Origin of the sequence: Streptomyces sp. NPDC050164, assembly GCF_044459945.1 — a bacterium.
Classification (GTDB): Bacteria; Actinomycetota; Actinomycetes; order Streptomycetales; family Streptomycetaceae; genus Streptomyces; species Streptomyces coeruleorubidus_A.
This window is the reverse complement of the sequence record NZ_JBITJK010000053.1, coordinates 1-55,938: the sequence shown is the minus strand read 5'-3', so window position 1 is coordinate 55,938 and position 55,938 is coordinate 1. Positions and strand designations below refer to the sequence as shown.

The 55,938-nt window shown below is 72.6% G+C and carries 50 protein-coding genes and 2 pseudogenes; 16 read left to right on the top strand and 36 right to left on the bottom strand.

Annotated features, from left to right (window positions below; all coding sequences use genetic code 11):
* Positions 1-18: 18 nt before the first annotated feature.
* Positions 19-1,050 carry a hypothetical protein gene (locus tag ACIBNA_RS40860; RefSeq protein WP_399170382.1) on the bottom strand — a complete coding sequence of 344 codons (1,032 nt, stop codon included), beginning with the start codon at positions 1,048-1,050 and terminating at the stop codon, positions 19-21.
* A 128-nt stretch (positions 1,051-1,178) separates the two neighbouring features.
* Here ACIBNA_RS40860 and ACIBNA_RS40855 point away from each other — a divergent pair, with 128 nt between their 5' ends.
* Positions 1,179-1,871 (top strand): hypothetical protein, encoded by a 693-nt coding sequence (locus tag ACIBNA_RS40855; RefSeq protein WP_399170381.1) that lies wholly within the window; start codon positions 1,179-1,181, stop codon positions 1,869-1,871.
* Here the strand turns inward: ACIBNA_RS40855 and ACIBNA_RS40850 are convergent.
* Entirely contained in the window at positions 1,768-2,739 is a 972-nt protein-coding gene (locus tag ACIBNA_RS40850; RefSeq protein ID WP_399170380.1) for an LLM class F420-dependent oxidoreductase, read from the bottom strand. The genes ACIBNA_RS40855 and ACIBNA_RS40850 overlap by 104 nt on opposite strands.
* Positions 2,740-2,812: 73 nt before the next feature.
* Here ACIBNA_RS40850 and ACIBNA_RS40845 point away from each other — a divergent pair, with 73 nt between their 5' ends.
* Positions 2,813-4,246: a serine hydrolase domain-containing protein gene (locus ACIBNA_RS40845; protein ID WP_399170379.1), complete on the top strand. Its 1,434-nt coding sequence runs from the start codon at positions 2,813-2,815 to the stop codon at positions 4,244-4,246.
* On the opposite strand, the gene ACIBNA_RS40840 is transcribed toward ACIBNA_RS40845, so the two are convergent.
* The 5 genes from ACIBNA_RS40840 to ACIBNA_RS40820 form a co-directional block, all read right to left on the bottom strand.
* Complete coding sequence (locus ACIBNA_RS40840; protein WP_399170378.1) at positions 4,238-5,905, bottom strand: serine/threonine protein kinase; 1,668 nt, start codon at positions 5,903-5,905, stop codon at positions 4,238-4,240. The two genes, ACIBNA_RS40845 and ACIBNA_RS40840, sit on opposite strands and share 9 nt — an antisense overlap.
* A gap of 364 nt (positions 5,906-6,269) precedes the next feature.
* Entirely contained in the window at positions 6,270-7,559 is a 1,290-nt protein-coding gene (locus ACIBNA_RS40835) for a polyprenyl synthetase family protein (RefSeq protein ID WP_399170377.1), read from the bottom strand.
* Positions 7,556-8,623 (bottom strand): tetratricopeptide repeat protein, encoded by a 1,068-nt coding sequence (locus ACIBNA_RS40830; RefSeq protein ID WP_399170375.1) that lies wholly within the window; start codon positions 8,621-8,623, stop codon positions 7,556-7,558. The genes ACIBNA_RS40835 and ACIBNA_RS40830 overlap by 4 nt, the downstream gene beginning before the upstream one ends.
* A gap of 175 nt (positions 8,624-8,798) precedes the next feature.
* Positions 8,799-9,476 carry an AIM24 family protein gene (locus ACIBNA_RS40825; RefSeq protein ID WP_274813745.1) on the bottom strand — a complete coding sequence of 226 codons (678 nt, stop codon included), beginning with the start codon at positions 9,474-9,476 and terminating at the stop codon, positions 8,799-8,801.
* A 78-nt stretch (positions 9,477-9,554) separates the two neighbouring features.
* Entirely contained in the window at positions 9,555-10,997 is a 1,443-nt protein-coding gene (locus ACIBNA_RS40820) for a CAP domain-containing protein (protein ID WP_399170374.1), read from the bottom strand.
* Between the two features lie 296 nt (positions 10,998-11,293).
* Between ACIBNA_RS40820 and ACIBNA_RS40815 the strand changes: the two genes are divergently transcribed.
* Positions 11,294-12,538: an SGNH/GDSL hydrolase family protein gene (locus tag ACIBNA_RS40815; protein WP_399170373.1), complete on the top strand. Its 1,245-nt coding sequence runs from the start codon at positions 11,294-11,296 to the stop codon at positions 12,536-12,538.
* A 53-nt stretch (positions 12,539-12,591) separates the two neighbouring features.
* On the opposite strand, the gene ACIBNA_RS40810 is transcribed toward ACIBNA_RS40815, so the two are convergent.
* From ACIBNA_RS40810 to ACIBNA_RS40790, 5 genes are all read right to left on the bottom strand, one after another.
* Positions 12,592-15,528, bottom strand: coding sequence for an AAA family ATPase (locus tag ACIBNA_RS40810; RefSeq protein WP_399170372.1), 2,937 nt, complete (start codon positions 15,526-15,528; stop codon positions 12,592-12,594).
* Between the two features lie 66 nt (positions 15,529-15,594).
* Positions 15,595-15,924 (bottom strand): UBP-type zinc finger domain-containing protein, encoded by a 330-nt coding sequence (locus tag ACIBNA_RS40805; RefSeq protein WP_399170371.1) that lies wholly within the window; start codon positions 15,922-15,924, stop codon positions 15,595-15,597.
* A complete protein-coding gene (locus ACIBNA_RS40800; RefSeq protein ID WP_399170384.1) occupies positions 15,921-17,351 on the bottom strand; it encodes an ATP-binding protein in 1,431 nt (476 codons plus the stop codon). The genes ACIBNA_RS40805 and ACIBNA_RS40800 overlap by 4 nt, the downstream gene beginning before the upstream one ends.
* Before the next feature lie 11 nt (positions 17,352-17,362).
* Positions 17,363-19,039: an FAD-dependent oxidoreductase gene (locus ACIBNA_RS40795; protein ID WP_399170370.1), complete on the bottom strand. Its 1,677-nt coding sequence runs from the start codon at positions 19,037-19,039 to the stop codon at positions 17,363-17,365.
* A gap of 106 nt (positions 19,040-19,145) precedes the next feature.
* Positions 19,146-19,499: a VOC family protein gene (locus tag ACIBNA_RS40790; RefSeq protein ID WP_399170369.1), complete on the bottom strand. Its 354-nt coding sequence runs from the start codon at positions 19,497-19,499 to the stop codon at positions 19,146-19,148.
* A gap of 60 nt (positions 19,500-19,559) precedes the next feature.
* Here ACIBNA_RS40790 and ACIBNA_RS40785 point away from each other — a divergent pair, with 60 nt between their 5' ends.
* Positions 19,560-20,441 carry a universal stress protein gene (locus ACIBNA_RS40785; RefSeq protein WP_399170368.1) on the top strand — a complete coding sequence of 294 codons (882 nt, stop codon included), beginning with the start codon at positions 19,560-19,562 and terminating at the stop codon, positions 20,439-20,441.
* 13 nt (positions 20,442-20,454) lie between these two features.
* On the opposite strand, the gene ACIBNA_RS40780 is transcribed toward ACIBNA_RS40785, so the two are convergent.
* From ACIBNA_RS40780 to ACIBNA_RS40770, 3 genes and pseudogenes are all read right to left on the bottom strand, one after another.
* The gene (locus tag ACIBNA_RS40780) at positions 20,455-21,687 is read right to left on the bottom strand and encodes a DUF4032 domain-containing protein (protein ID WP_399170367.1); all 1,233 of its coding nucleotides are present in this window, start codon (positions 21,685-21,687) and stop codon (positions 20,455-20,457) included.
* A 41-nt stretch (positions 21,688-21,728) separates the two neighbouring features.
* Positions 21,729-22,396 (bottom strand): annotated as a pseudogene (locus tag ACIBNA_RS40775) (MBL fold metallo-hydrolase).
* A 112-nt stretch (positions 22,397-22,508) separates the two neighbouring features.
* Positions 22,509-23,132, bottom strand: a complete 624-nt coding sequence (locus tag ACIBNA_RS40770) for an alpha-ketoglutarate-dependent dioxygenase AlkB family protein (RefSeq protein WP_399170366.1) — start codon at positions 23,130-23,132, stop codon at positions 22,509-22,511.
* A 109-nt stretch (positions 23,133-23,241) separates the two neighbouring features.
* On the opposite strand from ACIBNA_RS40770, the gene ACIBNA_RS40765 reads away from it, so the two are divergent.
* Positions 23,242-23,880 carry a TetR/AcrR family transcriptional regulator gene (locus tag ACIBNA_RS40765; RefSeq protein WP_399170365.1) on the top strand — a complete coding sequence of 213 codons (639 nt, stop codon included), beginning with the start codon at positions 23,242-23,244 and terminating at the stop codon, positions 23,878-23,880.
* A 16-nt stretch (positions 23,881-23,896) separates the two neighbouring features.
* A complete protein-coding gene (locus ACIBNA_RS40760) occupies positions 23,897-25,570 on the top strand; it encodes an FAD-binding dehydrogenase (RefSeq protein WP_399170362.1) in 1,674 nt (557 codons plus the stop codon).
* 55 nt (positions 25,571-25,625) lie between these two features.
* Here the strand turns inward: ACIBNA_RS40760 and ACIBNA_RS40755 are convergent, their stop codons facing one another.
* Positions 25,626-25,976, bottom strand: coding sequence for a DUF488 domain-containing protein (locus tag ACIBNA_RS40755; protein WP_399170361.1), 351 nt, complete (start codon positions 25,974-25,976; stop codon positions 25,626-25,628).
* A 144-nt stretch (positions 25,977-26,120) separates the two neighbouring features.
* Between ACIBNA_RS40755 and ACIBNA_RS40750 the strand changes: the two genes are divergently transcribed.
* Positions 26,121-26,564 (top strand): DUF6098 family protein, encoded by a 444-nt coding sequence (locus ACIBNA_RS40750; RefSeq protein WP_399170359.1) that lies wholly within the window; start codon positions 26,121-26,123, stop codon positions 26,562-26,564.
* Positions 26,565-26,596: 32 nt separating this feature from the next.
* Here ACIBNA_RS40750 and ACIBNA_RS40745 read toward each other — a convergent pair whose 3' ends face one another.
* Together ACIBNA_RS40745 and ACIBNA_RS40740 are read right to left on the bottom strand one after the other, a co-directional pair.
* Positions 26,597-26,848: a WhiB family transcriptional regulator gene (locus ACIBNA_RS40745; protein WP_010033226.1), complete on the bottom strand. Its 252-nt coding sequence runs from the start codon at positions 26,846-26,848 to the stop codon at positions 26,597-26,599.
* Positions 26,849-27,083: 235 nt separating this feature from the next.
* Positions 27,084-27,983 (bottom strand): LysR family transcriptional regulator ArgP, encoded by a 900-nt coding sequence (locus ACIBNA_RS40740; protein ID WP_399170357.1) that lies wholly within the window; start codon positions 27,981-27,983, stop codon positions 27,084-27,086.
* Between the two features lie 76 nt (positions 27,984-28,059).
* Here ACIBNA_RS40740 and ACIBNA_RS40735 point away from each other — a divergent pair, with 76 nt between their 5' ends.
* Both ACIBNA_RS40735 and ACIBNA_RS40730 read left to right on the top strand, forming a co-directional pair.
* Positions 28,060-28,677 carry a LysE/ArgO family amino acid transporter gene (locus tag ACIBNA_RS40735; RefSeq protein WP_399170356.1) on the top strand — a complete coding sequence of 206 codons (618 nt, stop codon included), beginning with the start codon at positions 28,060-28,062 and terminating at the stop codon, positions 28,675-28,677.
* 83 nt (positions 28,678-28,760) lie between these two features.
* Positions 28,761-30,053, top strand: a complete 1,293-nt coding sequence (locus ACIBNA_RS40730) for an MFS transporter (RefSeq protein ID WP_399170355.1) — start codon at positions 28,761-28,763, stop codon at positions 30,051-30,053.
* A 4-nt stretch (positions 30,054-30,057) separates the two neighbouring features.
* Here the strand turns inward: ACIBNA_RS40730 and ACIBNA_RS40725 are convergent, their stop codons facing one another.
* From ACIBNA_RS40725 to ACIBNA_RS40715, 3 genes and pseudogenes are all read right to left on the bottom strand, one after another.
* The gene (locus ACIBNA_RS40725; protein ID WP_399170354.1) at positions 30,058-30,513 is read right to left on the bottom strand and encodes a cyclic nucleotide-binding domain-containing protein; all 456 of its coding nucleotides are present in this window, start codon (positions 30,511-30,513) and stop codon (positions 30,058-30,060) included.
* A gap of 263 nt (positions 30,514-30,776) precedes the next feature.
* Positions 30,777-31,701: pseudogene (locus ACIBNA_RS40720) on the bottom strand (hypothetical protein).
* Between the two features lie 69 nt (positions 31,702-31,770).
* Positions 31,771-31,992 (bottom strand): hypothetical protein, encoded by a 222-nt coding sequence (locus ACIBNA_RS40715; RefSeq protein ID WP_399170353.1) that lies wholly within the window; start codon positions 31,990-31,992, stop codon positions 31,771-31,773.
* A 288-nt stretch (positions 31,993-32,280) separates the two neighbouring features.
* Here ACIBNA_RS40715 and ACIBNA_RS40710 point away from each other — a divergent pair, with 288 nt between their 5' ends.
* From ACIBNA_RS40710 to ACIBNA_RS40690, 5 genes are all read left to right on the top strand, one after another.
* Complete coding sequence (locus ACIBNA_RS40710; protein ID WP_399170352.1) at positions 32,281-32,715, top strand: ATP-binding protein; 435 nt, start codon at positions 32,281-32,283, stop codon at positions 32,713-32,715.
* 208 nt (positions 32,716-32,923) lie between these two features.
* Positions 32,924-33,787, top strand: coding sequence for an RNA polymerase sigma factor SigF (locus tag ACIBNA_RS40705; protein ID WP_399170350.1), 864 nt, complete (start codon positions 32,924-32,926; stop codon positions 33,785-33,787).
* 28 nt (positions 33,788-33,815) lie between these two features.
* The gene (locus ACIBNA_RS40700) at positions 33,816-34,082 is read left to right on the top strand and encodes a DUF5133 domain-containing protein (RefSeq protein ID WP_399170349.1); all 267 of its coding nucleotides are present in this window, start codon (positions 33,816-33,818) and stop codon (positions 34,080-34,082) included.
* A gap of 436 nt (positions 34,083-34,518) precedes the next feature.
* Entirely contained in the window at positions 34,519-35,358 is an 840-nt protein-coding gene (locus ACIBNA_RS40695; RefSeq protein WP_399170348.1) for a DUF1206 domain-containing protein, read from the top strand.
* A 28-nt stretch (positions 35,359-35,386) separates the two neighbouring features.
* Positions 35,387-35,821 carry a hypothetical protein gene (locus ACIBNA_RS40690; RefSeq protein WP_399170347.1) on the top strand — a complete coding sequence of 145 codons (435 nt, stop codon included), beginning with the start codon at positions 35,387-35,389 and terminating at the stop codon, positions 35,819-35,821.
* A 13-nt stretch (positions 35,822-35,834) separates the two neighbouring features.
* Here the strand turns inward: ACIBNA_RS40690 and ACIBNA_RS40685 are convergent, their stop codons facing one another.
* The 8 genes from ACIBNA_RS40685 to ACIBNA_RS40650 all read right to left on the bottom strand — a co-directional run bounded on the left by ACIBNA_RS40685 (position 35,835) and on the right by ACIBNA_RS40650 (position 45,286).
* Positions 35,835-38,063 carry an FUSC family protein gene (locus ACIBNA_RS40685; protein WP_399170346.1) on the bottom strand — a complete coding sequence of 743 codons (2,229 nt, stop codon included), beginning with the start codon at positions 38,061-38,063 and terminating at the stop codon, positions 35,835-35,837.
* Positions 38,064-38,147: 84 nt separating this feature from the next.
* The gene (locus ACIBNA_RS40680) at positions 38,148-39,518 is read right to left on the bottom strand and encodes an NAD(P)/FAD-dependent oxidoreductase (RefSeq protein ID WP_399170345.1); all 1,371 of its coding nucleotides are present in this window, start codon (positions 39,516-39,518) and stop codon (positions 38,148-38,150) included.
* 221 nt (positions 39,519-39,739) lie between these two features.
* On the bottom strand, positions 39,740-41,470 hold the full coding sequence (locus ACIBNA_RS40675) for a PP2C family protein-serine/threonine phosphatase (RefSeq protein ID WP_399170344.1): 1,731 nt from the start codon (positions 41,468-41,470) through the stop codon (positions 39,740-39,742).
* Complete coding sequence (locus ACIBNA_RS40670) at positions 41,467-42,876, bottom strand: SpoIIE family protein phosphatase (RefSeq protein ID WP_399170343.1); 1,410 nt, start codon at positions 42,874-42,876, stop codon at positions 41,467-41,469. The genes ACIBNA_RS40675 and ACIBNA_RS40670 overlap by 4 nt, the downstream gene beginning before the upstream one ends.
* Complete coding sequence (locus ACIBNA_RS40665; RefSeq protein ID WP_274813713.1) at positions 42,876-43,316, bottom strand: anti-sigma regulatory factor; 441 nt, start codon at positions 43,314-43,316, stop codon at positions 42,876-42,878. Before ACIBNA_RS40665 ends, ACIBNA_RS40670 begins: the two co-directional genes overlap by 1 nt.
* Entirely contained in the window at positions 43,316-43,735 is a 420-nt protein-coding gene (locus tag ACIBNA_RS40660; protein WP_399170342.1) for an STAS domain-containing protein, read from the bottom strand. The genes ACIBNA_RS40665 and ACIBNA_RS40660 overlap by 1 nt, the downstream gene beginning before the upstream one ends.
* Positions 43,732-44,619, bottom strand: coding sequence for an STAS domain-containing protein (locus ACIBNA_RS40655; RefSeq protein WP_184992607.1), 888 nt, complete (start codon positions 44,617-44,619; stop codon positions 43,732-43,734). Before ACIBNA_RS40655 ends, ACIBNA_RS40660 begins: the two co-directional genes overlap by 4 nt.
* A 265-nt stretch (positions 44,620-44,884) precedes the next feature.
* Entirely contained in the window at positions 44,885-45,286 is a 402-nt protein-coding gene (locus tag ACIBNA_RS40650; protein ID WP_399170340.1) for an STAS domain-containing protein, read from the bottom strand.
* Positions 45,287-45,625: 339 nt separating this feature from the next.
* On the opposite strand from ACIBNA_RS40650, the gene ACIBNA_RS40645 reads away from it, so the two are divergent.
* Entirely contained in the window at positions 45,626-45,997 is a 372-nt protein-coding gene (locus ACIBNA_RS40645; protein ID WP_399170339.1) for a PRC-barrel domain containing protein, read from the top strand.
* A 42-nt stretch (positions 45,998-46,039) separates the two neighbouring features.
* Here the strand turns inward: ACIBNA_RS40645 and ACIBNA_RS40640 are convergent, their stop codons facing one another.
* Together ACIBNA_RS40640 and ACIBNA_RS40635 are read right to left on the bottom strand one after the other, a co-directional pair.
* Positions 46,040-46,474, bottom strand: coding sequence for an ATP-binding protein (locus ACIBNA_RS40640; RefSeq protein ID WP_399170338.1), 435 nt, complete (start codon positions 46,472-46,474; stop codon positions 46,040-46,042).
* Between the two features lie 115 nt (positions 46,475-46,589).
* Complete coding sequence (locus tag ACIBNA_RS40635) at positions 46,590-48,488, bottom strand: AMP-dependent synthetase/ligase (protein ID WP_399170337.1); 1,899 nt, start codon at positions 48,486-48,488, stop codon at positions 46,590-46,592.
* 151 nt (positions 48,489-48,639) lie between these two features.
* Here ACIBNA_RS40635 and ACIBNA_RS40630 point away from each other — a divergent pair, with 151 nt between their 5' ends.
* On the top strand, positions 48,640-48,873 hold the full coding sequence (locus ACIBNA_RS40630) for a DUF6480 family protein (protein ID WP_399170335.1): 234 nt from the start codon (positions 48,640-48,642) through the stop codon (positions 48,871-48,873).
* A 58-nt stretch (positions 48,874-48,931) separates the two neighbouring features.
* Here the strand turns inward: ACIBNA_RS40630 and ACIBNA_RS40625 are convergent, their stop codons facing one another.
* The 5 genes from ACIBNA_RS40625 to ACIBNA_RS40605 all read right to left on the bottom strand — a co-directional run.
* Positions 48,932-50,020, bottom strand: coding sequence for a glutamate--cysteine ligase (locus tag ACIBNA_RS40625; RefSeq protein ID WP_399170334.1), 1,089 nt, complete (start codon positions 50,018-50,020; stop codon positions 48,932-48,934).
* 112 nt (positions 50,021-50,132) lie between these two features.
* Positions 50,133-52,340, bottom strand: coding sequence for a 1,4-alpha-glucan branching protein GlgB (glgB, locus tag ACIBNA_RS40620; protein ID WP_399170332.1), 2,208 nt, complete (start codon positions 52,338-52,340; stop codon positions 50,133-50,135).
* 3 nt (positions 52,341-52,343) lie between these two features.
* Entirely contained in the window at positions 52,344-53,714 is a 1,371-nt protein-coding gene (locus tag ACIBNA_RS40615) for a maltokinase (RefSeq protein ID WP_399170331.1), read from the bottom strand.
* Positions 53,715-53,742: 28 nt separating this feature from the next.
* Positions 53,743-55,461, bottom strand: coding sequence for a maltose alpha-D-glucosyltransferase (gene treS / locus ACIBNA_RS40610; RefSeq protein WP_399170330.1), 1,719 nt, complete (start codon positions 55,459-55,461; stop codon positions 53,743-53,745).
* Positions 55,458-55,938: DUF3459 domain-containing protein (locus ACIBNA_RS40605; protein ID WP_399170329.1), on the bottom strand; the 481-nt coding region annotated here is incomplete at its 5' end. The genes ACIBNA_RS40605 and treS, both read right to left, overlap by 4 nt.

The following is a 55,938-nucleotide window of genomic DNA, read 5'->3' as shown; positions in this document are numbered from 1 at the left end:
CCTACACGCACAAGATGCTCAGCCCTCCGGGTGATTCCCGCGGGCACCGCGCAGGGACTCGATGCACACGGCCACGGCCCGCTGGAGTTCCTCCAGACGCTGGACCATGTCGTCCTCGTAGAAATCCCCGGCGTCGTCGAAGGTCAGTTCCTCGAACACCTTGGTCGCCTTCTGGAGGCCGCTGTAGAACTTCGTGCGCCGCTCCTGCACCCGCAGCCCCGGGTCGGTCTCGACGGTCTCGACGACGAGGGACTTCATCGTCTCGTACGCCTCGGCGGCCCACTCGCCGGCGTCCTCGCCCTCGTCCAGCTCGTCGATGAGCGACAGGTGCCGCTCGGCCTCCTGCCGGAGGTCGGCCGGCGCGTCCACGGTCTGCCCGGCGGGCGTCTTGATCTGCCCGGACTCGGCGATCTGGCGCACGTATCCGATCCGGTCGGCCGCCCTGCTCTCGCCGGCGACGGCCTTCTTCAGTTCGTCGGTGCGCACGACGTCACGGGCCAGCTCGGACTGGAGCTCGGGATCCTCCCGGACCCGGTCCAGCAGGGCCTGGCGGGCCGCGCGGGCCGTGGCGGGGTCGGCGAGGATCGCGGCGCGCAGAGCGGTGGGGTTCTCCGCGACCTCCAGCGCCTTCGTGGGCCGGATGCCCTCCGCCTCGGCGGCCTCGGCGATGGCGGTGCCGCGCTCGGACGTGGCACCGGAGCGGGAGACGTAGTAGCTCAGCCACACGTCGGCGTCCGGCAGTTCCACCTCCTGACCCGGCGTCAGGGCCTCGAAGTGCGGGACCAGCCCGTCGTCGGCCGCCCGGTCCCACGCCTTGTAGTAGCGCATGACGCGCTCGGGGGAGCACCCGGCGAGCTCCGCGAACTCCTTCGCCGACACCTTCGGCGTCTCGTCCGAGGACTGCCCGCCGGGCCGCACACTGCGCGCCACCTTCAACCCGAAGGCCCACCCTCCGGTCCGGGCGTACGCCCCGAACTCCCGCGCGTCCCGCGCGATCGGCTCGGTGACGGGCGCCGGGGAGGTTTCGGGCGGGGTGATCGCCAGGGTCACGGACGACTCTCCTGAATGGGGTTGGCCAATTGAGTACGTGCAGGTCGGCAGCCTATACGAGCGCATGGCCCGGGCCGGCCGACGCAAATCGTTTCTCCTCGCTCCGCCCGGCGCGGGAGACTCGGGCCATGGTGAGACCTGAAGTCGGTGCGGCGTTGCGCCACTGCGCGCAATGCGGTGGATACGAGTACGGCGGCGCCCCCGCCTGTGCCGTCTGCCGTGAACTGGTGGACGGCATCGTCGAGGAGGAGTGGGCGGCCTTCCTGCGGCACTGGGACGCCGCCGACGGCGAGCAGGACAGGGCGCTGGCCGAGATGGTCGCGGCCGAACCCGACCGGCACGACTGGCGGGTGGTGGACGCCGCCCTCGACCGGCTGGTGTGCCCCGACTGCGGCGACCGGCTCGCACGCGGCCCGGCCGGCTGCCCGGCCTGCGACCGGGCGCATGGCTTCCGCTACGCCGCGATCGAAACCGACCGGCCCGGTGTCCCGCCGGGCAACGAACACGCGATCCGGGTCAATGTCTCGGTGGTGCGCAGGCCGCAGGTCTCCTCCGGGAGCGAGGTCCTCGTCCGCCGCATGCTGCTGCCGCTCCTCCTGGTCGGGTTCGTGCCGACGACCGAGCAGGCCCAGCGGGTGAGCGCGCTGGTCAAGAGGAGCCCCCCGGGGCGGAGGGCTCAACTGGTCGAGGAGAGCGTCGAGGCGCTGGCGGCAGACCTCAGCCGAACGCGTCGCGCAGGGCCGGCAGCAGGGTCTTCTCCGACCAGGCCAGATACGCCGGCTGCGAGTCGCCACCGATCTGGACCAGGGCGATCTCGGTGAAACCGGCCTCGGCGTACGGACGGACGGCCTCGACGAACGCGTCCGGGTCGTCACCGCACGGGATCGCGTCGGCGACGTCGTCGGTCGTGACGAACTGGGTCGCCGCCTCGAAGGAATCCGGGTGCGGCAGCTCCGAGTTGACCTTCCAGCCGCTGCCGAACCAGCGGAACTGGGAGTGGGCCCGCTTGACGGCCGTGTCCCGGTCGGGGTCGTAGCAGACCGGCAGCTGGCCCACGCGGGGCTTGCCCTCGCCGCCGTGCCGGTCGAACGCCTCCAGCAGCCCCGCCTTGGGCTCCGTGGCGATCACCAGATCGCCCAGCCGGCCGGCGAGCTCGCACGACCGCTCCCCGGAGACGGCGACTCCGATGGGCGGCGCCTGGTCCGGCAGGTCCCACAGCCGGGCCGACTCCACGTCGAAGTGCGTGCCGCGATGGTTGACGTGGCCGCCCTTGAAGAGAGCCCGGATGATCTCCACGGCCTCCTCGAACATCTCGTGCCGCACGTCGACGGACGGCCAACCGCCGCCCACCACGTGCTCGTTGAGGTTCTCGCCGGAGCCGAGCCCCAGCCTGAAGCGGCCCTCGGACAGCAACTGGACCGTCGCCGCCTTCTGCGCCACCACCGCCGGGTGGTAGCGGAACGTCGGGCACGTCACGTATGTCATCAGCGGGATACGTGACGTGGCCTGGGCGGCCGCACCGAGCACCGCCCACGCGTAGGGCGAATGCCCCTGCGAGCGCAGCCACGGGAAGTAGTGGTCGGAGGTCACCGAGAAGTCGAAGCCCGCCTCCTCGGCCCGCACCACATGGTCGACGAGCTCTCGGGGGCCGGCCTGCTCGGTCATCATCGTGTATCCGATTTGCACCATAACCGGCGGGTCCCCTGACGACGGGCGTGAAAACTGCTCGATCAAGGCCCCCGGACGAGGGCAGGATGCCCCCATGAGTGCCTCCGCTCTGCCCACCAGCAGCCCCGCCGCCCAGGGCGTCGACGCGTCCGGCGTCCACGCCTTCCTCGACGCCCTCGAAGCGGCCCCCGAGATCGAGCCGCACAGCTTGATGATCATGCGGCACGGCCGGCTGGTCGCCTCCGGCTGGTGGGCGCCGTACACCCCCGACCGCCTCCACCTGCTGTACTCGCTCAGCAAGAGCTTCACCGGGACAGCCGCCGCCCTGGCCGAGGCCGAGGGGCTGCTCGACTTCGACGCGCCGGTGATCTCGTACTTTCCGGAGTTGGAGGCCGAGATCACCGACCCGCGCAGCCGGGCCATGCTCGTGAAGCACGTGGCGTCCATGTCGAGCGGCCACGAACGGGAGACCATCGATGAGGTCTACGGGCTGGACAAGCAGGAGCCCGTGCGCGGGTTCCTGCTGCTGCCACCGGACCGCGACCCCGGCACCGTCTTCGCCTACAACCAGCCCACCACCTACACCCTCGCCGCGATCGTCCAGCGGGTGACCGGGCAGCCGCTCACCACCTACCTGCGACCGCGGCTGCTGGATCCGCTGGGCATCGGCGAGGTGTTCTGGCAGCGGGACCGCGCCGGTCGCGAGATCGGCTACAGCGGTCTGCACGCCACCACCGACGCCGTCGCCCGGCTCGGCGAGCTCTATCTGCGCGACGGGGTCTGGGAGGGCGAGCGGCTGCTGCCCGAAGGGTGGGTGGCCCGGGCCACGGGCCCGCGCATACCGACCGCCGGAGCCATGGGAGACCTGGACCGGCAGGACTGGGACCGGGGCTACGGCTACCAGTTCTGGACCTCCCGGCACGGCTACCGGGGCGACGGCGCGTACGGCCAGTTCTGCCTGGTGCTGCCCGAGCACGACGCGGTGATCGCCGCGACCACGGCGACCGAACGGATGCAGGACTACCTGCACCTCGTCTGGCAGCACCTGCTGCCCGCCTTCGGCCCCGAGGCGCTGCCCGGCCGGGACGCCGCCGACGAGGCCCTGCGGGAGCGCCTCGCCCAGCTCGCGCTGCCGCCCGCCCCGGGCAGGCCGGCACCGCCGGAACGGGCGCAGGAATGGGCAGTCGCCGAGTTCGTGTCCTCCAAGAGGGACGGTCCCGCTCTGTCGGCCGGGCTCGCACCGGACGCGGACGGCTGGACGCTCCGGCTCACCGAGGGGGAGAACCGGCTGGACCTGCGGATCGGAGCGGAGGGCTGGACTGTGGCGGAGAAGCCGCTCCCGACCGCGGTGAGCGGCGGCTGGACGGACTCCGGCACGCTGGCCGTGGAGGTGGTGTTCCTGGAGACACCGCACCGCCTGGCGCTGACGTGCTCCCTCGCGGACCGTACGCTCACCGCGAGCTGGCGCACGCAGCCCTTCAACCCCAGCCCGCTCACCTCCCTGCGCGCCCCGCGCGGCTCAGTCTGAGCCCGGCCGGAACGTCTTCAGGAAGGTCCGCAGCGTCTCCTGGTTCGCCTTCTCCTCCCAGTCGTCGTCCGGGGTCGTCCAGCGCAGCGAGAAGCTCCGGCCCTCGCCCAGCAGGAAACCCCGGCCGAAGGTGTGCACCCGGGTGCCGTCGACGTCCGCCGTCCACTCCATGTCGGCGGCCTCGCGTCCTTGGTACGTCGTCGCGCGGATCTCGCCGATCCGCCGGTAGTCGCCCGACCGCTCCAGGTGGGGTTCGACGTCGTCCCGCCACACGGCCACGGGGTCCGGGCCCACGCGTTCGCTGTAGGTGACGGCCAGCGTGCGGTCGTCACCGTCGGCGCCGAAGACCACGCGGTACCGCAGATCGCCCTGGCGATCGGTGTCCAGCCGCTCCCAGCCCTCGGGGAGCGCGACGGAGAAGCCCTCCGGCGCGCGATACGTGTGGAAGCCGGGCGGCAGGGCCGTGGCCGGGGCGGACGGCGTGCGCGTAGGCGTAGGGGTCGGAGTGGGCGTGGGGTCGGGGGACGACGGAGAGGGCGTGGGGGAGGGGGAGCCGGTCCGGCCGGGTGGCTCGGACGGCTCGGGACTGCCGCCGCCGGTGCCCTCGCCCGGCGGGGCGACGGAGGCCGGTGGCCGGGCCGGGGAGTCCGCCGCGTCGCTGCCCGCGTCGCTGCCGGGCAGCCCCTGGGTCGCGGCGAGCACGGCGACCGCGACGGTGACCACGGCCAGGGTGGTCCCGGCGACCATGGTCCGTCTGCTCCATGCCGGACCCCCCGGCCGCATCGCGGCGTACGCGCCGCGCAGCCGCGGCACGGGCGCCGACCCCATGGCCGCTTCCGGGTCCTCGCTGAGCGCGCGGATCAGCGCCTCCCGGACCACCGGGCGGGTCAGCCGTTCCCGTGCGTCCTTGCGGAGCAGTCCCTGCACGACCTGGGTGAGCGGTCCGGCGCGCACCGGTGTGCGCAGCGGCAGCCGGTCCACGCCCTTGAGGGTGTTCTCCGGCCGGCCCCGGTCCCGGAAGGGCGGACGGCCCTCGACCATCGTGTAGAGGATCGCGCCGAGCGCCCACAGATCGGCCGCCGGCCCGATGCGCTCGTCGCGCGCCTGTTCCGGGGAGGCGAACGCGGGTGCCGTGAGCCGGGGCGCGAGGGTCGCGCCGACCAGGCCGTAGCCGGTGACGACGACCGAATGGTCCTCGCGTACGAACACCTGGCCGGGGCTGAGCTCGCCGTGCGTGATGCCCTCGGCGTGCGCGGCGTCCAGCACGTCGAGCATCTCCAGGCCGATGCGGGCGGCCCGCACGTAGTTGAACGTGCCTTGTTCCGAGAGGAGTTCGCCGAGCGGGGTGCCGTCGATCCACTCGTTGACGGTCCACAGGGTGCCGGCCTCCTCGACGGCGTCGACGACCGTGGCGGTCCGGCCGGGGCACAGCAACGCCATGCGTTCGGACGTGCGCAGCAGGCGGCCGGCGGCCCGGCGCTCGGTCTCGTACGCGTCGTCCGGGAGCCCGATCTGCGTGACGAGACACGGGCGGGAGACCTCGCCGGCACCGATGTCCTCGGCGTACCAGCAGATGCGGTTGGTCTCGCGCTGGATGATCTCGAGCAGCCGGTACCGGCCGACGACCAACTGGTGTGTGGAGACGTGCGCCCTGCCCATGGCCATCCCTCGCTGGAAACCTGGCTCTCACCTTTTCCAGAAGTACGAGGGGCGAGCCGTGCTGCGTTCAACGGGATCGCAACTCCGCGTTCAATCTTGTCTTTTATTCAAGAGGGGGGATCAAGTGTGCGAGAGGAAAACGTCTTTCGCGGGCTCAGGGGCGGCTCACCTCGGCCGCCCCGGGATCGGGGCGGGGCCGCCGCGGGTGTCTCCGTGGGTGCGGAGAATTCGTCCCCGCGGCCCGCGGATTCCCGAATCCCCGGCTGGCCTGCTGGTAACCGACGGTAAATGCGATGGTGTCCAACGGTTGAACTCGACACCCCTCGCGATGAATTCGGCGACGGATTCTCCGAGGGCGGTCGGCTCAGACCTCCCGCCGCACCAGGAAGCCGAGCAGTGACCGCAGTTCACCGAGGGCCCTCGCCTCCAGCGGCACCCCGGCGAGCGCCGTCTCGACGGCGGCGAGGTGGCGCCGGGCCTGAGCCATGGCCGCCGAACGGCCGCCCGCCCGCTCGATCAGCTGCGCCGCCGCACCGGGATCGTCGCCCGTCTCCAGGAGTGCGGCGATCCGGTCGCCACTCGGGGAGCCGAGCGCGACCAGTACCGGCAGCGTCTTCTTCCGCTCCCGCAAATCGCCGTGGACCGGCTTGCCGGTGACCCGGGGATCGCCCCAGATGCCCAGCACGTCGTCGACGATCTGGAACGCGATCCCGAGGTGCCGGCCCATGCGGTCGAGCGCGGCGGCCGTTACGGGGTCGGCACCGCCGAGCACGGCACCCAGCGCGGCCGCGCAGCCCAGCAGCGAGCCCGTCTTGTGCTCCGCCATCGCCCGGTACTCGTCCGGCCGGACCCGCTCCGGTCCCGTCCAGGGGCGGTCGGCGAACAGCAGGTCGTCCGCCTGCCCGCGCACCAGGTCGCCCAGCGCGACGGACAGCGTCCGCACGGCCGCGACTCCGCCCGGCTGCGCGGCGAGCGTCTCGACGGCCAGCGCGAACAGGGCATCGCCCGTGAGGACCGCGGGTCCCGTGCCGTAGGCCTTCCACACGGCCGGGCGACGGCGCCGGTCCGCGTCGCCGTCCATGATGTCGTCGTGCAGCAGGGAGAAGGTGTGCACCAGCTCCACCGCGACGGCCGCGGCCACCCCGTCCCGCCCGGACGCACCGGCCGCCTCGGCACCGAGCACCGCGAGCGCCTGTCGCACACCCTTGCCGCCCGAGGTGACGGCCGGTGCACCGCCCACCTCACACCAGCCGAAGGAGTACGCGGCCATCTCACCGACCCAGGGGTGCAGTTGGCTGACGGCTTCGGAGAAGGCGGGGCGCACGAGGGTGCGGCAGCGGTGGAGGATCTGGTGGGGGTCGGGCGCGGCTGAGTGGTCGAGGCCGCCGGAGTGGCTGGGGCCCCGCGCGTGTTCGGGCTCGGCCGCGTGTACGAGGCCACTCGCGTGGCCGGAGCTGACCGCGTGGTCGGGGGTCAGCCCGTGGTCGGGGGCGCCCGAGTGGCTCAAGCCGCTCGCGTGGCCGGAGCCGCCCGTCTGGGCGAGGTCACCCGCGTGGCCGAGCCCGCCCGAAAGGCCGTCCGCCTGCTCCTGCCCCTCGTCATGCGCGACCCCGTCCCCCCGCGCCGCCCCTACCGCCATGGAGGACACCGTCACCGTGCCACCTCCGCCACCCTCGCTTCGGCGAGCCCGGCATCCGATATGCCGAGTTCGTCGTACGCGCGAGCCACCATCTTGCGGGCGTGCTGGAGACCGATCCGCTCCAGTGTGCCGGCGAGCTCGGACAGTTCGGCCGCCGTCTCGGCGCGGTCGCGGCCCAGCCGGGCCAGGGACTTGGCGAGGCCCAGCCGCGACAGCGCCTCCCCGCGGGGCTCGCTCATCTCGCGGAACTCCGCGAGGGCCTGCTCGTACAGGGCGCGCGCCTCGGCGTAACGCCCGGCCCGGTACAGGACGTTGCCGCGCATCTTGTGGTTGTAGGCCAGCGCGCTGGACAGCCGCATCGCGCGGCACGTCGCCTCCGCCTCGCTCAGCAGCTCCAGCGCCCGCTCGGTGTCACCGTCGCGCACCGACACGACGTCGGCCAGGCCACGCAACGCCCAGGCGTGACCGCGCCGGTCGTCGGCGCGCGCGGCGATCTCGGCGGACTCCTCGAACAGGGCGTACGCGGTGTCGTAGTCCCCGGTGTTGCGGTGGATCTGCGCGATGCCCTCCAGCGCCCACACCGTGTGCCGCGCCTCCCCGCGCCGCCGGGCCTCGGCGAGCAACTGCTCGTGCAGTCGGCCGACGGCCTCGTAGTCGCCCTGGATGCGGCCGGTCTCGGCCAGGCCCGCCAGCGAGTAGCCGCGTACGACCATGTCCCCGCCCTTTTCGCCCAGGTCCGCCGCGAGCTGTAACAGCCGGCGGGCCAGCCGGAACGCCCCGCGCTGCCGGGCCAGCGTGCCGCCGCTCCACAGCGCCCAGGCCATCGCAGCGACATCCTCGGCCCGGCGGGCGGCCCGGTAACTCGCCTTCCACGCCCGGTCCGCGTCCTCGACCCGGCCCAGCCGGCGGTGCGCCTCGGCCACCGCGAGTCCGGAACGCGCCGCCTCCCCGGGCTTCCCCGCGCGCTCGGCCGCCCTCAACTGCTCGGTGCCGGCGGCCAGCACGTCGGTCAGTGAGGAGTTGACGGACAGGGTGGTGAGCGCGCCCTGATACTCCGGGGCGAATGCCTTGCCGTACATCGATGCCTTCCGTCCGTATGCTCGCTATGTATACACAGGGCGTATACATGGCGTGTATAGAAAGGTGGAAACCTGCCCTGGCCACAAGGGCCAGGGCATCACCTGTTGTCGATCAAGACGTCGACCGTACGGACGGGGTTGCCTGTGAGGCGCAGATCACCGTGGGGAGGGGCCTTTAGTGCTGACCGGCCTTCTGCGGTGTCGCCTCGCTCGGCCGCACGACGACGTATCCCTCGCCCTGGAGCGCCAGTTGCACGGCCTCGCCGGAGCCGCCGCGCAGCATCGAGCCGATGGACTGGGAGCGGTGCAGCGAGGTCTGCAGGCCCGCCGTCCAGCCGACGATCGCGTCGGTGTCGACGTACACCGGGTACTGCGGGGAGACCGGGATGACGAGCGGAGTGCCCTCGCACACCAGGCCCAGCTTGCCGTGCCCGGTGAAGACGCTGTTGAACAGGCCGCCGCCGGTGATGCCGGCGCCCTTCACGGTCGCGATGCGGTAGGACAACGTGGCGTCGAAGCACAGGACGTTACGGCCGTTGACCGTGAACTCGTCGCCGGGTTCGACGTCGACGACGAAGCAGTTCTGCGCTTCGTGGGCGAACCAGGCCTCGCCCTGCCCGCGCACCGCCATCAGCGGAAGTCCCTCCCCGGTGACCGCGCGCTTGAGCATGCCGCCCACGCCCTGGCCCTTGCGCTCGAACTGGAGGTTGCCGCGGTAGGCGATCATCGCGCCCTGTCGGGCGAGCATCTCGCCGTTCACCGTATAGCGGAGGCACTTGGCGTTCTCGACCGTCATACCCGGTGCGACGGCCGGCTGTGCCATGTGCTGGCTGGAAAAGAGGTCACCCTTCATAGGCGCATCCTCACCCGGAGCGTCCCCCTCCGCCAAGATCGGGGGCGTATGACGGGCAGGGCGCGCGGTGGCGCGGTGTCAGCCGCCGAAGAGCTGCGTCCAGTACGTACCCGCCCGGCCGCCGCCCGCGAAGCCGACCCCGAGGTGCGTGAAGCCGGGCTTGAGGATGTTGGCCCGGTGGCCGGGGCTGTTCATCCAGCCCTCCACCACTTCGGCGGGGGAGCGCTGGCCGCAGGCTATGTTCTCGCCGATGGAACGCCGGGTGGAGCCCGCGGCGGCGGCTCTGTCCCAGGGGCGGCTGCCGTCGGGCGCGGTGTGCGAGTAGAAGCCGCGGGCCACCATGTCCGCGCTGTGCGCCTGGGCGGCGGCGGTGAGCAGGGGATCGGCGGCCAGGGGCGTGAGTCCGGCCCGGGCGCGCTCCCGGTTGGTGAGGTCGGTGACGGCCGCCGCGGCGCCCGCCAGCCCGTCCGGTGTGAGGGGCATGGCCCAGAGCGCGGTCCAATAGGTGTCGGCGGTGCGACCGTCGTGGACGTGGGCCACTCCGGCGTGGGTGAACGCCGGGTCGTGCAGGGTGCGGCGGGCCCCGTCCGTGCGCAGACAGTACGCGACGAACTCGGCGGTGGTACGCGGGCCGGACACCAGGTGCTCGCCGACGGTGAGGTACGCGTACCCGGCGCCGAGGACCCGCTGGTAGACGGAGGCGCCGTCCCGGCTCTCGACACCGAGGCGTCCGGACGCGGCCATGGCGGCGGCGTGGGCCCGCGCCGCGGACACCAGCCGCGGGTCGAGCGAGACCGGTGGTGAACCGGCGGCGGTACGAGCGGAGTTGACCAGGGCGGCGAAGCCGTCCGGGTCGGGGGCGGACGGTACGGAGGCGGAGGGCCCGGGGGAGTGGCCGACGCCGGCCGCGCTCCCGGTCAGGCGCCGCTCGGCCGGGACCGGCCTCGGCGCATGGGCCGCTCGCTGCGCGCCGCCGGCGAGGGATCCCGGCCGCGCGCCCGGCGCACTGGCCGCCGCCGAGTCCGGCCCGGACACGGGCGGGTCGTCCACGACGTCGACGCCGAAGTCCCTGGCGAGTCCCGCCAGTCCGTCGGCGTACCCCTGGCCCAGGGCGCGCAGCTTCCAGCGGTCGCCGCGCCGGTAGAGCTCCGCGAGCAGCAGGACCGTCTCCTGGCGGGGGTGCGGCGGGGTGAACCGGGCGAGCGGGCGGCCTCCCGCGTCGGTGACGTGCAGCGTGGGGGAGGGCAGACGGCCGAGGGCGGTTCCGGGCTCGGCAGGGCTGACGGCGACGGTGACCCGGGTGGCACCGGTACGCAGCCTCGCCGGGTCCACGGTGAGCGCGTCGCCCCGCAGCGTCGCTCCCGGTGCGGCCGGCTGGTTGTAGAAGACGAAGTCGCCGTCGTCCCGCACCTTTCCGCCGTCGTCCGTGACGAGCGCGGACACGTCGAACGGGCCGGGCACCCGGACGGTCACCGCCCCGCCCGGAAGCGGCAGATTGCCACCGGGGACCAACTCGCTCATCACGCCCCACTGCTGTCGTCGTACCGGCCTCCCCGTGGGGACGCGGATGCCCGGACAACGGCCGTGGCCGCGCGAGGGTTCCCACGTCAGTCCGGGCCAACGACCGCCTTCAACCTCTTCGACATCTACAGACCGACCGAGGCCACCCTGCACAGCGTCGGAGGCCGCACCACTACCGTGTCGTACGCCGGGACGGCACGGAGCATCCGACTCGCTCCCGGTGGCTCCGCGACGCTGCGGGATCTCGCCCCCTGACACCGCCCGCCCCTGCACACCGGCCGAAAGGAGCGCCCACGATGCCACGCACCGCACGCCCCCGCGGTCGCACCGCCCTGGTCACCCTCTCCTGCTGCCTCGCGCTGGGCTGCGCGTCCGGCGGGACACCCCAGGGGGAGAAGCCGGCCCCGCCGACCAGCGCCCCGACCGGGCCCGGCTACGGCGTGGTCACCTGGGCCTCCTCCGCCGACCGCATCGGCGCGGCGGTCGACGGCCGCGGCTACCGGCTGGTCGTGCGCACCAGCGTCGGCGGCACCGGCCTCAGGGTGCGGCTGTCCAACGCCTTCGGGGACCAGCCGGTGACGTTCGACAACGTCCACGCGGGTCTCCAGCGCGACGGAGCCGCACTCGTCCCCGGCAGCAACCGGCGCCTGACCTTCGGCGGCGCCCGCTCCGTCACGGTCCCAGCCGGCGGCATCGTCTACAGCGACCCGCTGCCCGGCCACGTCCCCGCCGCGAGCGCGCTCGCCGTCAGCCTCCACGTCCCCCGGGCGGGCGGAGTGCTCACCGGGCACTGGATGGCGATGCAGACGTCGTACACCACCGACGGCGACCACACCGCGGAGGAGAGCGGCGCCAACTGGGCGCAGCGGACAGGGTCCTGGTTCTACCTCGACGCCGTCACCGTGCGGCCCCGGCCCGCGGCGGGCGCCGTGGCCGCCCTCGGCGACTCGATCACCGACGGCTGGCAGTCCACGACCGACCTCGACCGCCGCTGGCCCGACTACCTCGCCCGCCGGCTGCGCACGTCCCCCGAGACCACCGTCAGGGGAGTGGCCAACGCGGGCATCGCGGGCAACAAGGTCCTCACCGACGGCCCCGGACAGAGCGCCCTGAACCGACTGTCGCGGGACGTGCTCTCACTGCCGGGCCTGCGCACGGTGTTCCTCTTCCAGGGCGTCAACGACATCAAGGCCGAGCCCGGCGCCACGGCCGACGAGCTCATCGCCGGATACCGCACGCTGGCCGACCGGGTGCACGCGGCCGGGAAGTGCGTCGTCGCCGGGACGATCGCCCCCTACAAGGGCTGGCAGGAGTGGGACCCTGCCGGGGAAGCCGTGCGCCAGGAGGTCAACACCTTCATCCGCACCAGCGGCCAGTTCGACGCGGTCACCGACTTCGACCGCATCCTGCGCAGCCCCTACGACCCCGAGCGGATCCTCCCCGCCTTCGACGGCGGCGACCACCTGCACCCCAACGACAAGGGGATGCAGGCGATGGCCGACGCCGTCGATCCGGAGAGCCTCGACTGCGGGAGCCGCTAGCCCGGATCAGGGACAGGCGGCAGGTTCGCCCGGCCCGCCCTGCAGCCGGCCGGTCAGCCGGACGCCGACGGCTCCGGGGTGATCAGACCCTCCCGGTAGGCGATCGCCACCGCCTCACCACGGCTCGACGCGCCCAGCTTGGCGAGGATGTTGGAGACGTGGACGCTCGCCGTCTTGCCGGTGATGAACAGCTCCTCGCCGATCTGCCGGTTGCTGCGGCCGAGCGCGAGCAGCCGCAGCACCTCCTGCTCGCGTGCGGTGAGCACACCGGCGCGCTCGTCGGTCTCCGGCGTGTCCGCCAGGCGTCCGCGCCGGACCAGGGCGTCCACCTGGTCCCGCAGCGGCGTGGCGCCGAGACGGTCGGCGGTCTCCCGGACCTCGCGCGCCTCGGCCGCCGCCTCCTCACGACGCCCGGCCGCCACCAGGGCCTCGGCGTACCGCAGGCGGCAGCGCGCCCGCTCGTAGACGTCGCCGTAGCCGAACGCCGTCACCGCCTCCGACCAGGCCTCGGCGTCCGGCCCCGAGACGGCCCGGATCCACTCCGCCTCGGCACGGGCCAGCCACGCCTGTCCTTCGGGGCCCTGGGGAGCGCCGTCCTCGCTGTGGGTGGCGGTGGCCCGCGCCAGCTCCACCAGTTCGGCCGCGATGTCCGTCCATCGGCGGGCCCCGGCCCCGTCGCCGGCCGGCCGCAGCTCGGCGGCGGCGTCGGCCACCGCGGACAACGCCAGGGCGGCGAGCCGGACCGTGACGTCCGGGCGGGTGCCCACCTCGTCGGTGAGGGCCGCGACCGTGGACCGCGTCCACCGCACCGCGTCCTCGGGATCACGGCGCAGCGCCGCGGCGTCGGTGAGCACGATGCCCGCGACCAGGGTGGCCATCCAGTCGAAGGGTCCCTCCAGCAGGGCACGCGCCCGGTCGGCGGCCGCCATGTCGCCCCGTGCCAGGGCGACATACAGCGCGGGACCGACCGTGTACCCGCCGGCGGCCGGCAGTACCTCGGCATCGGCCGGCGCCGCCCGCACACACTCGTCCCAACGGCCCAGCACGTGCAGCACCTGCAACCGCAGGTACCGCATCTCCAGCGGATACGGGGACGACAGCAGCCCGGCGCGCCGGGCCCGGTCCAGGCCCTCCGTCAGCCAGGGCACGCACTCCGCCAGCGCACCGGACTCGTAGGAGCCCATGGCCAGGTTGAACAGGGCACGCAGCTCCACGGCCGCGTTGCCCGAACTCCGCGCCAGCTCCCGGGCCCGCAGCAGCCGCTCACGGCCCTCGGGACCGCGCCGTCCAGCTCCGTCGAAGACGGCCAGGGAGATCAGCAAGTCCGCCTGGGCGTCGGTAGCTCCCAGTTCCTCGGCCACGCCCAGGGCCCGCCGGACGACCCGCAGCGCGGTCTCGTTCTCCCCGACGTGGCGTGCGGCCATGGCATGCGTGGCCGCCGCCCACAGCCACGTACGCGACGGAGGGTCCTCGGGGATCATCGCCAGGGCCTCGCTGCTGTAGGCGAACGCCGACGTCAGGCTGTCCACGCTCAGCAGGTTCCCGGCGAGGGTGTAGCGGACCCGGGCGGCGAGTTCGGAGTCGGCGTCCTGGCCGAGCTCCGCCAACGCGGACCGCGTGAGGGAGACCGCCCGGTGCAGCTCCCCGGCGTGCACGGCCGCCGCCGAGGCCCGCAACGTCAGGGTCACACGGTCGACCCCGACGCCGCAGGGCCGCGCCTGGGCACCCACCGCCGGCCACAGGTCGAGAGCCGCTTCCAGATGCCGCTGCTCCTCGGCCGGCGCACCCACCCGCTGGGCGTGGTCGGCGGCCTCCAGGGAGGCGGCCAGCGCCTCGGCGAGGTCGTGGCTCTCCCGGTAGTGGTGGGCACGCTCGGCAGCGCTCTTTGCGGCCCGGCCCCGCCCGGCGAGCAGCCGGGCGAACGCGCCGTGCAGCCTCGCCCGCTCCCCGGGGAGCAGATCGGCGTAGACGGCCTCCCGGGCGAGGGCGTGCCGGAAGGAGTACGTGTCGTCGTCCCCGGCGACGAGCAACTGCCGCCCCACCGCCTCCCGCAGCGCCGACTCCAGCTCCTCCTCGGGAAGCCCGACCGCCTCCCGCAGCAGCTCGTGCTCCACCCGGCGCCCGGCTACGGCGGCGGTCCGCAGCACCTGCTGCGCGGTGTCGGACAACTGCTCGAAGCGGATCAGCAGCACATCGGCGAGTCCGCTGGGCACTCCACCGGACTCCGTGTCCGTCGCCGCGAGCAACTCCTCCGCGTAGAAGGCGTTCCCCTCGGCCCGCTCCACGATCCGCCGTACCGTGGCCTCCGCCAGCGGACGCCGTTCGAGCTGCCGCACCAGCCGGGCCACATCGGAATCGCCCAGCGGCCGCAGCTCCAGCCGCTCCACGGCGGGCAGCCGTATCAGCTCCGCCAGCAGCGGCCGCAGCGGGTGGCGACGGTGCAGGTCGTCCGCCCGGTACGAGGCGAACACCGCGAGCCGGCGCCGCAGAACACCCCGGCCGAGCAGAAACCGCAGCAGATCCCGCGACGACTGGTCCGCCCAGTGCAGATCCTCCAGCACGAGCAGCAGCGGCGCGACATCCGCCACCTCGGCCAGCAGCCCCGCCATCCCCTCGAACAGCCGCAACCGTCCGTCGACGTCCCGCGCGGAATCGGTCCCGGCCCCCAGCAGCCGCTCGACCACGGGATGGGCGGCCAGAGCGGAAGCGAACCGCTCGTCGGCGGCGAGCACGCCCAGGATCTCGGTGAAGGGCAGATAGGGCAGACCGACGTCACCGAGATCCACGCAGTGCCCGGTGACCACGGCCATTTTGGCGTCAGCGGCCAGCCCGCCGGCCTCGTCCAGCAGCCGGGTCTTGCCCACCCCGGCGTCCCCGGCGACGAGCACGGCCCGGGCCTCTCCGCCGCGCGCACGCTCCAGCACCCCGGACAGCCGCGTGAGTTCGGCATCCCTCCCGACAACCGGCGTGACAGATGAAGCCTGCGGCACAGGACCAACCTTCTTTTTCAGGGGCGCGGGGCTGTGACTTTATGCGGCTCCGCCGCGTGGGCGCGATCAACCACAAGCAACCCGCAGCCGCCACGAAACGACGAGATCCGCAGGATGACTCACCGGCGGCGCCAACTCGGGCCCCGACTCGTACAACTCGTTCGTCGAGTAGTCCCAGTACCACCCCTCACCCGGCTCGAAGCTCTGCGCCAAGGGATGCCCACTGGCCCGGAAATGCCCCGTCGCATGCTTCGCCGGCGAACTGTCACAACACCCCACGTGCCCGCACTGCGCGCACCGCCGAAGGTGGAACCACCACCCCCCGGCCGCCTCGCACTCCGCACACCCGCTCCCACTCGGCGGCACACTCGGGTCGATCCCGTTCCCACCACTCATGCCGACTCCTCCTCGACCGCTGTCAGCGGAAGCAGCACCTGGAACCGTGTGTCCCCCGGCTCCGACTCCACCTGAATGCTCCCGTGATGCTTGTTGACCACGATCCGCCAGGAGATGTCGAGCCCGAGCCCGGTCCCCTCACCCACCGGCTTCGTCGTGAAGAACGGATCGAAGATCCGCCCCCGGTCCTGCGCCGGGATACCGACGCCCGTGTCCCGGAACTCCACCAGCAGCCGGTCGTGGTCCCGGGCCGTCCGTACGGTCAGCGTCCCTTCCCCGCCCGCGCTGTGCATCGCCGAGACCGCGTTGTCGATCAGGTTCGTCCACACCTGGTTGAGCTCCGCCGGGTACGCCGGGATCCTCGGCAGCGTCCGGTCGTAGTCCTTGACGACCTTGATCTGCCGGCCGATCTTGCCCGACAGCATCAGCAGGGTGCTGTCGAGGAGTTCGTGCACATCGGCGTGTCGGAAGGGTGCCCGGTCGAGCTGGGAGTACTGCTTGGCCGCGTCGACGAGATGCGAGATGCGCGTGGTCGAGTCGTTGATCTCGTCCATCAACAGCTCGGTCTCGACGGTGTAGTTGAGCCACCCGATCGCGCTTTGCAGGAGCTCCTCGTCCACCGCCGCCGCCACCTGGTCCAGCCAGTCCTCGTCGAGACCGGCCTGGACGAAGGCGGGCGCGATCCGCCAGCCGTCCGCGATGCCGTGGTCGTCGAGCCAGTCGGTGAGCGCGTCCTCCCGGTCGGAGGCCTCCAGCGGACTCAGCGTGGGGGCCTTGGCGACGCGCTCCGCGGTGCGTTCCTGGAGGCCGATGAGGTTCGCCATGACCTCGGGGGAGTACGAACCCTGCGCGATGACCGCCAGCTTGTGCCGCATCTTGCCCACCCGCTCCCGCAGCGTCGCGGTCGCCCGTACGGCCGCCGCCGCGGGGTTGTTGAGCTCGTGGGTGAGACCGGCGGACAACGAGCCGAGCGCCAGCAGCCGTTCGCGCTGCCCGATGGCCCGCTGGGTGTTCTTCGAACCGAAGAAGAGCCCCTCCAGCAGATGCACCGCCATCGGGAACCACTCCTGCATGATGCCCGCGAACGTGTCGGCGGGCAGCACGAAGAACCGCGTCGGCTCGGTGACGCGCATGGAGTTGTTGTAGACCTGCCGCACCCGGTCGCCCAGATAGGCCTGCATGGACCCCGCGTACACCCCGCGCTGGGAGGTCCGGGTCACCTCCACGTCGTCGCCGCCGACCCGGCGGTACAGCACGACCGTGCCCTCGAGCATCACGTAGAAGCAGGTGGCGGGTTCGCCCTCGGTGTACACGGGGCCGGGCTCGAACTGCTCCACGCGCCCCTCGGCGCACAGCCGTCCCAGCTGTTCGGGGGTCAGCTTCTCGAACAGGAACAGGGAGCCGATCTCCTGCGGGGCGCACGGCATGGGCTGCCCGCTCACGACTGCTCCAGATACCGGTGGACGAGCATCACGGCCATGGCTCCCTCTCCGACGGCGGACGCGACCCGCTTGGCGGACTCGGAGCGGGCGTCGCCCGCCACGAACACGCCCGGCACATTCGTCTCCAGGTGGTACGGCGGCCGGTCCAGCTCCCAGCCCTCCGGCGGGCGGCCGTCGGGCGTCAGGTCGGGCCCGGTGAGGATGAACCCGCGCTCGTCCCGCAGCACCGTGCCGTCGAGCCAGTCGGTCCGCGGGGCCGCGCCGATGAACACGAACACCCACTGCGCGTCGACCTGCTCGGTCTCGCCGGTGCCCACGTCCCGCAGCGTCAGCCGCTCCAGGCGACCGTCGCCGTGCGCTTCCTCGACGACCGTGCGGGCGCGCACCTGGATGTTCGGGGACTCCTCGATCTGCTGGATGAGGTAGTGCGACATCGACGCCGCCAGCGACTCGCCGCGCACCAGCAGCGTCACCGACTTGGCGCCCCGCGACAGGTACATCGCCGCCTGCCCGGCGGAGTTGGCGCCGCCGACGATGTACACGTCCTGGCCCTGGCAGGAGGGGGCCTCCGTCAGGGCCGACCCGTAGAACACCCCGCACCCGGTCAGGTCCTCGCAGCCGGGCGCCGCCAACTGCCGGTAGGACACGCCGGTCGCCAGGATCACGCTGTGCGCGGCGACCGCCGAGCCGTCCGAGAACCGTACGATCCGGGCGGCGCCGTTGACCTCCAGCGCCGTCACCTCGCGCGCGGTGAGGATCTCGGCGCCGAACTTCGCCGCCTGCCGCCGCGCCCGGTCGGTGAGCTGGGCTCCCGACACGCCGTCGGGGAAGCCCAGGTAGTTCTCGATGCGTGAGCTCTGCCCGGCCTGCCCGCCGGTCGCCGACCGCTCCACGAGCACCGTCCGCAGCCCCTCGGAGGCGCCGTAGACGGCCGCGCCGAGCCCGGCGGGACCGCCGCCGATCACGACCAGGTCGTAGAAGTCGGCCGTCGGGGTCGTCGCCAGCCCGACCCGGGCGGCGAGGTCGACGGCCTCCGGCTCGACCAGCGGTGTCCCGTCCGGTGTGATCACCACCGGCAGCCGCATCCCGTCCTCACCGGCCGCGGCCAGCAGCCGCCGGCCCTCCGGTTCGTCGGACGAGTACCAGCGGTACGGCACCTGATTGCGGGCCAGGAACTCCCGCACGTCCGAGGATCGCGCCGACCAGCGGTGCCCGACGACCTTCGTGCTGGGCACGGGCCGGTGGTCGCCGGCCCGCCACGCCTGGAGCAGATCGTCCAGGACCGGGTAGAGCTTCTCCTCGGGCGGGTCCCACGGCTTGAGCAGGTAGTGGTCGAGGTCGACGACGTTGATCGCGTCGATCGCCGCGTTCGTGTCCGCGTACGCCGTCAGCAGCACCCGCCGCGCACCCGGGTAGACGTCCAGGGCCTGTTCGAGGAACTCGATGCCGTTCATCTGCGGCATCCGGTAGTCGGCCAGGATCACGGCCACGAGATCGCCGCGCAGCTTCAGCTCCCGCAGCGCGTCGAGCGCGGACTCGCCGGACTCCGCGCGCACGATCCGGTACGACGCGCCGTACCGCCGCCTCAGATCCCGGGCCACGGCCCGGGAGACCCCGGGGTCGTCGTCCACGGTCATGATGACGGTCCGCGCCGCATCGGCGGCCTGTGCCATACGTCCCCCACACCGGGCGGTCGACTCACGGCGCGGCGCCCCCGGGCACCGCGCCGACCTTCGCCCATCGTATGTTCGATCGCCGTGGCGCGCTCCGATACGGAGATCAGTTCCGGCGGGCCCCCAGCACGCAGAACTCGTTGCCCTCCGGGTCGGCGAGCGTCACCCACGACTGCTCGCCCTGCCCGACGTCGGCGTGCCGCGCGCCGAGCGCGAGCAGGCGCGCCACCTCGGCCTCCTGGTCGTCGGGCCGGAAGTCGAGGTGCAGGCGGTTCTTGACCACCTTGCGCTCCGGCACGGCCACGAAGAGCAGCCCGGGCAGCCGGTCCGGAGCGGGCCGGATCTCGTACTCGTCGGGGTCGTCGTTCACCACCGCCCAGCCCAGCGCCTCGGCCCACCAGCGGCCCAGAGCCGCCGGATCGGCCGCGTCCACCATCAACTGCTGCCACTCCAAGGACATGCGGACAGGGTAGTGAAGACTGAGCAGCACTCAGTGACCGTTACACAAGGAGGCAGCCGGATGACACGCCCGATCACCGCAGGGGTCGACGGATCGCAGGAGAGCCTCGCGGCCCTCGGCTGGGCGGCCCGCGAGGCGGTGCGGCGCGCCCGGCCGCTGCGCGTGGTGCACGCCTGGCGGTTCCAGCCGCAGGAGGCGCTCGAAGCGGGGATCGCCGGGGACGCGGACAGCCAGGCGGAGTGGGTGCACGGCGCGGTGACCGAGGCCGTCGGGACAGTCACCGAACGGCACCCGGACCTGGAGGTGACCACCGACGTCGTGGAGGGCGCGGTCGTCGACACCCTGGTCGCCGCCGCTGCCGACGCCGAGCTGCTGGTGCTCGGCTCGCGCGGGCACGGACCGATCGTCGGCTTCCTGCTGGGCTCGGTCGGCCAGCAGGTCATCGCCGACTCCGCTCGGCCCGTCGTGCTCGTCCGGGCCGGTGACCAGCCCTCGCCGGAGGCCGCCGGGCGGGAGATCGTCGTGGGCCAGCAGGGCGACCCGCAGGACAGCGCCGACGCGCTGCGGTTCGCGTTCGAGACGGCGGCCGCGCGTGGGGCGACCGTACGGGTCGTACGGGCCTGGACCCTGCCGCCCGTGTTCGCCTACAGCCCCGGCTCGCTGAAGCTCCTCGACGAGGCCGGGGGACTGGAGCCGTACGAGAAGAAGGCGCTGGCCGGCGCGATCCGGCCGTGGCGGGAGCGCTTCCCCGACGTGCCGGTTGAGGAGCACGTCGAGATGGGCAGCGCCGGCCAGGTGCTGCTGTCGGTGGCCGGGACGGCCCAGCTGATGGTCGTCGGCCGGCGCGCCCACCGGACGGCCGTCGGCGCCCGGATCGGCTCGGTGGCGCACGGCGTGCTGCACCACGCGGACTGTCCGGTGGCCGTGGTCCCCCACACGTGAGGGAGGCTGCGTCTCAGTCCGCCGTCGGCTGAAGCGTCTTGCGGGCCTTGGGGAGGATGTTGTTGATGTAGTCCTCGACCGCCGTCTCGATGCCGATGTCGTGCTGGGCCCGCTCGGACAGGTACCAGCGGTGTTCGAGGAGCTGGTGGTAGATCTCCGCCGGGTCCATGGAACCGCGCAGTTCGGGCGGCACGGCCCGCACGGTCGGCCGGAACACCTCCCGTACCCAGCGGTGGGCCAGTACCTCCGGGCGGGCGCCCAGGGGGTCGCCGGGGGCGTAGTCGTCCTGGGTCGCCATCCAGCTCTCCAGGTCGTTCAGCAGCCGCCGGGCCTGGTTCTCCTCGGTGTCCAGCCCGGTCAGGCGCAGCAGCTGGCGCTGGTGGTGGCCCGCGTCGACGACCTTGGGCACGAAGGTGACCGTGTCGCCGTTCGAGGCGTGCTCGATCTGCATCTCGGCGACGTCGAAACCGAGGTCGTTCAGACGGCGGATCCGGCGTTCTATGTAGTGGTACTTGCCGGCCGGGTAGACGGAGGTGCGGGTCAGTTCGTCCCACAGGCCGCGGTAGCGGGCGCAGATCTCCGTGCCGAACTCGACCGGGTCCACGGACGGGTGCAGCGCCCCGGACGCCTCCAGGTCCAGCAACTCCCCGCTGATGTTCACGCGGGCGAGGTCCAGGTCGTACTCGCGCTGCCCGGAGCTGAGCTGCGGATGCAGGTCACCGGTCTCGGCGTCCACCAGATACGCGGCGTAGGCGCCGGCGTCGCGCCGGAAGAGGGTGTTGGACAGCGAGCAGTCGCCCCAGGCGAACCCGGCCAGGTGCAGCCGCACGAGCAGCACGGCGAGCGCGTCCATCAGCCGGTGCATGGTGGCCGGCCGCATGGTCGTCTCGAACATGGAGCGGTACGGCATCGAGCCGCCGAGGTGCCGGGTGATCAGCACGCTCTCCAGCGGGGCGCCGTCCGCGTCGGTACGGCCGGTGACCACCGCCAGCGCGTCCACTGCCGGGATGCCGATCCGGTCCAGGTCGCGCAGCAGCTCGTACTCGCGCAGCGCGGGCCGCTCGGCCAGCTCCTTGACGGCGATCACCTCGTCGCCGGCCCGGGAGTAGCGCACCACGTGCCGGGAGATACCGCGCGGCAGCGGCACCAGGTACTCCTCCGGCCACTCCTCCAGGGGCAGGTCCCAGGGCAGCTCCAGCAAGAGCGCGGGATGCTCCGGGTTGGTCGCGCTGATCTGCAGTGCCATGAGCCGGGTGTCCTTGTCTCGCCGCTGATCGTCACCTCAGATTAGAGGGCGCGCTCCCGGGCCCGGTATGCGGCGTCCTTCAACGAACCGCGGTGGACCGGACCGTGCCCGGGCAGCAGCAGCTCGCCCTCCAGCTCCGCGAGGTGGCGTGCCCGCTGACCAGGGCGTCGCCGGAGACGAGCACGCCGGTGCCCGGCAGGTGGTAGGCGCAGTGCCCGTCGGTGTGGCCCGGCGTGTGCACCGGCACCGGCCGCCCGGGCAGGTCCAGGGCGCCCGTCTCCGGGAACGGCTCGGGGGCCGTGACCGGGTTGTGCATCGTGCCGCCGGAGCGCAGCGCGTGCACCACCCACGGCAGCACACCCGGCCGCCAGCTGTTCCTCAGCACCGTCCCGACGGACACCTGGTGCAGGAACTCCCGCCGCGCGTGCGGGACTTCGGCCTCGTGCAGGTACACGGGCGTGCCGTACGCGGCGCGCAGGTACTCGGCGGAACCCAGGTGGTCGTTGTGCGCGTGCGTGATCAGCACCGCCGCGACCGCCTCCGGGGAGCTTCCCACCTGCGCGAGCGAGGCGAGGAGCCGCTCCCGGTCGCCGGGGTAGCCGGTGTCGACCAGCGTGACGGCGTCCCCCTCCGCGAGGATCACCCAGTTGGTGTTCGAGCCGTTCACCAGGTAGGTGCCGTCCGCGACTTGGTGTACGTCTGCCCGCATGGTGCCCCGCGTCGGTGTGGTCCCGGCCCGACGAGAGAAGGAAAGCAGACCCCACGGCAGGTGGAACGGCCGGGCCCGCATCAACGGACCCGCGGGGCATGGTCGTTCGGGCTCAGTGCACGCCGTGCGGGCGGAACTGGATGCTGATGCGCGGCTCCGTCGCGCGCGTGCTCTTGGGAACGGAGTGCTCCCAGGTGCGCTGGCAGGAGCCGCCCATCACGATCAGGTCGCCGTGGCCCAGCGGCCGGCGCACCGTGTCGCGACCGCCCCGCATCGGGCGCAGCAGCAGGTCCCTGGGCGCTCCCACCGACACGATGGCGACCATCGTGTCCTCGCGCGCCCCGCGCCCGATCCGGTCGCCGTGCCAGGCCACGCTGTCCCGGCCGTCGCGGTAGTAGCACAGCCCGGCCGTGGTGAACGGCTCGCCCAGCTCCTCGCCGTAGTGGGCGCTCAGCGCGTCGCGCGCCTCGGTCAGGACCGGGTGCGGCAGCGGGTCCTCGGCGCCGTAGAAGGCGAGCAGCCGGGGGACGTCTACGACGTGGTCGTACATCGTGCGCCGCTCCGCCCGCCACGGCACCTCGGCGGCCAGCTGTTCGAACAGCGCGTCGGAACCGCTGAGCCACCCGGGCAGGACGTCGAGCCAGGCGCCGAAACCGAGGTGGGTACGGCTGATCCCGTCGAGAGGCCCGAGCCGCAGCTCGTCGGTCTGGTCGAAGAGGGAGCCCTGGAGGTGCATGGATCCAGCGTACCGTGTAATCGAAAACTTGTTCCATAAGAACCAGAAGCCTGAGGCTTTCGATACATCTGTGTATCGAATACAGTCATGTATCGAAAGGAGGGCGGGCATGGCCGTGGAGAGAACGACCGGGCGCGTGACCAGGCGCCGGGTCCGCACCCGTGCCAACCTCCTGGACGCGGCGTTCTCCGTGTTCGCGGCCAAGGGCTTCGGGCACGTCTCGATCGAGGAGGTCTGCGAGGCCGCCGGCTACAGCAGGGGCGCCTTCTACTCCAACTTCTCCAGCCTCGACGAGCTGTTCTTCGCCCTCTACCGCGAGCGGGCCGACCTGATCGCGGAGCAGGTGTCCGGGGCGCTCGCGCTCGACGGGCCCGGGCTCGACGTGCCGGCCGCCGTGGACCGGGTCACCGACGTGCTGCTCCTCGACCGGGACTGGCTCCTCGTGAAGACGGACTTCCTGGTGCACGCCGCCCGCGACCCGGACGTGGCGCGCAGCCTGCTGGAGCACCGGGCGCGGCTGCGGCGGGCGATCGCCGACCGGCTCGCCCGCGCCCGCGGGCACACCGCACTGCCCGCCGTGCTGGGCGACACGGACGGCGCCGCCCACGCCGTGGTCGCGGCCTACGACGGTGTCACCACCCAGGTGCTGCTGGACCGGGACGTCGCCCGCGCCCGCGCCTGGCTGAAGCAACTGCTCACGGCCCTGCTGACCGACGGCAGCGGCACCCTCGAACACAGGCAGAACTGAAGAAGGGAACGTCGCCATGGATGCCGACGTCATCGTCGTCGGAGCGGGCCTCGCCGGCCTGGTCGCGGCCCACGAACTGACCAGCAGGGGCAGGAGGGTCGCCCTCGTCGACCAGGAGAACGCCGCCAACCTCGGCGGGCAGGCCTTCTGGTCCTTCGGCGGGCTGTTCCTCGTCGACTCGCCGGAGCAGCGGCGGCTGGGCATCAAGGACTCCTTCGACCTGGCCTGGAGCGACTGGCGGGGCAGCGCGGGCTTCGACCGGCTGGAGGACGAGGACTCCTGGGCCGTGCGCTGGGCGCGCGCCTACGTCGAGTTCGCCGCGGGGGAGAAGCGGTCCTGGCTCGACGGGCACGGCATCAAGTTCCTGCCCACGGTCGGCTGGGCCGAGCGCGGCAACCTCACGGCGCACGGACACGGCAACACCGTGCCCCGCTTCCACATCGCCTGGGGCACCGGCACCGGCGTGGTGGAACCCTTCGTCCGCTACGCCAAGCAGGCCGCGCGCGACGGCCTGCTCACCTTCCACCACCGCCACCGCGTCGACGAACTGGTCGTCGAGGACGGCAGCGCCCGGGGCGTGCGCGGCACGGTCCTGGCCGAGGACACCGCACCCCGCGGCGTCGCCTCCAACCGCGACACCATCGGCGAGTTCGAACTCACCGCCCAGGCCGTCGTCGTCACCAGCGGCGGCATCGGTGCCAACCACGACATCGTCCGCCGCTACTGGCCCGAGCGCCTCGGCACCCCGCCGCGGGAGATGGTCACCGGCGTACCTGCCTACGTCGACGGCCGGATGCTCGACATCAGCGCCGAGGCGGGCGTACGGCTGGTCAACCGGGACCGCATGTGGCACTACACCGAGGGCCTGCAGAACTGGGACCCGATCTGGCCCGGCCACGGCATCCGCATCCTGCCCGGACCGTCCTCGATGTGGTTCGACGCCCTCGGCCGCCGCCTGCCCGGGCCCTACCTGCCCGGCTACGACACCCTCGGCACCCTGAAGCACCTGCGCACCACCGAGGACATCGCCGGGTACGACCACTCCTGGTTCATCCTCACGCAGAAGATCATCGAGAAGGAGTTCGCCCTGTCGGGCTCCGAGCAGAACCCCGACATCACCGCCAAGGACCGCGCCGGGTTCCTGAAGGAACGCATCCTCGGCAAGGGCGCGCCCGGGCCGGTCGACGCGTTCCTGCGCAAGGGCGCCGACTTCGTGACCGCGGCCAGCGTCGAACAACTCGTCGCGAAGATGAACGAACTCACCGACAAGCCGCTCCTCGACGCGGCCGGGATCAAGCGCCAGATCGAGGCCCGCGACCTCCAGATCGCCAACCCCTACGCCAAGGACGCCCAGGTGCAGGGCATCCGCAACGCCCGCCGCTACATCGGCGACCGCCTCGGCCGGGTCGCCACCCCCCACCGCATCCTCGACCCCGCGGCCGGCCCCCTCATCGGCGTCAAGCTGCACATCCTCACCCGCAAGACGCTCGGCGGCATCCAGACCGACCTCGACTCCCGCGCCCTCGGGACCGACGGCAAGCCGGTGGAGGGGCTGTACGCGGCCGGGGAGGTCGCCGGGTTCGGCGGCGGCGGTGTCCACGGCTACAACGCGCTGGAGGGCACCTTCCTCGGCGGCTGCCTCTTCTCGGGGCGGGCGGCCGGCCGGGCGGCGGCGAAGCAGACCGCCTGACGGGGCGCAGGCCCGCCTCGTCGGCCTTCGAGTCGGCTTCGAGTCGGCTTCGAAGTCAGCTTTCGAGGAGGCGGGCCAGCACCGTGGCATGGCTCTGTTCCGGCGCCTTCGACGCGGTCAGCAGCGTCACATCGCCCTTGCGGGCCAGGTCACGGACGTGGTCGAGGGGTTCGGCCGCCTCGTCGCCGGCGAGCTCCGCCTCGTACCGCCCGGCGAACTCCTCGTACGAGCCCTCGCCCGCGTGGTACCAGCGGCGCAGCTGAGTCGACGGAGTGATCGCCTTCGGCCACTCGTCCACCCGCGCCGCGTCCTTCGCCAGCCCCCGCGGCCACAGCCGGTCGACCAGAACCCGCACCCCGTCCTCCGGCTCGGGCGGATCGTAGACGCGGCGTACGCGAACGCTCATGCTCGGCCCCTTCTGCGACGGACGGGTGTGCCGCGAGCGTAACCCCGGCCGGGTCCCGGCACCCGGCCGCGCCCGACGGCCGATTCCGCTCGCGCCGACCGGGTACTCCGTCCGCCTGACGGCGTCGAGGGAGGAGGTCACGCGATGAGCGGATCGGACGACCTGCCGGTCGTGCGCACACTCGCCGAGCTCACCGAGCTGGTCGAACGGCACCAGGGCCTGTACGTCCGCTGGTCGCGCGGCCCTGCTACCGATCTCCGCGACGTGTCCAGCACCGACGATCTGACGGGCGTGTCCATGCCGGGCCTGTCCGCCAACCAGCTCGACGTGGAGGACTGGTGGGAGGACCGGCCCGTCCGGGTGTGGGTGGCCCGTCGCCTGCACGACTACGCCCATCTGCCGCACGAGAAGGGGCCCGGGGTACGGGCCTGGGTGCTCGCGGGCAAGGAAACCTCCCGCGGCCCCGACAACGAACCGCTGGTCACCGACGCCCGGCCGATGTGCTGGATCGACCAGCAGGTGATCGACGAGGCGAAGGCGGAGGTGTCCCGGCAGGAGAACCCCTGGGGGCCGCTGCGTCGCAGCTGAATCCCCCAGGGGGAGTGGGTGAGGCGAAGGCGTCAGCCGGAGCGGCGCCGGGCCGCCGCGCGGCGCTTCAGCGCACGCCGTTCGGTCTCGCTGGTCCCGCCCCACACACCGATGGACTGCCCCGTGTCCAGCGCCCACTGCAGGCACTGCTCCTGGACGGGGCAGCGCCGGCACACCGCCTTGGCCTGTTCCGTCTGCAGCAGGGCCGGACCGGAGGTGCCGATCGGGAAGAAGAGCTCCGGGTCCTCGTGCCGGCAGGCAGCGTGGTCTCGCCAGTTGTCCATCGAAGTCACCTGCGATCGCAGTAGAAACGTGCCTTTCGGATGCTTACTCCTTTTCGGGTGACCTGTCGATGCGTGGTGAAACAGCGCAGCCCCGGCCACCGCTCACCGGGAAACGGGCGCGCCGGGCTGATGAGTTCGGTGGTGAACCAGCCCCGGCCGGCCTCCTGGACGACGGGCGGGGGCTTGCTGCCGGACAGCGCGGCGGCCCGGCCGGACGGCGTCCGGGATCAGGGCGTCACGCCCGCAGTGCCTCCCCGGCGGTCGCCGTCACCGTCTGAGCCACCTGCGCCAGCGCGGGCGAGTCGAGCTTCCACTGCTGCCAGTACAGCGGCACGTCCACCGTCCGGCCCGGGGCGAACCCGACCAGCCGCCCGGTGCGCAGCAGCGGGTCCGCCTGGGCCTCGGGGACCAGGCCCCAGCCCAGCCCGGCGGCCACGGCCTCGACGAAACCCTCCGAGGTCGGTACGTAGTGCCGCAACGCGCTCGCGCTGCTCCGCCCCCGGGTGAGCCGGCGCACGAAGCCGTCCTGGAAGTCGTCCCGGCGGTCGAAGGCCACCACGGGCACGTCGAGGAGCACCTGTTCCAGCGGTCCGTCGAGGTGGCGCGCGGCGAAGTCCGGCGCGGCCACGGGGAGGTAGCGCATCCGCCCCAGCGACCGGACGGAACAGCCCGGCACGGGATCCGGCGACGAGGTCACCGCCGCCATCACCACCCCCTCCCGCAGCAGCGCCGCCGTGTGGTCCTCGTCCTCGCGGCGCAGTTCGAAGTAGAGCCGCAGCTCCTCCGGGACGCGCGTGAGCACCCGGAGGAACCAGGTGGCCAGCGAGTCCGCGTTCACCGCCACCGACACCCGGGTCGGCTCCCCGGCGCCGCTCAGCCCGAGCTCCGCGTACGCGTCGCGCTCCAGCCGCGCCACCTGCCGGGCCAGCCGCACCAGCACCTCGCCCGACTCGGTCGGCCGCACCGGCTTGGTCCGCAGCAGCAGCACCCGCCCCGTGCGCTGCTCCAGCGCCTTCACCCGCTGGCTGATCGCCGACGGCGTCACATGCAGCGCGGCCGCCGCCGCGTCGAACGTCCCCTCGTCCACGACCGCGAGCAGGGTCCGCACCTGGTCCAGAGGCAGATCAGCGAACACGTGTCATCACAAACGCTAATGATACGTAAGAATCTTTAGCTGTACCTGGGACGGGCCGGTCCGTAGCGTCACGGCCATGACCAGCACCTTCACCGCCGCAGCCGCAGGATTCGGCACCGGCCTGTCCCTCATCGTCGCCATCGGCGCCCAGAACGCCTTCGTCCTGCGCCAGGGGATCCGCCGCGACGCCGTCCTCGCCGTCGTCGGCATCTGCGCCCTGTCCGACGCCGCCCTCATCACGCTCGGGGTCGGCGGGGTCGGCGCGGTGGTGGTGGCCTGGCCGGGCGCGCTGACGGTGATCGGCTGGATCGGCGGCGCGTTCCTGCTGTGCTACGGCGCCCTGGCAGCCCGGCGGGTGTTGCGGCCGGACGGCGGCGCGCTGCGGACGGACGGGGATGCGGCCGGATCGCGCCGCCGGGCCGTGCTCACCTGCCTGGCGCTGACCTGGCTCAACCCGCACGTCTACCTCGACACCGTGTTCCTGCTCGGCTCCGTCGCCGCCGACCACGGCCCGCTGCGCTGGACGTTCGGCCTCGGCGCCGTGCTGGCCAGCCTGTGCTGGTTCGCCGCTCTCGGCTTCGGCGCCCGGATGCTCGGCCGTTTCCTCGCCAAGCCCGCCGCCTGGCGGGTCCTGGACGGCCTGGTCGCCGCCACCATGATCGTGCTCGGCACCGTGCTCATCGCCGGGAGCTGAGACCTCGGCTCCTGGGCGCCCGGCGGCTGGTGCGATAGTGATCCCCGGCCGGGTAGGTGTAGCGAGCATCCAGGAAGCGGCGCGTGGACACGAGCGAGAGCACGACGGACGGGCAGGATCCGGCGCCGGAGGCCGCCCGGCGGCGCGGCCGGCGGCGCTGGGCCATGGACACCCGCCCCCTGCGCCGCCCCGCCTACCGACGGCTGTGGGGCTCGACCATCGTCACGGCCGTCGGCAGCCAGCTCACCGCCGTCGCCGTGCCCAAGCAGATCTACGACATCACCGGCTCCTCGGCGTGGGTCGGCGCCGCGAGCCTGGCCGGCCTGGTGCCGCTGATCGTGTTCGCGCTGTGGGGCGGGGCGATCGCCGACAGCATGGACCGGCGCAAGCTACTGCTGATCACCAACAGCGGCATCGCCGTCACCTCGCTGCTCTTCTGGCTCCAGGCCTTCACCGGGCTGGAGTCGGTGACCGTGCTCATGGTGCTGCTCGCCGTGCAGCAGGCCTTCTGGGGCCTGAACGCACCGGCCCGCAGCGCCTCCATCGCCCGCCTGGTCCCCGAGGAGGAACTGCCCGCCGCGGGCGCCCTCGGCTCGACCGTGATGCAGACGGGCCAGGTGGCGGGCCCGCTGCTCGCCGGTGCCCTCATCCCCGTCGTCGGACTGCCCGAGCTGTACCTCCTCGACGCGCTGGCCCTGTGCGTGACGGTGTGGGCGGTGTACCGGCTGCCGCCGCTGCCGCCCCTGGCCGGCACGACGGTCCGCCGCGCGGGTGTGAAGGAGATCGCCGCCGGCTTCCGCTACATCTCCGGGCACACCGTGCTGCTGCTGTCCTTCCTCGCCGACATCATCGCCATGGTCCTCGGCATGCCCCGGGCCCTGTTCCCGCAGCTCGCCGCCCAGACCTACGCCCCGTACGGCGAGGGCCTGGCGCTGGGTCTGCTGTTCGCGGCGATCCCCATCGGCGCCGTGCTCGGCGGACTGTTCTCCGGCACCTTCTCGCGGGCCCGCCGGCACGGCTGGATGGTCATCGGGTCGGTGGTCGTCTGGGGTGCGGCCATCACGGGCTTCGGGCTGAGCGGCAACCTGTGGGTGGGTGTGGCGTTCCTCGCCGTGGCCGGGGTGGCCGACATGGTGTCGATGGTCTTCCGCGGGGCGATCCTGCTGTCCGCCGCGACCGACGAGATGCGCGGGCGCATGCAGGGCGTCTTCACCGTCGTCGTGGCGGGCGGCCCGCGCCTCGCCGACACGCTGCACGGCACCGCGGGCTCCGCCTTCGGCCCCCGCAGCGCCGTCGCGGGCGGCGGGCTGCTGGTCGTCGCCGTGATGCTGGCGCTGGCCGCCGCCGTACCGGCGCTGCGGCGCTACCGCGTTTGACGTCTCACAGGGCGCCGCGCCGGTGCAGGGTGTACTGCTCCATCAGCTTGCCCCGGGTCATCTCCAGCCGGTGCGCGAGCACCTCGGCGACGTTCCGCACCAGCGTCAGCCCGAGCTCCGGGTCCTCCTCGCACAGTGCCAGCACGGCCCTCGCGTCGAACTCGTAGGCCCGTACGGGGCTGAACGCCACCGCGCCGAAGTCCCAGGTGTACGGCGGGAACAGCCAGGACCAGCCGAGCAGGTCGCCCGCGCCGAGGCTGGCCACGGTCACCCGCTGGAGGGAGTTCACCTGCTGGTCCAGGGAGACCGCGCCGGAGCGGATGACCCAGAAACGGTCGGCCGTACCGCCCGCCTCGAAGATCCGGGCGTCCTCGGGGAAGGACACCTCCCGGCCGAGCGTCATCAGACGCTGCCGCTGGGGCGGAGGCAGGGCGGTCAGGAGTTTGATCGCTTTGGTCATGACGCGGAGCTCCTCGCCGGGCGGTCGACTTCCGGTGCTTTCCCTACGCCCATTTCAGCCGCTCGCGGGGCCCCGGGCACCTCGGCGTGCACAACTTTCTCGGGGCATGAAAAAGCCCTGGCTGGACGGGGGAGACCAGCCAGGGCCGTTAGCGGTGGTGCGCGAAGGACAGTGGGTCGACTCCGTCACCACGTATGAATGAACGGTAAACCATCCATGAGGCGTGCGCCCACCCGAGAGCGGGTCACGTGACCCGTTTCACTTCACTCCGCGGCCCCGGCGAGGACCCGGACCGTCTCCAGCTCCGGGTCCGTGGGGTCGGGCAGGTGCATGCCCGCGGCCAGTCCGGTCCGCAGGTACGCCAGCACCGGCTCGGTGAGGCGCTCGCCCGGCAGGACCGCCGGGATGCCGGGGGGATACGGCGTGATCATCTCCGCCGCGACCTGCCCGGCCGCCCGCGCCACCGGCACGTCCTTTGCCGGGCCGAAGAACGCGTCGCGGGGCAGCACCGCCTGTTCCATCCGCAGCTCCGCGGGCGACGGCACCTCCACCCGCGGCGCCCGGGGCAGGTCCCGCGCGGCCCGCGGGAGGTCCCGCAGCGCCTGAAGCAACTGCCCGGTCGTCTCCCGGTCGTCGCCGTGGGTGATTTAGATCCGCGCAGCCGCCGTACGGAGTGGGGCTCGTGACCAGCGCACCGCGCGCGTCCGGGTGGGCGTCGAAGGCCCGCTCGAAGTCCTCGGCGGACGGGGGATGGGCCAAGTGCCGCTCGGCGTCCCAGCGCGGCTCGATCCAGACCGGCTCGACACCGGAGATGATCAGCCCCGCCACCACCGACTTGTGAGCGTCACGCCCGATCAGCATCTTCTCGTGCGGCCCGGCGACGGACAGCATCGCGGCCTTCACCGACAGGGAACTGCCGCACGTGCTGAAGAACGTGTGCTCGGCGTGCACCGCGTCGGCCATCAGCTCCTGGGCACGTTGCAGCACCCGCCCCCGGGTGAGCCGGTCGTCCAGACCGCCCGAGGCCAGCACGTCGCCGAGGAAGACCGCGTCACCGAGGACCTCCCGGACCGCCGGGTCGGCGCCGCGGGCCTGCTTGTGCCCGGGCGGCGCGAACGACAGATGCCCCTTGCGGCGATACGCGTCCAGGGCTTCCAGGACCGGTGCTCGGGTGTGCTCGGCTGTCATGCGCGCAGAGTTCCCGGCACGTGCCCTCACAATCCGCCCGGGCCCGCCGCCGGGCACCGGCCCTCCTGGTCAGCCCTCCGCGGCGTGTTTGCCCGGAGTCAGGATCTCGTCCAGCACCGTGAGCACCGCCTCGTAGGACATCCGCCGCACGGTCGCGTCCCGGGCCCCCTGCGGGTCGGTCGCACCCAGTTCCTCGCTCCTGCTCCGCCACGTCCGCTCCTCGCGCACCGCACAGGCCCTCGCGCGCTGGATGCGCCGCAGCAGTTCGTCGGAATCCACCACATCGGTCATGCACACCGCGTACCCCGAGGACGCGTGGCGATGGCACCGATTCACGGCCGTCCCGGGTCTCCCAGGGGTCTTTTCAGGTTCTTTTTCCGGCAGCGGGGCGGACCGAGGTTTGCAGGTGCGGGGAGAGGTCAGCCGAACTAAGGAGACCCGCGGCGTGCGCGTCCCGAAGTCGCGGGCGGTGGAAGGAAACACCGAACAGCGGGTCCGTGAGCCCGAGGCGTGCCTGGGCGGGCGGCCCGGTACGCGGCCGGACCCGGCTCATGTCCTGACCGAGCAGGGAGCTGAAGGATGTGCGAGGAGCACATGATCGAATCAGTATTCGAGCCGCCCGGTGTGAACCGGGCGCGGCCGTGCAAACCCGCCGAGGCACGCCGGGCCGTGGAGCGTGCCGTGGCCGAGCGCTGCCGCACCACCCACACCGCGTGTGACGCGAACGCCCTGTCCGACGCGCTGCTCGTCGCCTCGGAGCTGACGACCAACGCGATCCTGCACGGCGGCGGAGTCACCGACTTCCAGGTCGACATCGACGGCCCCGGCGTACGGCTCTCGGTGAGCGACCGCAGCGACGAACTTCCGGTGACCGCGCCGCCCACCGATCCGCACGGACGGCTTCGGCACGGCGGCCACGGCTGGCCCATCGTCTGCCGGCTCTCCCGCGACATCCGCGTGTCCGACCTGCCCGCCGGCGGCAAGTGCATCACCGCCGTCGTGCCCCTTTCCTGAACGCCCGAGTGAACGATTCGCTCCAGATTGCACAGCAAAGTGGAGTTTGTTCCACCGGGGGCAGGGCAGACGCAATCTCGTGCTTCGGACCGGAGGCGCGCCAGCGGGAGCGGTATGCATGACTGCCCCGGAGGCCCTCCAGGCGATCCGGGCAGCGACCCTCCCGCGGTAAGTCCCTGAGAACATCGTTGTTCAGGAGCGAATCCGCATGCTCATCGATACGCCCACCAACCGTCCCGGCACGCCCGAAACGACGACCACCACGACCCGGCGGCGGCACGACGACGCTCCGGACACAGCGGCCCTCTTCGCCCGGCTGGCGGAAATGGAGGAAGGGCCCGAACGGGAAGCCGTCCGCGACGAACTCGTCACGCTCTGGCTGCCCATGGCCCACCGCATCGCCGGCCGCTTCCGCGACCGCGGAGAGTCCATCGAGGACCTCCGGCAGGTGGCCGCTCTGGGGCTGGTCAAGGCCATCGACCGGTTCGACCCGAGCCGGGGAGCCTTCGAGAGCTACGCCGTCCCCACCATCACCGGCGAGGTCAAGCGGCACTTCCGGGATCGCATGTGGGCCCTGCGGGTCCCCCGCCGCGTGCAGGAACTGCGCAACAAGGTCCGGGTGGCACGCCGTGAACTCACCCAGAACCCGGGCAGCCCCGAGCCCTCCGTGGCGGACATCGCCGCCCACGCCGGCCTGAGCGAGGAAGAGGTCAGTGCCGGGCTCGAGGCCCTGGAGAGCTTCAGCACCCTGTCGCTGGACGCCGAGCTCTCGGCCGACGACGACGGCTACAGCCTCGCGGACACACTCGGCTCGGCCGACTCGTCCTACGACGTCGTGGTCGACCGCGAGTCCGCCAAGGAAGGCCTGCGCCGCCTGCCGGAACGCGAACGGGCCATCCTCTACATGCGTTTCTTCGAGGACATGACGCAAAGCCGCATCGCCGACCACCTGGGCATCTCCCAGATGCACGTCTCCCGTCTCATCAGCCGCAGCTGCGCCCGCGTGCGCGACGAGGTCCTGGGGCAGCGGACGGGCACCCGCGGCGCCGACGGCACCTCCACGACGTCCTGACCACCCGACCGCCGAGGAGTGAGGAACCATGCTGAGGCCCCACTCCGCCGTGCTGCGCCGCATCGTCGACGAGTACGAGGCACTGTCGGCCGCCGTGGCAGCGAGCGAACCGGCCGACCTGAGCACACGGGCACGCGACCTGGCGTACACGTTGTGCGTGTCCACCGGCACCCAGGACGTCGAGCGCGCCCTGGGGGTCGCTCACCAGTGGCTCGCGACCGCACCCGCACCGGCCCGCGAGACCGCCCCGCCGACGATCACCGGACAGCGCATGCCGACCCCGGAGCCCGCGTGATCCGAGTATGCGCGTGACATGACGGGGAAGGCGCGGCACCGCAGGGGCCCGGCCGACGGCGACAGCCGCGGCCGGGCCTCCCCATGTCACGCCACCGGGCCGGCGCAGTTCTGGAGGCCGTGCCGAGCAGCACTGCGGCGGTGGCCGGCACCGACGTGGGCAACGCCCAGCTCACGGACCGGCCCGCGGCGGCCTGCGGATCGCGGGGCACACCGGGACGGGCCGGTCCGGGTGGCCCGGGCCAAGGCTCTCGCCACCGCCCCGGAGCACCCGCACGTCCTCGGCCGCGCCGGCCGGGGATCGAAATTCCGGCGGTCCAGAAGCCTTACGCGGCAGACCCCCGCCGTCACCCGCCGTGACCGAAATCCCCTGGCCCGGCGGCCGGGCCGGGTGTGTGCCGACCGAGCCGGGGCATCCGGAGGGCCGGGAGGTCGATATGAACACGAGTGCGATGGCACAAGGCGGTCGGATCCGGGCCCGGCGAGCGGCGCGGGGTTCGGTGACCGAGGGGGCGGCACGGGCGGGCCTGGCCGCCCGGGGTGTGATCTATCTGCTCGTCGGGGCCCTGGCGCTGCAGATCGCCTTCGGTGACAAGGGCGAGCAGGCCGACCGCGGGGGAGCCCTGGCCGAACTGTCGCAGAAGCCGTTCGGCTCGGTGCTGCTGTGGGCGCTGGGCATCGGTCTCGTCGGCATGGCCCTGTGGCGGCTGTCCGAGATGCTGTTCGGCTCGGTCGGCCAGGACGGCCGCAGCCCACGCAAGCGGCTGCTGGCGACGGCCCGCTTCGCGTTCTACGTCTTCGTCGCCTACTCCGTGCTGTCGTTCGCCGCGAACCGCGGCCAGAGCGGGGGCGGATCCAGCGACCGGCAGTCCCAGGACGCCACCGCCAGGGCACTGGAGATACCCGCCGGACAGTGGCTGGTCGGCGCGGCCGGCCTCGCGATCGTCGCGGCCGGCGGGTGGATCGGCGTGCGGGCGGTGCTCCGCAAGTACCACGACAAGCTCCGGCTCGGTCAGATGAGCCCCCGGACACGGCGGCTGGTGGACGTCACCGGCGTGGCCGGCGGCGCCGCCCGCGGGCTGGTGTTCGCCGTGGCCGGCGTCTTCGCCCTCCGCGCCGCGGTCGACTACGAACCCGACCGGACCAAGGGCCTGGACGACACCCTGCGCAGCTTCGCCGACACCCCCCTCGGCCCCTGGCTGCTGGTCTGCGTCGCGGCCGGGCTGGTGCTGTTCGGGGTGTTCTCCTTCGCCATGGCCCGCTGGCGCCGCGTCTGAGCCGCGTCATGTGGGGAACACGAAGCAAATGAGCGATTCCGAGATTCCGCATGGCGACGGCCGGCCCGTGGACGTGTACCTGGACCTCCTGCGCATCCGGATGGACACGGAGGACTACCGCCTCCTGATGCGCGTGGTGGAACCGGTCCTCCAGGCGATCGACGAGGAGCGCCTGTCCAGCCTCGACTTCGCACTCGATTCAGGGGCGGGCGACGAACTGCCCCAGGAGGTCCGTGACGAGGTGGCCCTCGTCATCGCCACCGCCGTCACCGGCCGCCTGGACAACGAAGTGATCGAACTCGACGTCGACGAGACCGGCCCGGTCAGGATCGTCACGGACGCGTCCACCGCGTCCGACCCGGTCCGCCTCGGCGAGATCGCCGACTACATCAAGGAACGGCACCAGCAGACGGAGGAGCTGCGGGGCATCGCCGAGGTGAGCGGACTGCCCACCGACTTCTGAGCGGCACCGGCCCTCAGGCGCGGGGCTCCGCCACCGGCACGCCCAGGGGCCGGGCGAGACCCACCACGGCCTCGTCCAGCCGCTCCAGATGCCGCAGCACGCGGTCGGTGATCCGGCCGTAGCGCGGTGTGCCGGCGTCGGACCCCAGCAGCGAGGCGATGCTCGGCCCGGTCTCGACCCGTGCGGCGGCGTGCTCGTCCGCGACCCGGGCCGCGATGGTCCCGATGTTGCGCACGGTGCGCCCCGCGGCCCCGCGCAGCCGGGGGTCCGCCGCGATCGAGGGATGCGTGGGCAGCAACTCGGCGGTGGCCGCCAGCGTCCGCGCGTGGTAGGCGCACGTCTCCAGCAGCGCCACCACGTACCGGGCCGTGTGACGCCGGGCCCGCAGCGGTGTGACCGGATGGATCAGCGGCTGCGTGGCGGCCCGCAGGTCGGCCAGCGCCTGGTCCAGGTCGCGCGCCTTGTCCAGCAGCTCGTCCGCCGGCCCGCCGCTCAGCTGGCCGACCGCGGCCTCGGTGACCTCGGCCAGCCGGTCCAGCACGGTGCCGAGCAGTTCGTTCGTACGGCGGTCGGTCCGCACCGGCAGCACCAGCGCCGCCGCGATCACCCCGCAGGCCGCGCCGAGCGCCGTCTCCTCCACCCGCAGCAGGAGCACGTCGAGGCTGTAGGTGTACAGCAGCCCCAGCATCGCGGTCACGAAGAACGACATCAGCGTGTACGACAGCGGCGCCACGTAGAACATCGCGAAGATCAGCACCAGGACCAGGCCGAACGCCGTCCAGGTGTGCTGCCCGACCAGACCGGCCAGGACGATGCCCGCCACCACGCCGAACACCGTGCCCAGCAGCCGGCGGTAGCCCTTGACGAGGATCTCGCCCGTCGAGGCCGTGTTCAGGAAAACGATCCAGCACGTCAGCACCGCCCAGTACCAACGCTGCGTGGACAGCAGCTCACCGCCCACGATCGCCAGCGTCGAGCCGACGGCGACCTGCACGGCCGCGCGCGTGGTGGGCCGCCGCAGCCCCGTCTCCTGCTCCTGTGCCGGCTCCTCACCGCCGTCGATCGCGGCGTCCTCCGCGTCCAGTTCCTCACGGGAGCGGGCCGTCGCGGGCGTGTCGTCCGACTCGTCCTGCGGGCCGTCCAGCGCGATCCGCAGCCCCAGCACCGAGCGGGCGGCCTCGCCGATGCCCCGGAAGACGTCCTGGACGGCGGCGGGCGCGGGCGGCAGGTTCTCCTCGTCCCGGTAGCCGAGGAGCCGGTTGCGCACGTGGGCCAGGCCGGTCCCCGCGTCGCCGCTCCCGGCCCGCAGCACCAGGGCGCGCAGCGCCTGGAGATCACGGCGGAGCGTGGCGGTGGCTTCGTCCGGCACGGCCGGCTGCCCCACCGACGGCGCGGGAGCGCCCGGCAGATGCAGGGTGAGCGTGTCGGCCCGCTCGGCGCTGCGGAAGGTCAGCAGCAGCAGGCCGAGCCGCTCGGCGGCGATCTCGGCGTCCGCGATGCGGCGCTGCACGAGACGGGCCGCCGACTCGTCCGGGGTGCCCTCCTCCAGCTGCGCCTGGATCATCATCGCCGTCTCGTGCAGCCGCGCCGTGCCCTCGCGCACGGCCTCCAGGGCCTTGTCCATCTCCTCCGGGCCGGCGTCGAGAAGGTCGAGCTGCGCGGACACCAGCTGGGCCAGCCGGGCGCGGAAGGCCAGGCGCAGCCGCAGCAGGACGCCCGTGGGGGTCGCGGGCACGACCGCGAAGCGCAGCAGGGCACTGGAGCAGAACGCCACGGCGATGGCACCGCACAGCGTGGGCAGCGAGGAGACCTCGGCGCCGACGAACAGGGACAGGAAGTAGATCTGGAAGCCGATCAGCCCGAGCGCGGTGCCACGGTCGCCGAACCGGCGGCCGTAGACCGCGCAGAAGATCAGGACGACGAAGAAGACGTCACCGACGTACAGACGCGCGTTGAGCACCGCGCCCAGCGTCACGGAGACCAGCGCCACCGGAAGGCCCAGTGCCAGCGTCACCGCCTGGGCACCGAGCTGCTTCTCCCGGATGGCGAAGGTGGCGACCATCGCCGCCATGGCCCCCGCCACCAGGAGGTGCACATCGGCCCCGAGCAGGGCGAGCACGGCCAGGGTGAGGGCGATGGCGCCGACCGTCCGCAGCCCGGCCGTCAGACGCAGCAGCCCCGGGTCGGACGCCGCGATCCGGTCCCGCAGCCGTGCCCGCACCGACCGTCCCGCTGCCCTCACGCCGCCGCACTCTCTCCCGACTCACACCAAGATCCGCATCTCAGCATGACATGCCACGAGCGGAAGGCCCCCTCCGGCCCGGTCCTACTCCTGCCGGGCGGTTCCCTCGACGTGTGCCCGCACCTGCTCCGGCGTCAGATAGGCGTCGGTGTACTCGAAGTCCTTCAGCCTCGCGGCCTTGCGGGCCTGGAACCCGGTCCGCACGAAGTCGTCACCGGCGACCGCGTTGAGGAGCCAGTTCGTCATCACCCGGGTCTTGGCGACGTTGGTGCGCAGCGCCGACCAGTGGTAGCCGCGTGCGACGGCCTGGGCGGGCAGGCCGCGCAGTTCGATGCCCAGCGGCTTGGAGACCGCGTCGGTGCCGCCGAGGTCGACGACGAGTCCGAGGTCCTTGTGGACGTACGGCCGCATCGGCGCGCCCCGCAGCGACGCGATGACGTTGTCGGCGACATGCCGGCCCTGGCGCAGGGCATGCTGCGCCGTGGGCGGGCACATCGCCTCGTCCCCCTTGGCCAGGTCGGGCACGGCGGCCGAGTCACCCAGCGCGAACACCCCGTCGTTGCCGGGCAGGTTCATCTCGGGGGCGACCGTGAGCCGCCCCTTGACGGTCTCCGCGCCCAGCGTGGCGATGAGGGGACTGGCGACCACCCCGGCCGTCCAGATGAGCGTGCGGGTCGGGATCACCCGCCCGTCGGTGAAGGTGACCTCCTCCGGGCCCGCCTTCGCGATGGAGACGCCGAGGGAAATGTCGATGCCCCGCCGGCGCAGGATCTCCTGCGCGCTGCTGCCGAGCTTCTCGCCGAGCTCCGGCATCAGCTTCGGCGCGATGTCGATCAGATGCCACTTGATCAGGCCCGGGTCCAGCCGCGGGTAGCGCTTGACGGCCGCGTGCGTCAGCCGCTGGAGGCACGCCGCGGTCTCGGTGCCCGCGTAGCCGCCGCCGACCACCACGAACTGGAGCCGCGAGGCCCGCTCGTCCGGATCCTGGCTCGCGTCGGCCAGGTCCAGCTGCGAGATGACGTGGTCACGGATGTACGCCGCCTCGGCGAGCGTCTTCATCCCGAACGCGTGGTCCGTCAGCCCCGGGATGTCGAAGGTGCGGGTGATGCTGCCGGGGGCCAGCACGATGTAGTCGTACGGCTCGTTGACGATCTGGTCGGTGATCGTGCGGATGACGCAGACCTTGGACTTCAGATCGACGCCGATGGCCCCGCCCGGAATGATCCGCGTGCGGTACTTCTTGCTGCGGCGCAGCGAGACGGCGATCGACTGCGGCGTCAGCACGCCGGAGGCGACCTGGGGGAGCAGCGGCAGGTAGAGCTGGTAGGCGAACGGCGTCACCAGCGTGACGTCGGCCTCGTCCGGGGAGAGTTTCCGTTCCAGACGGCGGACGCACTCCACGCCGGCGAAGCCTGCGCCAACCACCAGGATCCTGGGTCGTGTCACGGTGTTCATCCCTTTCTGCGGCTCCAGGCGGTCTGCCTCGAACGCCTATCGACTGCCCTTGGATCGCTGGTTCGCACCCCATTGATCCCACCGCGTCGTGGACCGGCACGCCAGTCGGACGCGGCAGGCAGACGAACGCGTCGATCACCACCATGCCCGTCCCGTGGCCGAAAAGCACCAGGCGGGAGTGAAGAACGCGTGCACACACGGCCGGCCGGCCGGACCTGCCGTCAGGACGCGGCGTCCCCCTGGAGATGACACAGCAGCAGGCACACGTCGTCGTCGCGCTCGGAATCGCTCAGCAGCGGATGCAGGATCCGGTCCGCCGAGCCCTCCAGGTCCGCGTCCAGCTCCGCCGAACGGAACCCGCCGAGCGCCGAGGCCAGCCGCTCGATGCCCGGGTCTATGCCCTGCGCGCGCCGTTCGACCAGCCCGTCCGTGTACAGCGCGAGCGTCGAGCCAGGCGACAGACGCACCGTGTGGTCGCCGATCTCCTGGGTGAGCGGGATGCCCAGCATGGCGCCGGGCTTGGCGTCGAGCGTGCGCACGGTGCCGTCGGGCAGCCGCAGCACGGGCGGCGGATGGCCCGCGGCGGCCCAGGTCAGCGTGGGCTCGGCCGGGTGGAACCGGGCGATGACGGCGGTGGCGTACAGGTCCGGCTGGAGATGGTGCAGGAACCGGTGCAGCCGGGTCAGCAGCCGGCCCGGGCTGTCGCCGTCGACGGCGTACGCCCGCAGCGCCGTGCGCAACTGGCTCATCATGACGGCCGCGTGCAGACCGTGCCCGGTCACGTCGCCGACGACGGTGATGAGACCGCCGTCCCGCTGGGGGAACGCGTCGTACCAGTCACCGCCGATGTTCAGCCCGTGGGTGGCGGGCAGATAGCGCGCCGCCAGGCTGAGGCCCGGGGTGGCCGGCAGATCCGTGAGCAGGGCGCGTTGCAGCGTCTCGGCGATGTCGCGGTTGTGCTCGAAGCGCCGGGCGTTGTCGATGGCGATGCTGGCCCGCCGGGTGAGCTCGATCAGCATCACCGCGTCGTCCGGGTCCCAGCGCGCACCGGGCGGCGACAGGGTCAGCACCCCCAGCGGCGCCCGCCGCGTCGGCAGCGGAACGCACAGCATCGGCCGCGTGGGATCCAGCGCGGACGGCGGCTGGTCGTCGACACCGGGCAGGCCGCCGGCATGGTCGGCCGCGTACTGCGGCCGCCCGGTCCGGGCCGCGACCACGGCGGCGGCCGGATGCGGCGCCGACCGGTGCTTGTCGTCCTCGTGGTCGAACAGCCAGACGTCGACGCTGCGGGCGTACTCCGGCACCAGCAGGTCCGGCAGCCGGCGCACGATCTCCTCGTGGTTGAGCGAGGCCGTCAGCACGGCGCTCGCGTCCGCGAGGAACGTCAGTCTGCGGCGGGCGCTCTCCGCCTCGTTGCGTGCGCGGCGCTCGGCGGCGAAGGCCTCGCGCTGGGCCCGGCCGGCCGCGTCCAGCTCGGCGTGCAGCGCCAGGACGCCCTGGTTCGTCTGGTGCAGCTCCTCGCGGTGGAAGGCGACCAGGTCCTCCTGCTCGGTGAGCTTGTCCAGCACCACGGCCGTGTCCTCGTCGGCGCCGAGCAGTGCCTCCGCGAGGGCGGCGGGATCGTCCTCGACGGCGCCGCCCTCCGCGGCCCGGGCCGCCTCGGGGCAGGGGACCGTGACCTCCCACGGCGGCTCCCCGGCGGCGGCGGACACGTCCGGCGACGGCGTCACCACGGCGTGCAGCAGCCCCTCCTCGGCGGGGGACCCGGCCATGTCCAGGGTGAGCAGCCAGGTCCCGCCCTTGGTGAGGCACTGCCGCAGGTGGGCGCTGAGGGCGGCGGCCAGCCTCGTCCGTTCGACGGTGGGCACACCGTACGCGGCGGCCAGGCGCGCGAGGGCGATGCGGGCGCGTGCCGCATCGGTGACGGTGGTGATCTGCCAAGTGCGCATCATGGGCGTTCCGGCGGGGTCGGAGTCAGCACGGCCACGGCGGTGTCGTCCCGCACCGGACGGGCGGGACTGCTCGCGTCGCGTATCGTCACGGCGGCCGTCACGGCCGGGTCGGCCGCGGGCAGACCGGCGTCGGACGGCGGCGTCCATCGGCTGGGCAGGCCGTCGGTGTGCAGGACCAGCAGCCGGTCGGCCGCCCAGTCGGCCTCCTCCTCGCGGAGGGTGGCGGGCCGGTGGACGCCGACGATGCCGGGCCGCGACAGCAGCGGACGCCAGGTGCCGTCCGCGCGCAGCCGCGCACCCACGTTCCCGATGCCGGCGAACCGCAGCCGTCCGGCCCGCACGTCGAGCTGGGCGAGGGCGACGGCCGCGCCCCGCGTGCCCTTCAGCGCGTCGTGGAGCCGCCGCAGCGACTCGGCGGGGGAGAGGTGAGCCCAGCGGTGCAGGGCCGTGACCGCGGCGGACGAGGCACGGGCCGCCTCCGGGCCGTGCCCCAGACCGTCCGCCAGCATCAGCGTCAGCCGGTCCCCGGAACGCACCCACGCCCAGGCGTCACCCGAGTACTCGGCTCCGCCGTAGGGGATGTTGACGCCTCCGGCTCGCACGCCGGCCACGGGCACGGACCCGTCACCCGACGGGCCGGGCAGCCCTTCACGCCCCGGTGCGCCGGGGCCCCGCACCTCGCCGCCCGGACCACCGGAGACCGGCTGGGAAGCGGGCTCGCGCCCGAGGACACCACTGTCGCCGGGCGCGCTGCCGACCTGCGCGGCGAAGCGCGGCGCGCCGCCGGGCACCGCCGCGTGCCCCGTCAGGGCACCGCATGCCACGGCCTCCACCGGCGCCTCGCCGGCCCGTGAGGCACCGCCCGGCCACCAGCCGCCGGCGCAGGCCCCGCCCTCGGACCACGCCGGGGCGACACCGGCCGGGCTCCGGATCCCCGACACCCCCTCGGCCCGCGCCCGCACGGCCGGACCGCCCCCACCGCGCGGGGCGCTGCTCACCCGGGCCACCGCGACCGTGCCGCGGCCGGGCGTGCTGTGCAGGGCGAAGTCGTCGGCGAGACGCTGACACGTGCCGAGGCCCGCGCCGAGCGAACCGGTCGTGGAGAAACCGTCGCGCAGGGCCGCCGGTACGTCCGCAATGCCCGGCCCGTGGTCGATCGCGGCGATCTGCACGACCCGGGACTGCGCACGGCCCTCCCGCGGCGCGGGCGGCGCCACCACGTCGATGAGCACCTGACCGCCCTCGGCGTGCTTGAGCAGATTCGTGGCGAGCTCGGTCGCGACCAGCGCGGCGGCCGCGGTGCGGCGCTCGTCGAGACCGGCCAGCGCGGCCGCGCCCTCCGCGGCGACCCGTGCGTCGCGCACCCGCGTCGAGTCGCGCACCGGGACGTCCCACACGCGCGGCATCAGGCCTCCTCGCGCGGTCGCGGCGGCTGGGCCACCCAGCAGGTCACCCGCACGGTGGTGCCGTCGCCCGGCGTGCTGTCGATGTCGAAGTCGTGCACCAGGCGCCGCGCGCCGCTCAGCCCCATCCCCAGCCCGTCGCCGGAGGTGTAGCCGTCGCTGAGCGCCTGGTCCAGGTCGGCGATGCCCGGCCCCTCGTCGGTGAAGGCCAGCCGGAGCCCCTGCGCACCCCCGCTGCTGAGGTGCGTCGCCTCCATCTGTCCGCCACCGCCGTGCACGAGGGTGTTGCGGGCCAGCTCGCTGGCCGCCGTGACCAGCTTGGTCTGCTCCACCAGGCCGAAGCCGAGCCGGGCCGCGGCCTGCCGCACGTGCTGTCGCACCCACACCAGGTCCATGTCCGACCGGATGGGCAGGCAGGCCTCCACGCCCGCGGCAGTGTGCATCACGGACTCTCCTGACGCGGGGCGCCCGGACGGTACGCCGGGGTCTGGTGCGAGAGGAGCTCCATGCCCGCCTCCGTGCTGAGCGCCGTGGTCAGCCCGGGCAGCGTCAGGCCCAGTTCCGCCAGGGTGATGGCGACCGCCGGGCGCATGCCGGCCACCACGGTCCGCGCGGCCAGCAGCTTGGCCTGCGCGGCGATCTCGGCCAGCACCCGGCCGAGGAAGGAGTCGACGATCTCCACACCGGAGATGTCGATGAGGACACCACGCACCCCGGTACGGGAGATGGTCTCCGCGAGATCCTGCTGGAGCTGCTGCGCCGTGCTGTCGTGCAGGTCCCCCTGGAGCGTGACCAGCAGGACGTCACCGAGCCGGAGAACCGGCACGTGGCCAGTGACGGGACGGGAGTACGTCTCGCTCACCGCTGACCCGCACCCGGGTTCACGATGTCCGCGCCGAGCTCGTGCAGCGCGTACCTCAGCGCGTCGGAGAGGCTCGCACGGGTGATCACGTCGAGGTCCAGACCGAGGTGGACGATGGTCTGCGCGATGGCGGGGCGGATGCCCGAGACGATGCACTGGGCGCCCATCAGCCGCGCCGCGGCGACCGTCTTCATCAGGTGCTGCGCCACCAGCGAGTCCACCGTCGGCACCCCGGTGATGTCGAGGATCGCGAACCGGGCGTGCTGGTCGACGACGGCGTTCAGCAGCGTCTCCATCACCACCTGGCTGCGGGCACTGTCCAGCGTCCCGATCAGCGGCACGGCCACGACGCCGTCCCACAGCCGGATGACGGGCGTCGCCACCTCCATCAGCTGGAGCCGCTGCCGGTCGCTGAGCGCCTGCCACTCGCTCAGCGCCGTCTGCATGGCGACCAGCCGCAGGGTGCCCATCAGTACGGTGAGCGCGGTCGAACACGCCCGCAGATGCTCGGGCGGTGCCTGCTCCAGGTCGGCGGCCAGCAGGTTCTCCACGGGCGGCCGCAGGGCCGCCAGCTCGCTGGAGACCTGGGTGTTCGACAGCCCGGCACGCGAGCGGGCCACGCCCATCCGGGCCAGCTGCTCGCGCACCCCGCTGAATCCCGCGGCGTCCGGGTCCTCCACCTGATCGGAGTCGGCCACCTGGGCCAGCGCGTCCACGACGACCTTGCCCGCCTCCACCGCCTCGTCGCGCGAGACGGTGAACACGGTGCGGAACAGGGGCTCGTCCGCCCACCGCTGGGCGATCTGTTCACGCCTGCGGTGCAGGAAGTCCCTGACCTCGTGCGTCGGCGTGGCGAGCTGTCCGTCCGCTTCGTGCTCCGGCACCTGGTTCTCTCCTCATCCGCGTTGCGTCGACCGATCCCGCCTCAAGGCAACGGGACGGTGCTGTGACACTTGCCGGGCGACAACTCTAACCATGCGCCGACCTCGTACGACACCGGATCCGGCGCAAGCGATCCGGTTCAGGGGAACGGGGGTTGACAACCGCCGTCACCCGCGCGCGACGGACGAACCGCCGACCGGACGGGGCGGAGCGAGGGCATCGCAACGCCGGTCCCGCCGCAGGCGTGCCCGAGGGGCACCCGGCCCGTCAGGCGCTCTGTGCCCCCGGCTCCTCGGGGGTGTCCGGCACTTCGTCGGCGCGGCCCAGAGCCTCGTCGACGCTCTCCGATATCGGCACCGTGATGCTGACGCCGGTCAGGTCGAGGACGCGCCGCACGGCCGGCGTCGGGCTGATGACGTGCACGCTGCCGGCGGTCCTGCGGGTCTCCTGGTACACCCGCAGGATGATGTTCATCCCGGACGAGTCCATGAAGGGGACGGACGACAGGTCGAGCAGGAAGTGCCGTCGGCCGTGGTGGAGTTGGTTGGCCAGATGGGCCTGGAACTCGGTCGCGGTGTCGACGTCCAGGTAGCCGTCGACCGTGATCAGTGCCACGTCCTGACGGGGCAGTTCGACTTCCACGGACAGCGGGTTCTGGGCGAGGGGCACGGGTACCTCCAACGAGTGCTACGGCCTGGGCAGGTCACCTCTGGGGATGACCGCGGTGCGGGGCGATGCCGGTCGTGGTGCGGGCTCTGCTGTCGTTTCTCATGCGCCTCCCTTCGCTACCGGGCTCCGTTTCCACCGCGCACCCGCGATTACCCCGGAAACCGCCCTCCATGCCCCCGGGCGGAAACCTTGCCGATGCCCGCCGCCGACGGCGTACGGTGGCACGTGTGTGCGCCGAATGCGCTTGCGGCAGGAGGGTAATTGCTGCTGTGGAGGAGGCGGGCGGGAACCGTCCGCCGGGCTCCGCGATCCGCACACCGTCAGGGAGGATGGAGCAGCGTGGCCATCGACAGAATCTGGTCGTACGCGCCGGACAGCGGTCACGTCGAGGGGCAGGACCTCACCGGTTTCACCGTCGCCGCGACCGACGGAACGATCGGGCACGTGGACCGCGAGGCCGACCCGCACGGCATGCGGCACCTGGTCGTCGACACCGGCGTCTGGGTGTTCGGCCGCAGCGTCCTGGTGCCGGCCGGAGTCGTCACCGGCATCGACCCGCAGGGCCGGAGGATCACCCTCGCCTGCACCAGGGGAGACGCCAAGGCGGCACCCCGATTCCAGACCGACAGCGAGACCCGGGACCGGGAGTACCTCACGGCCGTGGGCGACTACTACGACCGGCTGCCCCCGCGCGCGAGGACCTCGGCCTGAGCCCCGAGCCGGTCACGCCCGCGCCCGTGACCGGCTCAGGGCTCACCAGGGCAGGAACACGTGCACGTCCTTGCCGCGCTCGTCGCTCACCACGCTGACCTGGTCGCACAAGGTGTGGATCAGATGCCAGCCGATGCCGCCGCCCCCGCTGCGCGGATCGAACGGGCGCGGAGCCGGTTCCGTGGAGCTGGTGTCGTGCAGGACCACATGCACTCCGTCGAAGGTCCGGCGCATCCGCAGCGCGAACGGGCCCGGGGCGTACTGGACCGCGTTGGCGGCCAGTTCCGTCACCACCAACAGGATGTCGTCCCAGTACTCGGGGGCAGAGGGCGGCGAGGAGCGTGACAGATCACGCAGGAACTCCTCCGCGGCCAGCCGCGCGCCCGTCACGTCGTGCGGCTCGCCCACGAAGCTGTTCGTGCGGCTCGGAATCTCCCCGGAGGTCAGTGCGTCATCCCCACGCGACTCGGTTGACATATCGCCTTTCCGGCCCGGCGTCAGCAAGGCTGCCGTCAGGGCTGTCGTCCTTTCTCATGCGTCGCCACTGTTGCGTGTTCCCGAGGGGGCGAGGCCTACGCGTCCGGCTGCGCGCTCAGCGGAACACGTTGTCCGAGTCGTCCCAGTTCGATGGTTCGTCCCGGATGCTCGGTCGCCCGGGACGCCTGCGCGACTGGTACATCGCGTCGATCTCGGACGCGTAGTGCCGCACGATCTCGTCCCGGCGCAGCTTCATCGAGGGCGTCAGCAGCCCGTTGGTCACGTCGAACGGCTCGGGCAGGACCCGGAACACCCGGATCGACTCCGACCGCGACACGGCGCTGTTGGCCGCGGCCACGGCACGCGCCACCTCCTCCCGCAGCGCGTTCTCCTCCCGCGCCTCGCGCATCTCGCCCTGCAGCGCCAGCGCCGCCCGCCAGTGCGCCAGGAACTCCGGGTCCAGCGTGATCAGGGCGCCGACACAGGGCCGGTTGTCGCCCACGACCACCGCCTGGTGGATGAGCGGGTGCATCCGCAGCCGCTGCTCCAGGGCGGCCGGGGCGACGCTCTTGCCGCTGCTGGTGATGATGATGTCCTTCTTGCGGCCGGTGATCGTCAGATAGCCCTCCGAGTCCAGCTGCCCGAGGTCCCCGGTGGCCAGCCAGCCGCCGCGCAGCGCGGCCCGGGTGGCGGCCTCGTCACCCACGTATCCCTGGAACACCGACGGGCCGCGCACCAGGATCTCCCCGTCCTCGGCCACCCGGATCTCCGTGCCCGGCAGCGCCTGCCCGACGGTCCCGGACTTCTCCCGGCCCAGCGGCTGCATCGTCACCCCGCCGCCGGTCTCCGTCAGGCCGTACCCGTCGTGCACGTAGATGCCGATGCCCTCGTAGAACAGCGACAGGTCGCGACTGAGGGGAGAGCCGCCGGACGTCCCCCGCCGCACCCGGCCGCCCAGCGCGGCCCGCAGCCTGCGGTACACCGTGCGCTCGTACAGGGCGTGCTGGAGCCGCAGGTCGAAGCCGGGCCCGCGGCCCCGGCCCAGCCGCTGGCGTTCCAGGGCCGCGGCGAAGTCCCGCGCCGTCTCGGCGGCCCGCTCGAACAGACCGCCGTGGCCCCCCTGCTGGGCCGTGCGCAGGAAGTTCTTGTAGATCTTCTCGAAGACGGACGGTACGGCGTAGAAGTACGTGGGCCTGAAGGAGCGCAGCGCCGACGACAGTGCCTCGCCGCCGAGGTCGGCCTGGTGTCCCATGAGCAGGCCGCCGCGCACGCACAGGCACTGGACCATCAGCCCGTACACATGGGAGAAGGGCAGGAACACCAGCACGGAGCCCTGCTCCCCGCGCGGTGCCGTGGTCTGCCTCCAGCCCGCCAGCAGTGTGTCGCAGGGGGCGGCCAGGTTGCGGTGGCTGAGGGCGCAGCCCATGGCGTGGCCGCTGGTCCCGGAGGTGTAGGCGACGACGGCCGTGGAGTCCGGCAGCACGATGCGGCGCATCGAGTCGACCGTGGCCGGCGGCACGAACTCCCCGCGCACCGTCAGTTCCTCCAGCGCGCCCGCGTCCAGCTGCCATACATGGCGCAGCAGCGGCAGCGACGCGCACACCGAGCCGACGGTCATGACGCCCTGCTCGTCCTCCACCACCACGGCCACACAGCCGGCCTTCCGCAGGATCCACTCGACCTGGTCGCGCGACGACGTCGGATAGACCGGGACGACCTCGGCACCCACGGCCCACAGCGCGTAGCACAGGACCGTCCACTCGTACCGGGTGCGCGCCATGATCGCCACGCGGTGCCCCGGCGCTATCCCGGAGGCGATCAGCCCCTTGGCGACGTCCACCACCTCGTCGCGCAGCTCGACCGCCCTCACCTCCTCCCAGGACGCGGAGGCCGGGTCGGCGCGGCGGGCGAGCACCGGCCGGGTGGGTTCGCGCTCCGCCGTCTCGAAAACGCTGTCGGCGAGCCCGCCGGTCAGGGGCGAGACGGCCGGCGGAGCGAGGGCGAGGTCGCGCATGCACTGCTCCTGACGTGTACGGGGTGTGACATTGCCGACGGGTAGCGTCATCGGCGGGGCACGAATGTAGTCGAGCCGGGACCCTCAGGGGTCGGGAAATACGGAAGTCGTCCCGCTGATGATCTCGGCGTGATCGGGGGACCCGGACGGCATGAGTCACATCAGTCCCGATCCCGAACCCGAACGCACCTCCGGCCTGGAACCGGGCGGCGGCGTACCGCCGGGCGAGACCCCGCCCGCGGAGAGCAGCCTGCCCGAGGCGGGGCCCCGGGAGACGCACAACCCGCCCAGGGGCTGGGCCAAGGCACCGATGGCCGTGATCATCGCTCTGGTGGTGCTGATCGCGGCGTTCTTCCTGGCCTACGCCCTCGTCCTGATCCTCTGAGGTCCGAGCCCGCGAGTACCGATCCTCTGAGCCCGTCTCCGGAAGAAGGCGGGACGCCTCACGCCTGTGTGTGGCGGACGCACTCGGTGACGACGTCCCGCAGGCTCCCCGTGCGCTCCATCAGCGCGCGCTGCACCTGTGCGCCGTTGCCGTCCCGCAGCAGCTCCTCGCAGGCGGCCCGGGCCCGCTCCAGGTCACCGGTGTCCGCGAGGGCCTCCCCGGCATGGTCCAACAGGGCACGGACGACCGCCTCGGCGGGCAGGCGCCGCATGGTCGCGGGGTGCAGCAGCTCACCCGAGAGCCCGGACCGGGCGGCCAGCCAGTCGGCCAGCCGCAGCAGGCTGACACTGTGGCCGAGCGGTTCCCGGCCGGCCCGCCACTCGCGTGCGGCGGTCTCGACCAGCCCGCGGACGAGCGTGGCGACCAGCGCCGCCGTGGCGGAGTGCAGACAGACGTCCGACACCCGGACCTCCACCGTCGGATACCGCTGGGACAGCCGCGCGTCGAAGTAGATCATCCCGTCGTCGAGGAGAGCGCCGGTGGCCACCATGTCCGCGATCAGCCGGTGGTACCGCTCCGCCGAGCCGAAGATCTCGGTCGGGCCGGCCGACGGCCAGCGCAGCCACACCCGGCTGCGGTAGCTGCTGTACCCGGTGTCCTTGCCCTGCCAGAACGGCGAGTTCGCACTGAGCGCCGTCAGGACCTGGAGCCAGGGCCGCACCCGGTCGATGACCGCGACGCCCTCCTCGTCGGACTCGACGGACACGTGCACGTGGCAGCCCAGGACGAGCTGCTCCCGGGTGGCGATGCCGTACTGCTCGGCCATCCACTGGTACCGGCGGTTGACGCCGACCGCGGGGCTGACCGGCAGCGGCGAGGTGGCGAGCGCCACGACCGTGCAGCCGATCTCCCCGGCGTGCCGGGCCGCCTCCTTGCGGCAGCGGACGATCTCCGCGCGCAGGCTCTCCATGGACGACTGCGGATGCGTGGCGAACTCCAGCATCTGCTCGTGGAGTTCCTTCTCGAAGACGTCCCCGTCCGCGTCGTCCTGCGCGGCCCGGGCGAGCACTGCCGCGGACAGCGCCCGCGGGTCCCCGGTCTCCGGGTCGACCAGGAGGAGCTCCTCCTCCACTCCGACGGTGCGCACCCTGATGCCCGCCCTTCTGTGACCCTGCCGCGTCGACCACCGGGCGTTTCCGGTGGTACGACACCCAGTGCCCCTCACCGGCGGGTCGGACACCTGGTGCGGCCGCCGGACCTCACGCAGCGAACGGCGTCAGCCACACGGTGGCCAGCGGCGGCAGCGTGATCCGGACACAGCCGTCCTCCGGCTTGACCGGACCCGGGTTGGTGACGCCGCTGCCGCCGTAGCGCGGGTCGTCGGTGGTGAGGGTCTCCTGCCAGGCGACGGTGTCACCCGGGACCCACAGGCCGTAGTCGTGCCGGACGACCGGCGAGAAGTTCGACACCGCCAGCAGCGGCCTGCCCTCGGCGTCGTACCTCAGGAACGCGAAGACGTTGTCGTCGGCCGAGTCCACCGCCACCCACCGGAAGCCCTCCGGGCGGGTGTCGCACTGCCACAGCGCGGGCGTCGCCCGGTACGCCGAGTTCAGGTCACGGACCAGATCACGCACGCCCCGGTGGTCGCCCGCCGAGTGGTAGCCGTCGTCGAGCAGCCACCACTCCGGCCCGTGCTCCACCGACCACTCGGCTCCCTGCGCGAACTCCTGGCCCATGAACAGCAGCTGCTTGCCCGGATGGCTCCACATGAAGCCGAGGTAGGCGCGGACGGTCGCGCGGCGCTGCCACCAGTCGCCCGGAGCCTTCGACACCAGCGCCTGCTTGCCGTGCACGACCTCGTCGTGGGAGATCGGCAGGACGTAGTTCTCGCTGTAGGCGTACACCATCGAGAAGGTCATCTCGTGGTGGTGGTACTTGCGGTGCACCGGCTCGTGGGAGAGGTACTCCAGCGAGTCGTGCATCCAGCCCATGTTCCACTTCAGGCCGAAACCGAGCCCGCCGCTGTCGGTGGGCTGCGTCACCCCGCCCCAGGCGGTGGACTCCTCCGCGATCGTCACCACGCCCGGGGCACGCCGGTACACGGTCGCGTTCATCTCCTGCAGGAACGCCATGGCCGCCAGGTCCTCCCGGCCGCCGTAGGCGTTGGGCTCCCACTGGCCGTCCTCGCGCGAGTAGTCCAGGTAGAGCATCGAGGCGACCGCGTCCACCCGCAGACCGTCGATGTGGAACTCCTCGCACCAGTACAGGGCGTTCGCCACGAGGAAGTTGCGCACCTCGGTGCGGGCGAAGTCGAACTCGTACGTGCCCCAGTCGGGGTGCTCTGCGCGCCGGTCGTCCCCGGGCTCGTACAGAGGATCCCCGTCGAACCGGGCCAGCGCCCAGTCGTCCTTCGGGAAGTGCGCCGGCACCCAGTCCATGATCACGCCGATGCCCGCCCGGTGGCAGGCGTCGACGAAGTACCGGAAGTCGTCCGGGGTCCCGAGACGCGCGGTCGGCGCGTAGAAGCCGGTGACCTGGTAGCCCCAGGAGCCGTGGAAGGGGTGCTCGGCGACCGGCATCAGCTCGACGTGCGTGAAGCCGAGGTCCTTGACGTACGCCGGGAGTTCCTCGGCGAGCTGCCGGTAGTCCAGCCCCGGGCGCCAGGACGGCAGATGCACCTCGTACACCGAGAACGGCGCCTCGTGCACCGGCGTGTCGGCGCGGTGCGCCATCCACTGCGCGTCGTCCCACTCGTAGTGCGAGGCCGTCACGATCGACGCCGTGTTGGGCGGCTCCTCGGTGCGGCGGGCCATCGGGTCCGCCTTGAGGAAGCGGTGGCCGTACCGGGAGTGGATCTCGAACTTGTACGCCGTGCCCTCGCCGACACCCGGCAGGAACAGCTCCCACACGCCGGACGCGCCGAGCGAGCGCATCGGGAACTGTGTCCCGTCCCAGTAGGTGAAGTCCGCGGCCACCCGCACGCCCTGCGCGTTCGGCGCCCACACCGTGAACCGGGTGCCGGTCACGCCCTCGTGGGTCATGGGCTGCGCGCCGAGCGCCTGCCACAGCTGCTCGTGCCGGCCCTCGCGGATCAGGTGCAGGTCGAGCTCGCCGAGCGCGGGCTGGAAGCGGTACGGGTCGTGCACCTCCTGCTCACCGCCCTCGTACGCCACGTGCAGCGTGTACGCGGGGATCTCCGCGAGCGGCAGCACGCCGGAGAACAGGCCGTCGCCCTCCGAGACGAGCGGGGTGCGCTTGCCGTCGATCACCACGCTCACGGAGCGGGCGAAGGGGCGCAGCGCCCGGAACGCGATCCCGCCGGGGACCGGGTGGGCGCCCAGTAGCGCGTGCGGATCGTGGTGGGCGCCCGCCAGCAGGCGCCCGCGGTCCTGAGGGCTCAGGGCGGGCGCGGTCGCGCCCGGGACCGGGCCGGACGGCTCCGGGATTGAGGTGTCACGCAGGGCCACGGCTCAGTCTCCTCTCACAGCGAGGCGTTCGATCGCCGCCATCGGTACAGGCAGCCAGTCGGGGCGGTGCCGTGCCTCGTACAGCACCTCGTACACGGCCCGGTCCGTCTCGTAGGCCCGGAGCAGTCCGTGCTTCTTGCGCGGGTCCCAGCCGGCGCGGGCGGCATAGCCCGCGCAGTAGGCCTCGCGACAGCGTCGCGCCCACTCCGGGCGCCAGGGGCGGCGCTGCCGGGCGGCGTAGTCGAAGGACCGCAGCATCCCGGCGATGTCCCGCACGGGGGAGTGGGCGCTGCGCCGTTCGGAGAGCGGCCGGGACGGCTCGCCCTCGAAGTCGATGACGAACCACTCGCGTCCGGCCCGCAGCACCTGCCCCAGGTGCAGGTCGCCGTGGATGCGCTGGGCCGGCGGCCCGGCGTCGCAGGTGGTGAGGGCGGCGAACGCGGACCGCAGGCCCGGCACGTACGGCTGGAGCGCGGGCACGCAGTGCGCTGCGGCGGCCAGCCGCTCGGTCATCGCGGTCGCGGTGCGCCCGTTCTCACCGGGCTCGCCGACCGGGAAGGCCGAGGCGAGGGCGAGGTGCACCTCCGCCGTGGCCGCGCCGAGCGCCCGCGCCTGGGCGGTGAAGTCGTCGCCGGCGGCCAGGGCGTGCAGCGCCAGCGTCCAGCCGTCGGAGGCGTCCCGCAGATACGGCTGGAGCACGCCGAGGGTGGCCTTGAACGGATGCTTCGTCTGGAACCAGGCCACGGGCGCGGGCACGCGGTGACAGCCCTGCCTGGCCAGCGCCCCCGGCACCTCCAGGTCGGGGTTCACGCCCGGCTGGATGCGCCGGAAGACCTTCAGGATGTACTCGTCGCCGTACACCAGCGAGGAGTTGGACTGCTCCGCGTCCAGCAGCCGCGGCACCAGTCCGCCGGGCACCGGCTGGTCCGGGTCGCAGTCGAACCGCAGGGGCCCGGCGGTGCCGGGGTGGCGCAGCCGGTCCAGGAGCAGCTGGGTCGATCGGGGGTCGTGCAGGGCGTCGTAGACCGTCAGACCGGCCAGCGGCCCGTCCTGTACCCGCCCGATGAGCGCCCGTCCGAGGCGTGGCGACGGGTGCTCCCGTACGCCGAGCAGGAGCTGGTAGCAGTCGCCGGCCGGAAGAGCACCGCCCGGGGACGGCACGCCCGTGTGACCGGCGTGACCGGCGTGGACCAGCAGGTGCAGACAGCCCGGGTACAGCTCGGTCATCGACAGCAGGCCGAGCTCCGTGACGGGCCGGTCCTTGCCCGCGAACCAGCGCTGCCGGGGCAGCCAGTCGCGCAGCAGCCCGCCGAGCGACTCCATGGGCTCGGCCAGGCGCGTGAGACTCGGGCGGAGGGATGCGGCCTTCGGCATGGTCACGCCTCCTTTCGTCGGCGCGTGCTCACAGTCGCCGGCCGATGCGGGATGCGACTCGAGTGAGCCGGAACCAGTAGAAGCCGTGGCCCCCGAGGGTCAGCAGATACGGCAGTTCGCCGATCGCGGGGAAGCGGACCCCGCCGAACAGCTCCACCGGATGGCGCCCGGCGAACTCCCGCAGATCGAGTTCGGTGGGCTGGGCGAACCGCGCGAAGTTGTTCACGCACAGCACCAGGTCGTCCTCGTACTCCCGCAGGAACGCCAGCACCGCGGGATTGGAGGAGGACAGTTCGGTGTAGGAACCGAGGCCGAAGGCAGGGTTCTGCTTGCGGATCTCGATCATGCGGTGGGTCCAGTGCAGCAGCGACGACGGCGACGACATCGACGCCTCGACGTTGGTGACCTGGTGGCCGTATACCGGGTCCATGATCGCCGGCAGGTAGAGGCGGCCCGGGTCGCAGGTGGAGAACCCGGCGTTGCGGTCCGGGGTCCACTGCATCGGTGTGCGCACGGCGTCGCGGTCGCCGAGCCAGATGTTGTCGCCCATGCCGATCTCGTCGCCGTAGTAGAGGATCGGCGAGCCGGGCAGGGCCAGCAGCAGCGCGGTGAACAGCTCGATGGTGTGCCGGTCGTTGTCCAGCAGGGGAGCCAGCCGCCTGCGGATGCCGATGTTGGCGCGCATGCGGGGATCCTTCGCGTACTCGGCCCACATGTAGTCGCGCTCTTCGTCGGTGACCATCTCCAGGGTCAGCTCGTCGTGGTTGCGCAGGAACATGCCCCACTGGCAGCCCGAGGGGATCGCCGGGGTCTTGGCCAGGATTTCCGAGACCGGGTAGCGGGACTCGCGCCGCACCGCCATGAAGATGCGGGGCATGACCGGGAAGTGGAAGGCCATGTGGCACTCGTCGCCGCCGCTGGGATAGTCGCCGAAGTAGTCGACGACGTCCTCCGGCCACTGGTTGGCCTCCGCCAGCAACACCGTGTCGGGATACTGCGCGTCGATCTCGCGGCGGACGCGCTTGAGGAACGCGTGGGTGGCGGGCAGGTTCTCGCAGTTGGTGTCCTCGGCCGCGTACAGGTACGGCACCGCGTCCAGCCGGAAGCCGTCGATACCGAGGTCCAGCCAGAACTTCAGTGCGGCCAGGATCTCCTCCTGGACGCGCGGGTTCTCGTAGTTGAGGTCCGGCTGGTGCGAGAAGAAGCGGTGGAAGAAGTACTGGCCGCGCACCGGGTCGAACGTCCAGTTCGACGTCTCGGTGTCGACGAAGATGATCCGGGCGTCCGGGTAGCCCTTGTCGTCGTCGGCCCACATGTAGTAGTCGCCGTAGGGGCCGTCGGGGTCCTTGCGCGACTCCTGGAACCACGGGTGCTGGTCGCTGGTGTGGTTCATGACGAAGTCGATGATCACGCGCATGCCGCGCTGGTGGGCGGCGTCGACGAACTCCACGAAGTCGGCCAGGTCGCCGAACTCCGGCAGCACGGCGGTGTAGTCGGAGACGTCGTAGCCGCCGTCGCGCAGGGGCGATTTGAAGAAGGGGGGCAGCCACAGGCAGTCGACGCCGAGCCACTGCAGGTAATCGAGCTTGGCGGTCAGGCCCTTCAGGTCACCGACGCCGTCGCCGTCGCTGTCCTGGAACGAGCGGACGAGTACCTCGTAGAAGACGGCGCGCTTGAACCACTCCGGGTCCCGGTCCCTGACGGGGGTGTCCTCGAAGGTGTCCAGCACGGGCTCGTTCACGGTCATGACGTTCCTGCCCCTCCGTTCCCTTGCGCGGCGGGCGGCGACTGGACGTGGAAGACGTGCGCGGGAGCCCGCCCCGGCTCCAGGCGCACGTAGTTGTTCCTGCTCCAGTGGTAGGTCGTCTCGCCGGTGAGCTCGTCGCGCACCGGCACCGACTCGTGCCAGTCCAGGCCGAGTTGCGGCATGTCCAACGAGACCGTGGCCTCCTGGGGGTGGTGCGGGTCGAGGTTGGCGACCACCAGGACGACGTCCGGTCCGGTGCGCTTGCTGTACGCGATGAGCGCGTCGTTGTCGGTGTGGTGGAAGCGGAGGTTCCTGAGCCGGTGCAGCGCGGGGTGTTCCCGGCGGATGGTGTTGAGCCTGGTCAGCAGCGGTGTGATGGTGCGGCCCTCGCGTTCGGCGGCCGCCCAGTCGCGGTGCCTGAGCTGGTACTTCTCCGAGTCGAGGTACTCCTCGCTGCCCTCCCTGAGGGGGGTGTTC

Excerpts from the sequence above, each read along its gene's own strand:
- ACIBNA_RS40855 (WP_399170381.1), top strand. The coding sequence starts at position 1,179 with ATGGTGAGACCTGAAGTCGGTGCGGCGTTGCGCCACTGCGCGCAATGC.
- ACIBNA_RS40850 (WP_399170380.1), bottom strand. The coding sequence starts at position 2,739 with ATGGTGCAAATCGGATACACGATGATGACCGAGCAGGCCGGCCCCCGA.
- ACIBNA_RS40845 (WP_399170379.1), top strand. The coding sequence starts at position 2,813 with ATGAGTGCCTCCGCTCTGCCCACCAGCAGCCCCGCCGCCCAGGGCGTC.
- ACIBNA_RS40840 (WP_399170378.1), bottom strand. The coding sequence starts at position 5,905 with ATGGGCAGGGCGCACGTCTCCACACACCAGTTGGTCGTCGGCCGGTAC.
- ACIBNA_RS40830 (WP_399170375.1), bottom strand. The coding sequence starts at position 8,623 with ATGTACGGCAAGGCATTCGCCCCGGAGTATCAGGGCGCGCTCACCACC.
- ACIBNA_RS40825 (WP_274813745.1), bottom strand. The coding sequence starts at position 9,476 with ATGAAGGGTGACCTCTTTTCCAGCCAGCACATGGCACAGCCGGCCGTC.
- ACIBNA_RS40820 (WP_399170374.1), bottom strand. The coding sequence starts at position 10,997 with ATGAGCGAGTTGGTCCCCGGTGGCAATCTGCCGCTTCCGGGCGGGGCG.
- ACIBNA_RS40815 (WP_399170373.1), top strand. The coding sequence starts at position 11,294 with ATGCCACGCACCGCACGCCCCCGCGGTCGCACCGCCCTGGTCACCCTC.
- ACIBNA_RS40805 (WP_399170371.1), bottom strand. The coding sequence starts at position 15,924 with ATGAGTGGTGGGAACGGGATCGACCCGAGTGTGCCGCCGAGTGGGAGC.
- ACIBNA_RS40800 (WP_399170384.1), bottom strand. The coding sequence starts at position 17,351 with ATGCCGTGCGCCCCGCAGGAGATCGGCTCCCTGTTCCTGTTCGAGAAG.
- ACIBNA_RS40795 (WP_399170370.1), bottom strand. The coding sequence starts at position 19,039 with ATGGCACAGGCCGCCGATGCGGCGCGGACCGTCATCATGACCGTGGAC.
- ACIBNA_RS40790 (WP_399170369.1), bottom strand. The coding sequence starts at position 19,499 with ATGTCCTTGGAGTGGCAGCAGTTGATGGTGGACGCGGCCGATCCGGCG.
- ACIBNA_RS40785 (WP_399170368.1), top strand. The coding sequence starts at position 19,560 with ATGACACGCCCGATCACCGCAGGGGTCGACGGATCGCAGGAGAGCCTC.
- ACIBNA_RS40780 (WP_399170367.1), bottom strand. The coding sequence starts at position 21,687 with ATGGCACTGCAGATCAGCGCGACCAACCCGGAGCATCCCGCGCTCTTG.
- ACIBNA_RS40770 (WP_399170366.1), bottom strand. The coding sequence starts at position 23,132 with ATGCACCTCCAGGGCTCCCTCTTCGACCAGACCGACGAGCTGCGGCTC.
- ACIBNA_RS40765 (WP_399170365.1), top strand. The coding sequence starts at position 23,242 with ATGGCCGTGGAGAGAACGACCGGGCGCGTGACCAGGCGCCGGGTCCGC.
- ACIBNA_RS40760 (WP_399170362.1), top strand. The coding sequence starts at position 23,897 with ATGGATGCCGACGTCATCGTCGTCGGAGCGGGCCTCGCCGGCCTGGTC.
- ACIBNA_RS40755 (WP_399170361.1), bottom strand. The coding sequence starts at position 25,976 with ATGAGCGTTCGCGTACGCCGCGTCTACGATCCGCCCGAGCCGGAGGAC.
- ACIBNA_RS40750 (WP_399170359.1), top strand. The coding sequence starts at position 26,121 with ATGAGCGGATCGGACGACCTGCCGGTCGTGCGCACACTCGCCGAGCTC.
- ACIBNA_RS40745 (WP_010033226.1), bottom strand. The coding sequence starts at position 26,848 with ATGGACAACTGGCGAGACCACGCTGCCTGCCGGCACGAGGACCCGGAG.
- ACIBNA_RS40735 (WP_399170356.1), top strand. The coding sequence starts at position 28,060 with ATGACCAGCACCTTCACCGCCGCAGCCGCAGGATTCGGCACCGGCCTG.
- ACIBNA_RS40725 (WP_399170354.1), bottom strand. The coding sequence starts at position 30,513 with ATGACCAAAGCGATCAAACTCCTGACCGCCCTGCCTCCGCCCCAGCGG.
- ACIBNA_RS40715 (WP_399170353.1), bottom strand. The coding sequence starts at position 31,992 with ATGACCGATGTGGTGGATTCCGACGAACTGCTGCGGCGCATCCAGCGC.
- ACIBNA_RS40710 (WP_399170352.1), top strand. The coding sequence starts at position 32,281 with ATGTGCGAGGAGCACATGATCGAATCAGTATTCGAGCCGCCCGGTGTG.
- ACIBNA_RS40705 (WP_399170350.1), top strand. The coding sequence starts at position 32,924 with ATGCTCATCGATACGCCCACCAACCGTCCCGGCACGCCCGAAACGACG.
- ACIBNA_RS40700 (WP_399170349.1), top strand. The coding sequence starts at position 33,816 with ATGCTGAGGCCCCACTCCGCCGTGCTGCGCCGCATCGTCGACGAGTAC.
- ACIBNA_RS40695 (WP_399170348.1), top strand. The coding sequence starts at position 34,519 with ATGAACACGAGTGCGATGGCACAAGGCGGTCGGATCCGGGCCCGGCGA.
- ACIBNA_RS40690 (WP_399170347.1), top strand. The coding sequence starts at position 35,387 with ATGAGCGATTCCGAGATTCCGCATGGCGACGGCCGGCCCGTGGACGTG.
- ACIBNA_RS40680 (WP_399170345.1), bottom strand. The coding sequence starts at position 39,518 with ATGAACACCGTGACACGACCCAGGATCCTGGTGGTTGGCGCAGGCTTC.
- ACIBNA_RS40675 (WP_399170344.1), bottom strand. The coding sequence starts at position 41,470 with ATGATGCGCACTTGGCAGATCACCACCGTCACCGATGCGGCACGCGCC.
- ACIBNA_RS40670 (WP_399170343.1), bottom strand. The coding sequence starts at position 42,876 with ATGCCGCGCGTGTGGGACGTCCCGGTGCGCGACTCGACGCGGGTGCGC.
- ACIBNA_RS40665 (WP_274813713.1), bottom strand. The coding sequence starts at position 43,316 with ATGCACACTGCCGCGGGCGTGGAGGCCTGCCTGCCCATCCGGTCGGAC.
- ACIBNA_RS40640 (WP_399170338.1), bottom strand. The coding sequence starts at position 46,474 with ATGTCAACCGAGTCGCGTGGGGATGACGCACTGACCTCCGGGGAGATT.
- ACIBNA_RS40635 (WP_399170337.1), bottom strand. The coding sequence starts at position 48,488 with ATGCGCGACCTCGCCCTCGCTCCGCCGGCCGTCTCGCCCCTGACCGGC.
- ACIBNA_RS40630 (WP_399170335.1), top strand. The coding sequence starts at position 48,640 with ATGAGTCACATCAGTCCCGATCCCGAACCCGAACGCACCTCCGGCCTG.
- ACIBNA_RS40615 (WP_399170331.1), bottom strand. The coding sequence starts at position 53,714 with ATGCCGAAGGCCGCATCCCTCCGCCCGAGTCTCACGCGCCTGGCCGAG.
- treS (WP_399170330.1), bottom strand. The coding sequence starts at position 55,461 with ATGACCGTGAACGAGCCCGTGCTGGACACCTTCGAGGACACCCCCGTC.